51 protein-coding genes and 1 pseudogene (1 of these 52 only partly in view) are annotated in these 56,598 nt (G+C 66.3%); 26 read left to right on the top strand and 26 right to left on the bottom strand.

Annotation, left to right across the window (positions count from 1 at the left end; all coding sequences use genetic code 11):
• A protein-coding gene (locus E5Z01_RS06005; RefSeq protein ID WP_119765878.1) for a LabA-like NYN domain-containing protein crosses the window boundary here: on the bottom strand, positions 1-35 show its 5' end (the start). It extends 532 nt beyond the left edge of the window; only the first 35 of its 567 coding nucleotides appear in the window; the start codon lies at positions 33-35; its stop codon lies beyond the left edge, outside the window.
• Positions 36-274: 239 nt separating this feature from the next.
• Here E5Z01_RS06005 and E5Z01_RS19420 point away from each other — a divergent pair, with 239 nt between their 5' ends.
• The 4 genes from E5Z01_RS19420 (at position 275) to E5Z01_RS05990 (ending at position 13,562) form a co-directional block, all read left to right on the top strand.
• On the top strand, positions 275-433 hold the full coding sequence (locus E5Z01_RS19420) for a hypothetical protein (protein ID WP_158591658.1): 159 nt from the start codon (positions 275-277) through the stop codon (positions 431-433).
• A 192-nt stretch (positions 434-625) separates the two neighbouring features.
• On the top strand, positions 626-11,335 hold the full coding sequence (locus tag E5Z01_RS06000) for a translocation/assembly module TamB domain-containing protein (RefSeq protein ID WP_135228537.1): 10,710 nt from the start codon (positions 626-628) through the stop codon (positions 11,333-11,335).
• A 158-nt stretch (positions 11,336-11,493) separates the two neighbouring features.
• Positions 11,494-12,285, top strand: coding sequence for a glycine-rich domain-containing protein (locus E5Z01_RS05995; protein WP_135228536.1), 792 nt, complete (start codon positions 11,494-11,496; stop codon positions 12,283-12,285).
• Positions 12,286-12,326: 41 nt separating this feature from the next.
• Positions 12,327-13,562 carry a class I SAM-dependent rRNA methyltransferase gene (locus tag E5Z01_RS05990; RefSeq protein WP_167757791.1) on the top strand — a complete coding sequence of 412 codons (1,236 nt, stop codon included), beginning with the start codon at positions 12,327-12,329 and terminating at the stop codon, positions 13,560-13,562.
• Positions 13,563-13,755: 193 nt separating this feature from the next.
• Here E5Z01_RS05990 and E5Z01_RS05980 read toward each other — a convergent pair whose 3' ends face one another.
• From E5Z01_RS05980 to E5Z01_RS05970, 3 genes are read right to left on the bottom strand one after another with little or no spacing between them, the layout of a single operon-like run.
• Positions 13,756-14,736 (bottom strand): SIS domain-containing protein, encoded by a 981-nt coding sequence (locus tag E5Z01_RS05980; protein ID WP_135228535.1) that lies wholly within the window; start codon positions 14,734-14,736, stop codon positions 13,756-13,758.
• Positions 14,737-14,791: 55 nt separating this feature from the next.
• A complete protein-coding gene (locus E5Z01_RS05975) occupies positions 14,792-16,996 on the bottom strand; it encodes a DNA internalization-related competence protein ComEC/Rec2 (protein WP_135228534.1) in 2,205 nt (734 codons plus the stop codon).
• Positions 16,993-17,376, bottom strand: a complete 384-nt coding sequence (locus E5Z01_RS05970; protein ID WP_135228533.1) for a ComEA family DNA-binding protein — start codon at positions 17,374-17,376, stop codon at positions 16,993-16,995. Before E5Z01_RS05970 ends, E5Z01_RS05975 begins: the two co-directional genes overlap by 4 nt.
• Before the next feature lie 287 nt (positions 17,377-17,663).
• On the opposite strand from E5Z01_RS05970, the gene E5Z01_RS05965 reads away from it, so the two are divergent.
• The 4 genes from E5Z01_RS05965 to glmM all read left to right on the top strand — a co-directional run bounded on the left by E5Z01_RS05965 (position 17,664) and on the right by glmM (position 22,791).
• Positions 17,664-18,266, top strand: coding sequence for a TetR/AcrR family transcriptional regulator (locus E5Z01_RS05965; protein ID WP_119765872.1), 603 nt, complete (start codon positions 17,664-17,666; stop codon positions 18,264-18,266).
• Between the two features lie 129 nt (positions 18,267-18,395).
• On the top strand, positions 18,396-19,901 hold the full coding sequence (locus tag E5Z01_RS05960; protein ID WP_135228532.1) for a 2-phosphoglycerate kinase: 1,506 nt from the start codon (positions 18,396-18,398) through the stop codon (positions 19,899-19,901).
• 40 nt (positions 19,902-19,941) lie between these two features.
• Positions 19,942-21,042, top strand: a complete 1,101-nt coding sequence (locus tag E5Z01_RS05955; RefSeq protein WP_135228531.1) for a DNA glycosylase AlkZ-like family protein — start codon at positions 19,942-19,944, stop codon at positions 21,040-21,042.
• A 417-nt stretch (positions 21,043-21,459) separates the two neighbouring features.
• On the top strand, positions 21,460-22,791 hold the full coding sequence (gene glmM / locus E5Z01_RS05950; RefSeq protein WP_135228530.1) for a phosphoglucosamine mutase: 1,332 nt from the start codon (positions 21,460-21,462) through the stop codon (positions 22,789-22,791).
• A gap of 203 nt (positions 22,792-22,994) precedes the next feature.
• Here glmM and hisH read toward each other — a convergent pair whose 3' ends face one another.
• Both hisH and hisB read right to left on the bottom strand, forming a co-directional pair.
• Entirely contained in the window at positions 22,995-23,627 is a 633-nt protein-coding gene (gene hisH / locus E5Z01_RS05945) for an imidazole glycerol phosphate synthase subunit HisH (RefSeq protein WP_135228529.1), read from the bottom strand.
• Complete coding sequence (hisB, locus tag E5Z01_RS05940; protein ID WP_135228528.1) at positions 23,624-24,211, bottom strand: imidazoleglycerol-phosphate dehydratase HisB; 588 nt, start codon at positions 24,209-24,211, stop codon at positions 23,624-23,626. The genes hisH and hisB overlap by 4 nt, the downstream gene beginning before the upstream one ends.
• 267 nt (positions 24,212-24,478) lie before the next feature.
• On the opposite strand from hisB, the gene ddrA reads away from it, so the two are divergent.
• From ddrA to E5Z01_RS05930, 3 genes are all read left to right on the top strand, one after another.
• Positions 24,479-25,078, top strand: coding sequence for a single-stranded DNA-binding protein DdrA (ddrA, locus tag E5Z01_RS05935; RefSeq protein ID WP_119765866.1), 600 nt, complete (start codon positions 24,479-24,481; stop codon positions 25,076-25,078).
• A complete protein-coding gene (locus E5Z01_RS19415) occupies positions 25,075-25,239 on the top strand; it encodes a hypothetical protein (protein WP_167757790.1) in 165 nt (54 codons plus the stop codon). The genes ddrA and E5Z01_RS19415 overlap by 4 nt, the downstream gene beginning before the upstream one ends.
• Before the next feature lie 177 nt (positions 25,240-25,416).
• A complete protein-coding gene (locus tag E5Z01_RS05930) occupies positions 25,417-26,193 on the top strand; it encodes a methyltransferase domain-containing protein (protein WP_135228527.1) in 777 nt (258 codons plus the stop codon).
• Here E5Z01_RS05930 and E5Z01_RS05925 read toward each other — a convergent pair.
• The 5 genes from E5Z01_RS05925 to E5Z01_RS05905 all read right to left on the bottom strand — a co-directional run bounded on the left by E5Z01_RS05925 (position 26,183) and on the right by E5Z01_RS05905 (position 31,400).
• Positions 26,183-26,680 (bottom strand): hypothetical protein, encoded by a 498-nt coding sequence (locus E5Z01_RS05925; RefSeq protein ID WP_135228526.1) that lies wholly within the window; start codon positions 26,678-26,680, stop codon positions 26,183-26,185. The two genes, E5Z01_RS05930 and E5Z01_RS05925, sit on opposite strands and share 11 nt — an antisense overlap.
• Positions 26,681-26,763: 83 nt before the next feature.
• A complete protein-coding gene (gene hrpB, locus E5Z01_RS05920) occupies positions 26,764-29,271 on the bottom strand; it encodes an ATP-dependent helicase HrpB (RefSeq protein ID WP_135228525.1) in 2,508 nt (835 codons plus the stop codon).
• 388 nt (positions 29,272-29,659) lie between these two features.
• Positions 29,660-30,319, bottom strand: a complete 660-nt coding sequence (locus E5Z01_RS05915) for an LrgB family protein (RefSeq protein WP_135228524.1) — start codon at positions 30,317-30,319, stop codon at positions 29,660-29,662.
• Complete coding sequence (locus E5Z01_RS05910; protein WP_119765861.1) at positions 30,316-30,702, bottom strand: CidA/LrgA family protein; 387 nt, start codon at positions 30,700-30,702, stop codon at positions 30,316-30,318. Before E5Z01_RS05910 ends, E5Z01_RS05915 begins: the two co-directional genes overlap by 4 nt.
• Complete coding sequence (locus E5Z01_RS05905) at positions 30,699-31,400, bottom strand: 5'-methylthioadenosine/adenosylhomocysteine nucleosidase (protein WP_135228523.1); 702 nt, start codon at positions 31,398-31,400, stop codon at positions 30,699-30,701. Before E5Z01_RS05905 ends, E5Z01_RS05910 begins: the two co-directional genes overlap by 4 nt.
• 131 nt (positions 31,401-31,531) lie before the next feature.
• Between E5Z01_RS05905 and E5Z01_RS05900 the strand changes: the two genes are divergently transcribed.
• From E5Z01_RS05900 to E5Z01_RS05880, 5 genes are all read left to right on the top strand, one after another.
• A complete protein-coding gene (locus tag E5Z01_RS05900; protein ID WP_240738206.1) occupies positions 31,532-32,689 on the top strand; it encodes a MalY/PatB family protein in 1,158 nt (385 codons plus the stop codon).
• Between the two features lie 187 nt (positions 32,690-32,876).
• Positions 32,877-33,065 (top strand): hypothetical protein, encoded by a 189-nt coding sequence (locus E5Z01_RS05895; protein WP_119765859.1) that lies wholly within the window; start codon positions 32,877-32,879, stop codon positions 33,063-33,065.
• Positions 33,066-33,446: 381 nt separating this feature from the next.
• Positions 33,447-35,021, top strand: a complete 1,575-nt coding sequence (locus E5Z01_RS05890) for a 2-isopropylmalate synthase (RefSeq protein ID WP_135228522.1) — start codon at positions 33,447-33,449, stop codon at positions 35,019-35,021.
• A 129-nt stretch (positions 35,022-35,150) separates the two neighbouring features.
• The gene (locus E5Z01_RS05885; protein WP_135228521.1) at positions 35,151-35,522 is read left to right on the top strand and encodes a hypothetical protein; all 372 of its coding nucleotides are present in this window, start codon (positions 35,151-35,153) and stop codon (positions 35,520-35,522) included.
• 4 nt (positions 35,523-35,526) lie between these two features.
• Positions 35,527-36,219: an aspartate/glutamate racemase family protein gene (locus E5Z01_RS05880; protein ID WP_135228520.1), complete on the top strand. Its 693-nt coding sequence runs from the start codon at positions 35,527-35,529 to the stop codon at positions 36,217-36,219.
• 65 nt (positions 36,220-36,284) lie between these two features.
• Here E5Z01_RS05880 and E5Z01_RS05875 read toward each other — a convergent pair whose 3' ends face one another.
• Positions 36,285-37,220, bottom strand: a complete 936-nt coding sequence (locus E5Z01_RS05875) for a quinate 5-dehydrogenase (protein WP_167757789.1) — start codon at positions 37,218-37,220, stop codon at positions 36,285-36,287.
• Between the two features lie 174 nt (positions 37,221-37,394).
• Here E5Z01_RS05875 and E5Z01_RS05870 point away from each other — a divergent pair, with 174 nt between their 5' ends.
• Positions 37,395-38,321, top strand: coding sequence for a hypothetical protein (locus E5Z01_RS05870; protein ID WP_135228519.1), 927 nt, complete (start codon positions 37,395-37,397; stop codon positions 38,319-38,321).
• 138 nt (positions 38,322-38,459) lie between these two features.
• Entirely contained in the window at positions 38,460-38,756 is a 297-nt protein-coding gene (locus tag E5Z01_RS05865) for a hypothetical protein (protein ID WP_135228518.1), read from the top strand.
• Positions 38,757-38,769: 13 nt separating this feature from the next.
• Here the strand turns inward: E5Z01_RS05865 and E5Z01_RS05860 are convergent, their stop codons facing one another.
• From E5Z01_RS05860 to E5Z01_RS05850, 3 genes are all read right to left on the bottom strand, one after another.
• Positions 38,770-39,183 (bottom strand): hypothetical protein, encoded by a 414-nt coding sequence (locus E5Z01_RS05860; RefSeq protein ID WP_135228517.1) that lies wholly within the window; start codon positions 39,181-39,183, stop codon positions 38,770-38,772.
• A complete protein-coding gene (locus tag E5Z01_RS05855; protein WP_135228516.1) occupies positions 39,180-39,704 on the bottom strand; it encodes a DinB family protein in 525 nt (174 codons plus the stop codon). The genes E5Z01_RS05860 and E5Z01_RS05855 overlap by 4 nt, the downstream gene beginning before the upstream one ends.
• A gap of 188 nt (positions 39,705-39,892) precedes the next feature.
• Positions 39,893-41,854, bottom strand: a complete 1,962-nt coding sequence (locus E5Z01_RS05850) for an endonuclease (protein WP_135228515.1) — start codon at positions 41,852-41,854, stop codon at positions 39,893-39,895.
• A 113-nt stretch (positions 41,855-41,967) separates the two neighbouring features.
• Between E5Z01_RS05850 and E5Z01_RS05845 the strand changes: the two genes are divergently transcribed.
• Positions 41,968-43,158 carry a GGDEF domain-containing protein gene (locus E5Z01_RS05845; RefSeq protein ID WP_135228514.1) on the top strand — a complete coding sequence of 397 codons (1,191 nt, stop codon included), beginning with the start codon at positions 41,968-41,970 and terminating at the stop codon, positions 43,156-43,158.
• On the opposite strand, the gene E5Z01_RS05840 is transcribed toward E5Z01_RS05845, so the two are convergent.
• The 4 genes and pseudogenes from E5Z01_RS05840 to gatC form a co-directional block, all read right to left on the bottom strand.
• A complete protein-coding gene (locus tag E5Z01_RS05840; protein ID WP_276321239.1) occupies positions 43,116-43,565 on the bottom strand; it encodes an SDR family oxidoreductase in 450 nt (149 codons plus the stop codon). The genes E5Z01_RS05845 and E5Z01_RS05840 overlap by 43 nt on opposite strands.
• An 88-nt stretch (positions 43,566-43,653) precedes the next feature.
• Positions 43,654-43,752: pseudogene (locus E5Z01_RS20185) on the bottom strand (NAD(P)-dependent oxidoreductase); the annotation flags it as partial.
• A gap of 46 nt (positions 43,753-43,798) precedes the next feature.
• Positions 43,799-45,076, bottom strand: coding sequence for a serine--tRNA ligase (serS, locus tag E5Z01_RS05835; protein WP_135228513.1), 1,278 nt, complete (start codon positions 45,074-45,076; stop codon positions 43,799-43,801).
• On the bottom strand, positions 45,076-45,366 hold the full coding sequence (gatC, locus tag E5Z01_RS05830) for an Asp-tRNA(Asn)/Glu-tRNA(Gln) amidotransferase subunit GatC (RefSeq protein ID WP_135228512.1): 291 nt from the start codon (positions 45,364-45,366) through the stop codon (positions 45,076-45,078). The genes serS and gatC overlap by 1 nt, the downstream gene beginning before the upstream one ends.
• A 192-nt stretch (positions 45,367-45,558) precedes the next feature.
• Between gatC and E5Z01_RS05825 the strand changes: the two genes are divergently transcribed.
• The 3 genes from E5Z01_RS05825 (at position 45,559) to E5Z01_RS05815 (ending at position 47,932) form a co-directional block, all read left to right on the top strand.
• Positions 45,559-46,161: a flagellar hook assembly protein FlgD gene (locus tag E5Z01_RS05825; protein ID WP_135228511.1), complete on the top strand. Its 603-nt coding sequence runs from the start codon at positions 45,559-45,561 to the stop codon at positions 46,159-46,161.
• A gap of 120 nt (positions 46,162-46,281) precedes the next feature.
• A complete protein-coding gene (locus tag E5Z01_RS05820) occupies positions 46,282-46,971 on the top strand; it encodes an alpha/beta hydrolase (protein WP_135228510.1) in 690 nt (229 codons plus the stop codon).
• Between the two features lie 184 nt (positions 46,972-47,155).
• Entirely contained in the window at positions 47,156-47,932 is a 777-nt protein-coding gene (locus E5Z01_RS05815) for a hypothetical protein (protein ID WP_135228509.1), read from the top strand.
• Between the two features lie 51 nt (positions 47,933-47,983).
• On the opposite strand, the gene E5Z01_RS05810 is transcribed toward E5Z01_RS05815, so the two are convergent.
• Entirely contained in the window at positions 47,984-48,184 is a 201-nt protein-coding gene (locus E5Z01_RS05810; RefSeq protein WP_135228508.1) for a PIN domain-containing protein, read from the bottom strand.
• Between the two features lie 165 nt (positions 48,185-48,349).
• On the opposite strand from E5Z01_RS05810, the gene E5Z01_RS05805 reads away from it, so the two are divergent.
• Positions 48,350-48,730 (top strand): helix-turn-helix domain-containing protein, encoded by a 381-nt coding sequence (locus E5Z01_RS05805; RefSeq protein ID WP_135228507.1) that lies wholly within the window; start codon positions 48,350-48,352, stop codon positions 48,728-48,730.
• On the top strand, positions 48,727-49,152 hold the full coding sequence (locus E5Z01_RS05800; protein ID WP_240738205.1) for a type II toxin-antitoxin system VapC family toxin: 426 nt from the start codon (positions 48,727-48,729) through the stop codon (positions 49,150-49,152). The genes E5Z01_RS05805 and E5Z01_RS05800 overlap by 4 nt, the downstream gene beginning before the upstream one ends.
• A gap of 103 nt (positions 49,153-49,255) precedes the next feature.
• Here E5Z01_RS05800 and E5Z01_RS05795 read toward each other — a convergent pair whose 3' ends face one another.
• Together E5Z01_RS05795 and E5Z01_RS05790 are read right to left on the bottom strand one after the other, a co-directional pair.
• Entirely contained in the window at positions 49,256-49,648 is a 393-nt protein-coding gene (locus E5Z01_RS05795) for a PIN domain-containing protein (protein ID WP_135228505.1), read from the bottom strand.
• Positions 49,649-49,651: 3 nt separating this feature from the next.
• Positions 49,652-49,918 (bottom strand): AbrB/MazE/SpoVT family DNA-binding domain-containing protein, encoded by a 267-nt coding sequence (locus E5Z01_RS05790; protein WP_135228504.1) that lies wholly within the window; start codon positions 49,916-49,918, stop codon positions 49,652-49,654.
• Positions 49,919-50,123: 205 nt separating this feature from the next.
• On the opposite strand from E5Z01_RS05790, the gene E5Z01_RS05785 reads away from it, so the two are divergent.
• Complete coding sequence (locus E5Z01_RS05785; protein WP_010887306.1) at positions 50,124-50,378, top strand: ribbon-helix-helix domain-containing protein; 255 nt, start codon at positions 50,124-50,126, stop codon at positions 50,376-50,378.
• Positions 50,369-50,716, top strand: coding sequence for a type II toxin-antitoxin system PemK/MazF family toxin (locus E5Z01_RS05780; RefSeq protein ID WP_135228503.1), 348 nt, complete (start codon positions 50,369-50,371; stop codon positions 50,714-50,716). Before E5Z01_RS05785 ends, E5Z01_RS05780 begins: the two co-directional genes overlap by 10 nt.
• A gap of 175 nt (positions 50,717-50,891) precedes the next feature.
• Here E5Z01_RS05780 and E5Z01_RS05775 read toward each other — a convergent pair whose 3' ends face one another.
• The 4 genes from E5Z01_RS05775 to E5Z01_RS05760 form a co-directional block, all read right to left on the bottom strand.
• The gene (locus E5Z01_RS05775) at positions 50,892-51,821 is read right to left on the bottom strand and encodes an IS30 family transposase (protein ID WP_135228502.1); all 930 of its coding nucleotides are present in this window, start codon (positions 51,819-51,821) and stop codon (positions 50,892-50,894) included.
• Between the two features lie 356 nt (positions 51,822-52,177).
• Positions 52,178-55,252 (bottom strand): carbamoyl-phosphate synthase large subunit, encoded by a 3,075-nt coding sequence (gene carB / locus E5Z01_RS05770; RefSeq protein ID WP_135228501.1) that lies wholly within the window; start codon positions 55,250-55,252, stop codon positions 52,178-52,180.
• An 82-nt stretch (positions 55,253-55,334) separates the two neighbouring features.
• Positions 55,335-55,667, bottom strand: coding sequence for a hypothetical protein (locus E5Z01_RS05765; RefSeq protein WP_135228500.1), 333 nt, complete (start codon positions 55,665-55,667; stop codon positions 55,335-55,337).
• A gap of 254 nt (positions 55,668-55,921) precedes the next feature.
• Positions 55,922-56,598 (bottom strand): transposase (locus E5Z01_RS05760; RefSeq protein ID WP_135228499.1); only part of this gene is annotated, 677 nt, incomplete at its 5' end.

Below are 56,598 nucleotides of genomic sequence, written 5' to 3'. Positions count from 1 at the left end.
ACCCCGACGCGGGGGCGATGGACCACGTATTGCATTGGGTTTCTCCTGTTATGGGAAAGAAAAAAGTGGGTGACGATCTGCGCCGTTCTTGATGAGCGGCCCCGACAGCATACCGCCGGAGCCCCTCCTTCTCTGCAAGGCTCCTGACGACCCGTGCAGAACGAGGCGCAGGGCTAAGGCACCGCCTCGCTCATCTGCCCCTGAAAAGCCGGTACAGGCTGAAGGTTTCTTGAGGGTGGTTCGCCTGGCGGCCGCAAGCAGTTATGCTGGGAGCATGGGTTCCTCTGATCGTGCTTCGTCTTCCCTGGGGTCGTTGTGGGTGGTGCTGGTGTTGTCGCTGGGTGCTCTGCTGGGAATCGGGGCGGCCGCGGCGCTGCTGGGTCGGCGCGACCGGGCGCAGGCCGAAGACCCCGACGCGCCCCTGTTCATCTGATTCCTCTCTATTTTCCTGCCCCTGTTTGCACCTGCCCCAGCTGTCCGGGGCAGGTGCGCGTTTTCTTGGGCGGGCCTGACGCTGCGGGACGTGCAGCTCATGTTTTACGGGTAAGATGGGCGGACGAATGCCGGGCCATGCCGCACAATTCCCCCTGCCCGTGAAGACCTGCCCCATTGACCAGGGGCCGCGATGACGCGTCCTGGCTCGCCAGAGTTGACGCCGCCACCCTCACCTGCCCCACGCCGCCGAAAAGCGCGCAAGTGGCCGTGGGTGCTGCTGGGCGCGGGCCTGGCGCTGGGCGCAGTGGCGGCGTACTCCCCGGCGCTGTTCGGCAACCAGATCCTGGGGCGCCTGGGCGAGCAGGTCGGGGTCAAGGGCGGGCGGGTGAGGGGCCCCCTGTGGTCGCCCACCCTCTCGGACGCGGCCATCGACCTGCCGGGACTGACCGCCACGGCCGGGCGGGCAAACGTGACGGTGGTGTCGGCCAACCCCTTCACCAGGACAGCGCGAATCAACGTCAGCGTGAACGACGCCACCGTCAACCTGAAGCTGAAAGAGTTGATGTCCGGCACGGGCCAGCCTGCCGGTGGTGGCGGGGGCGGCTGGAAAATCATCGTCAACCAGGTGAACGTGCAGAACACGCGCCTGAACGTCGACGGACAGGGCGCGAATATTCCCAGCGTGACCGCCCGCATCAGCCGGGATGCCAGTGGAAAGATTCTGCTGCACGGCCGCACGCCCGAAGGTCCGCTGAGTGCGCAGGTGCAGGTGGCCGACACCGCCGCAGGGGCCAACCGCTTCACGGTGCATTTCGACGCGGACGCCCGCATTGCCCGCGATTACTGGAAGGGCATCGAGGCCGGTTGGCTGCGCGGGCAGTACGTCTTCGGGGACGGCCCCATTCAGGGCGACGTGAAACTGTACCGGGGCCTGCTGCGCGTACCGGAAGCGCAGTTCGTCACGGTGAAGAACGTCACGGGAACGGCGCTGCACCGGGGCGACCGCATCACCCTCAACCTCGCCGGAACGGGCTGGGACGGCCCGGTCACGGCGAAGGGCGGCGTCGACCTGAAAGCGCAGAACTGGACGGTCTCGGCGGACGCCACGCCCACGGTGGCGGGTCTGGCGCGCTCCCTGAACACGACCGGCCAGGGCAACCTGAAATTGCGCGTCACGGCGGGCGGCTGGAGCACCATTCGTGTGAAAGCCTACGCGCAGGGCGCAGGAACCCTGGCGGGCGTGCCCTTCAGCAACGCCAAGGCCGAATACACCCTGCTGAACAACGACACGCACCGCACCCCCCAGACCAACGACCTGAGTTTCAGCGCCGACACGGGCCTCTCCGGAAGTCAGAGACTGGAAGGCCAGTGGGCCTTCGGGCGCAAAGGCAGCGCCACCTGGAAGGGAGACTTGGCCGGGAAACCGCTGGACATCGCCGCCAGCATGAATGACGCGAACCTCGTCGCCCTGCGCGGCCGGGGGCTGGGGGGGCCACTGGCCGCCACTTTCGACCTGGAAGGGCAGCAGCTTGCCGCCACCTTCAGCCCCGCCTTCGCCGCCGCCAAAGCGGACATTACCCTGACGGGCACGCCGGAGAACCTCACAGCAGTGGTCAAGAACGGCGCGGCTGGCCCGTTCCCGCTGAGCGGCACGGCCCGCCTCACGAAAACGGGCGTCACCGCTGACTTCGGCACGGTGCAGCTCAATCTGGACAAGCAGTTCCGGGGAACGTGGCAGGCGCGGAACCTGACGGGCGCGGGTGTCACCCTCAGCGGCCGCGGCCGTCTGGACGCCACGGGCGGCGACGTGACCGGGGACGTGCAGGCGAAAGTGCCGGGCATCCCGCAGGCCCTCAGCGGGCCGCTGAACCTGAATTACATCGATCAGCGCGGCACCTTCCGCCCGGGCGGGCAGGTGTTGACATGGCAAGGAGACCAGTTCGGCCTGAAGGTCAAGGGGCTCGCCGTGGCGGGCGGAGCGCGGCTCAGCGGGAACCTGCGCGTCGACAGCAGGCTGAACGCCTTCGGGAACCTGCGCGTGCTGGGCAGCAGCTATGACCTGACCGCCACCGCGCTGGGCCAGTCCGCCCGGGTGCGCGGCACGGCGGCGGGAATTCCGGTGCAGGCGGACGCGCAGCTTCAGGCCCCCTACCTGACCACCGTGTCCATTCCCGGAACGGACGTGCGCGGTGTCCTTAGCGTGAACGAGCGGGTGAATTTTACGCTCAGCACCCGGCGCGACACCCTGCGCGGCGTCGTCGACGGGGAGCGCGTGAACGTGAACGGGCGCGTCAACCTGGCGGCCCTGGCCCCGGTGCTGCCCACGAAGAACCTCAGCGGCCTGGTGGAGATCAGTGCCGTGCGAACGGGCGCCAACACGCGCCTGAACGTGCAGACCGTGCGCCCCGTGCAACTGGACGTGGGCGGCCCCGCCGTGAACGTGGGCCACCTGGGCGTGAACCTCGACGGCAACCTGCGCGGCACCTGGCAGGTGCGCGGACTGACAGGTGCGGGCGCGGCGGCCAGTGGTGCCGGGCGCCTCGACCTCAACAGCGGGAACCTCGCGGGGAACGTGCAGGCGGACGTGCCGGGGATTGCCCGCCGCCTGAGTGGCCCGCTCAGCCTGAATTTCAGGGAGAACCGCGGCGAGTTCCGCCCCAGCGGTCAGGTGCTGTCGTGGCAGGGCCAGAATGTCCGCGTGCAGGCGAACGACCTGCCGCTGTCGGTGGGCGCGCGGGTCAGTGGGGACGTGCGCGTGGACAGCCAGCTGAACGCCTTCGGGACGCTGCGGGCCAGCGGAAACGGGTACAACCTGACCGCCCAGGCCAGGGGCGACCAGGCCAGCCTGCGCGGCACGGCGGGCGGCGTGAGCGTCGTGGCCGACACGTTCCTGAAAGCGCCTTACCGCACCACGGCCAGGCTGGAAGGCACGGACATCCGCGCGGCCATCAGTGTGCAGAACGGCGTGCGCTTCACTGTCTCCACGCTGGGAGACACGGCGTCCGGCGTGCTCAACGGCCCGAACCTGAACGCCAGCGGACGCGTGAACCTGGCCGCCTTGCGTCCCCTGCTGCCCCTGAAAGACCTGGGCGGCACGCTGGACTTGAACCTGGCCGGACAGGGCGGCACGGCGCGGGTCAGCGTGCTGACTTCCGGCGCGAATGTCAGTGGGACACTGACGCGGGCAGCGGGAGCAGACCCTTTCGGGCGGGTGCTGGCGAACCTGACGGCCACCCTGCCGGACGTGAACGGGGCGCGCCCCACCGCCCGCCTTTCCGGGCAGGTGTACCCGGAGGTGCAGACCGGCGGCACGGTCACTTACCAGAACCAGAAGCTGAACCTGGCAGTGAACGGCCCTTACGGTTCGCTGGCCGCCCGTGTGACCGGGCGCACCGGGCCACTGGCGTTCGGTGGGGTGAGTGTGCCGGCGCAGGCCGTGAACATTCGCGCCGCGCTGACGCCCAGCCTCAGCGCCAGCGGCACCTGGGGCAACCTCCGTGCCACCTATGACGGCAAAACGGGCCTGACCCGCGTGGCCGGGCGCCAGGCCCTCACGGCCTTCGGGCAGAGCGGGCAGGTGCAGGGCCGCGCCACCTGGGGGCCGGGCTTCAAGGGCGCGGTGGACGTGCGCGGCGTGCTGGATCAGTACACCCTGGCGGCCAGTGGCCCCTGGAGTCGCCTGAACGTCCTGCTGACCGACGCCCAGGGGCTGCGCGGTACAGGAACGGCCTCGCTGCCGGGTGGGCGCTACGACATTGAAGTGAACGGCCCGCTGACCATCCCCGGCCAGGAAAGGCTGATCGTGAGCGGGAAGGTGCAGGGCACCGGCGCCAACCCGCGCGGCACGGTGCTGCTGCGCGACCCACGGGGCGGTCAGGCCCGCGTGACCCTGAACGGGTTCGACAACCTGAACGTGACCGCAGAGCGCCTGACCCTGGCCGGACAGACGCTGGACGGAACGCTGAGCGCCCAGAAGGGCCTGCTGACGGGAACGCTGAAAGCCGGGCCTTTGACCGTGGTGGCGGCCAACGGACGCCTGCGCGCCACCGGGAATTTCGCCGGAAACGACGTAGTCGCCAGCGGCCGCCTGATCTTGCCCGCGACCGTCAGTGACCTGAACGTGCGCGTCAGTGGGCCTTACCTCACGGCGCAGGCGTCCGGCAGTGCGGCCAACCTGCGCGGGCAGGTGAACCTGAAAGCCCAGCGCTTCGGTTCACCTGCACTGGGGGTCATCGTTCCGGCCCAGACGCTGCCGCTGAGCGCTTCGCTGACGGGCGCCCGGGCGAACATTGCCGGGCTGGTCTATCAGGGGGGGCAGTGGAGGGGCCGCGCCGCCCTCGCCTACGCCTTGCAGACGCAGGCCGCTGGAAAGCAGGTGGGCAGGCTCACGCTGGTCGGTGGTGGAAACACCCTGGCCGCGCTGCCGTCCGGCCCGCTGGAAGGGCGCGTGCAGGTGCTTCCTGCGCTGGGAGGCACGCTGTCGGCCCGCCTCGCGCCGTTCATAGGTGTGCTGCCGGAAAAACTGCGCGCTTACGTGCAGCCGGGCCGGCTGGTGGCGCAGGTGTGGGCCACCGGCGCGGAGTTGACCCTGCAACAGACCCGTTACCTGCAAGAGCCGCTGGGCCTGAACGCCCACGTGGACTGGCGCAGCGTGAATGGGCGCCGCGGCGTTCAGGTGCAGGGGGCCTTGACCCACCCCGGCTCACGCCTCCCGGTGCAGTTCGATGGCAAAAACCTGTCGGTGCGGGGCGCCACCCTGGATGCCCGCGCCCTGCGCCCCCTGCTGGACGGCGCTGGCGGGCGCGTGAACCTCGACCTGAACGTTCCCGAACTGAAGTTCGGCCGCGCCACCGGGCAGGCGGGCGTCAATATCGCCCTGCAGGGCCAGCGGGCGGTGGGCCGCGTGACCCTGCGCGGCGGGCAGCTGGCGGCGAACCTCAGCAGTACCCTGCAGGGATACGACGTGCGCCTGCTGGGGCCGATTTACCCGCGGGCGAACGCCACCTTGCAGGTCGTCGGGGGCACGGGAACCCGCGTGAACGCCACCTTGCAGGGAGACGCGGCACAGACCATTCGCCTGCGGGCACAGGGGACGGTGCAAAACCAGCCGCTGAACGTCACGGCATGGGCAAATGGCCTGACCGGGAACACGTCGAGCGTGAAAGCGGCGGGCTCCTTCGCGGGCGCGGCGCTGGACATCGCCCTGAACAGGAGCGGCGGCGCGGGGCTGGCCGCCTGGAAGGCCAGCGGCACGCTGAACGTTCCGGACTTGCGCCCGCTGGCGAACACCGCAGGCCGCGTTAACGCCGTCCTTGGCGGCACGCTGGCGAACCTGAACCTGCTGGCTTCCGGCGAGGCGGCGGGGGTGAACTTCAGCGCCCCGGCCCGCTTCCAGAACGGTGTGCTGAGCGTGCGGGACGCGCAGGCCAACCTGGCGCAGGGGAACGTGACCGCCAGCGGGAACCTCTTCCCTACCCTGGCCCTGAAGGCCCGCGCCGACGTGCGGGACGTGTTGCCGGGCCAGTACACCGCGCAGGTGACGGGCACCTTCTCGCGGCCTGACGTGAGCGTGACCGGGAAACTGAGCCGCGCCGTGAACGGGCTGGACGTCGCCGCCACCACCCTGAATGCCCGGCTGCTCGGCAAAACCTGGAAGGCGGAGTTCACGGGCGGCAAGGTCAGTGGAACCGTGCGCGGCCAGCTCGACAGCGGCGCGGTGGCGGGGTTGCAGAACGCCAGCCTGAACCTTAACACCCGTTACGCCAGCGGCGAGAACGACGTGCGCCTGCGCGGGCCGCTGGGCTGGAATGCCCGCAGCGGCTGGCTGGGCAACCTGCGCGTGACCGGCGACGTGCCGGGCGGGCCGCTGGACGCCATCTTCACCGGCCAGGGGCCGCTGACGGCCACCGGCACGCTGGGAATCAGGGAAAAACAGGCCGGATTCAACGCCGTGCTGCCCGCGAACCTGCCGCTGAAACCGGCGGGAAGCATCACCGTCACGCGCCTGGATGCCGGGGCGTTCTGGGGCCGCGCCGGACAGCTGCAGGCCAGCGGAACCGCCACGCTCGGCGGGCCAGCCTGGAACCGGGTCGAGGCGACTTTTGCCGGTCAGTTGACCGATAGCGCCGGAGAACTGAGCGGACAGTTGAACGCCCGTTACGCCGCCGGGAATGTGGACGCCACGCTGAACGGCCCCCAGGTCACGGGTTCGGCCACGCTGCGAAACGGACGGTACGACGCGACCCTCAAATCTGCCCCCCTGCATCTGGCACGGCTGCTGCCGGAAAGCACCGGGGTGGCTGACCTGACCTTCGCCGGAACTGTGCAGGCGCGGGGCAGCGCGGCGGGCGGGCCGGAACGGCTCACCTTGCAGAACGTGAAACTGAAAGGCACCCAGGCGCAGGCCGGGCCGTTCAGCCTGTACGGCTCGGCCGAGTACCAACCGCGCGGCGAACTCCTGAAGGCGAACCTGCGCGGCTCGCTGCGCGGCGGTCTGATCTCGGCGGTGGGCGAAATGCCGGCCGGACTGAACGTGCAGGTGAACGGCGTGCCCACGAATTATCCGGGGGCGGCGTCCTTCGGCACCGGCAAAGCAGACGGCACCGTGACGCTAACGGGCCAGGCCAGCGACCCGTTCCTGAGCGGCAACCTGAATGTCCTGACAGGCGACCTGGCCGCCCGTTTGACCGTCAGTGGCCGGGGGCGTGACCCGCAACTCAGCGCCCGCGCCACCCTGAACGGCGGCACGACCGGCACGCTGTACGCCGAGGCCAGCACCTTCGATTTCCAGAAGGGCACTGCGCGGACGAAGGTGTACGGCACGGTTCGGCGCGCTCAGAATATCGCGGACGTGAACCTGTCCGGCGTGTGGCCCGACCTGAGCGGCACGGTGCAGGCGAAGGTGGACGGCCTGGCCTCCCCCGTGCGCCTCACCGGAGACGGGCGCGGCGGGTACGCCCTGAACGCCGGCACGCTTGGCCGCGGGAATCTTCAGTTGACCCGCACGGCGACGCTGATTCCGAAACTGAGCGGCAGCCTGAACCTGAACCCCCTGACGCTGGTGGACGGGTCGAAAGGGCAGGCAGACGTGGCGGTGACTCTAGGTGGCCTCCTGAACGCGCCGACGCTGGCTGGCTCCATCACCACCGTGGGCGCGGAAGTGGCGGGGGTCACGCTGCTCGACACGACGGGAACGGTCACGGGAACGCTTCAGAACCTGACCGGAACGCTGCGGCAGGGCACGCAAACCGTCGGGACGCTGAACGGGCGCACCCTGACCCTGACCGACTTTGGCGTGAAGGCGGCCGGCAGCACCCTGCGGGCCAGCGGCACAGCGAACCTGAACGGTGTGGCCGACCTGGCGCTGACCAGCGTGGGCGCGGTGCAGGGAACCCTGAAAGTCGATTACCGGGAGGCCCTGCTGAAAGCCAGTGGTAACGTCGCCACGCAGGGCTTCACGGGCAGCGTGAACGTGCAGGCCAGTCAGAAAACAGGCTGGAACGGCACGGCCCGCGTCACAGGTGGGCCGAACGGTCTGCTGACGCAACCCGCCGAACTGAAGGTCAGCGGGCCGTTGGCACAACCCCTGCTGACCGGCCAGGCCGGGGTGCTGGGCGCCCAGGCACGCATCGTGGCCAGCCAGAAGCTGGTAAATATCCGCCTGGTGGATGGCCCCGGCGCCACCGCCAGCGGGGCGGTGCAAATCCAGCCGGACGCGGCCGGGGAGTGGCGCTGGAGTGGCGCGACCAGCCTGACCCGCCCGGAACTCAGCCTGAGCCTCACGCCCAGCGGGCCGCTGGCTGATCCGCAGGTGGTGCTCAGCGTGCGCCGGGGCGAGTGGCGGGCCTCCGGGACGGCCAGCCGTGAAAACGCCGACCTGAACGTGAGCGATGGCACCGCCTCCGGGCGGGTCACCTGGAAAATGGACGCTGCGGGGCAGAGCGGACAACTGGGCGTGAACCTGCCGGGCCTGAACCTGGGAACGCTGGACGTGAAGGGCCTGAACGGGATCGTGACCGCGAACGGGGTACTGAATACGCAGGCACAGAACGGCAACCTCGCTTTCACGGTGAAGGGCTTCACCACGCCGCAGGAAGTGCCGGTGGTGGGTTTGCAGCCCGCCGGCGACATCACCGGGCAGGTCAGCCTGGCCGCCGGCGTGCCGAAGCTTCAGGCCAGCGCGAACCTGAATGTCGGCACGCTCAACCTGAACGCCACGCAGGTGAAGGTGAACGGCGAAAACCGCTGGGCCGGCACGCTGGGCGGCACCATCCGCAAGGATCAGGGAAGCGTACTGGTCAACCTGAACGCCGATACGAACGGTCTGCGTGGTCAGGTCAGTGCTACGAATTACGTGCTGAGCGTGTCCGGGCAGTCCACCACCGTGAACGGCACCCTGACGCTGAACGGCCAGACCTTCGATGCCAGCGGGCGCCTCGGCAATGGGCGCGGCACCCTGACGGCCAGTGGCGGCATCGCGGACATCCTCCCGGCGCTGCAAAACATTGTGGCGCTCAGGCCCACCGGCGACGGCTACACCGCCCGCGCGGTGCTGAACGACCTGGACATCGAGCGCCTGAACGTCGCGCCGGGCCTGAGCGGCAGGGTCAGTGGCGAGGCCAACCTGAACGATGGGGGCGGCACCTTCTTCCTGCAGTCGAATGCCCTGAAACTGGGGCCGAAAACGCTGCCGGCCCGCATCGAGGGAACGCAGGCCACCGGCAGCTGGCGTCTGCGCGGCTTCCTGGGCGAAACGGAATTCACGGCGGGGCTGGACGCCCGCTCGGAGGTGTTCGGGCAGGCGAACCTGCGGGCCCTGCCGCTGGGCGCCCTGGTCGGTGCCCTCACCGATACCAACCCCGGCGAAGGCATCGTGACCGGGCTGGCGCGTTTCCGTTTCCCGCTGGCCGACCCGGCAGCCGGCAGCGTGAACGTCGTGGCCGAACGCATTCGCGTCAGCACGGTACCTGTAGAGACTGTACCTGTGGAAACTGTGCCCGTACAAACAGCGAACACCCCGGCCTCCGGTACGTCTGCCACGCCCCCGACTTCCCCGGTCACGGAAACCCTGACGGGAACGGGCACGCTGGATTACGCCAACCGCGAGTTGCGCAACGTGAACGTGCAACTGTCCGGCGCGGGCACCTGGGACGTGCGCGGCCAGTACACCCGCCAGAAAGTCGACCTGAACGCTGTTTTTACCGGGACGACCTTCACGCCGGCGCTGCGCCTGGTACCGGGTCTGGCAGGCCTGGAACCCAGCCTGAAAGGCACCGTGCGCCTGAGTGCAGCGGGCACCTACGACCAGCCGCGTGGGCTGCTGCGGGCCGAGAACGTGCAGGGCAGCCTGGCCGGCCTCAGCGTGCAGGTGCCGCTGTTCGCCGGGGAGTTGCCGGACAGCGGGGCCTTCACGGCGGGCGGGCGCATCCTGACCGGCGGCACCGTGGCCACCGACGGCACCCTCGATCTGAGCGGGCAACTGACGCTGGGCAAACTCAGCGGTACGCGCCTGAAATTCAGCGGCCTGCTGGCCCCCGAGGCTCTGGGCGCCCTGCCGAACACCACCGCCACCATCGAGCAAAACGGCGAGGCCTGGACGCTCAGCGCCCAGAGCGTCAGCCGCAACCCCGTAACCGGCGCGGGCGCATTGATGCTCTCGGGCACCCTGACGCCGCGCCTGGATCTGAACCTGAACGCCCAGAACTACAACCTGCCACTGGCCGCCGTGTACGCCAAGGAAAGCGCCCTGACCGGCACCCTGCGGGCGGTGGACGACGGGCAGTTTATTCACGTGTCCGGCGCCGCCGACTTCGCCCGCCTGACGCTGGGCCGCGTGAACGCCCCCAGCACCATTCCCGCCCCGCAAAACGGGGCCGTGAGCGGCCAGCAGGACACGCCCGTCAACAACTTCAACAGTCCGCTGCCCGAGCAGTTCACGACCTTTCCCACGCCGGGCGAGCCGGCGGACGCTGTCCGCCGCACCCTGCCGCTGCTGGAGCGTCTGCTGCTGGAGGACATTCGCCTGACCGCCCCCAGCGGCATCCGCGTGGACGAGAACCTGGCCCGCGCCGAGTTCGGCACGCAGGGCCTGACCATCAGTGGCACCGGCGCACGCCCCCGCATCGAGGGAAAAATAGAGTCGCAGCGCGGCAGCATCTTCCTGCGCGAGAACGAATTCCAGATCACCGAAGGCAACGTAACTTTCGCCGGGGACGGCGTGTACCCCACCTTCCGTATCCTGGCGCAGGGCACCGTGCCCAGCAGCACCACGCAGCAGCGCGTGCCCATTACCCTGAAGGTGGAAGGGGATTTCCGCACGGTGGGCGGGCGGCCCAACGTGCTGTACCTGAACACGGCCCTGACCTGCGCGGGCACCACCGACCAGAGCTGCGTGAACCCCAGTACCGGCAACGCCTACAACGAGGCCGAACTGTACGCGCTGGTCGCCACGGGCGTGCCCAACCTGGCCTCCTTGCCGGACAACCTGACCGCGCTGGGCAGCAGCGCCCTGCAAACCGCCCTGAACGTGTTCGTGCTGGGCGAGGTCGAGCGGACGCTGGCCCGCGCCCTGGGCGTAGATGTGTTCCGCCTGACCCCCACCCTGGCGACCGACGGCACCCTGAACGCCACCTTCACGGTCGGGTCGTACCTGACCCGCAACCTCTTCCTGCAGTACCAGGTCGACCTGACCGGCGCGGGCCTGATCAACGCGACGTACACCACGCCCGACGGCCGCTTTACCCTGAAGGCCAGCACGCCGCTGACCGGACTGGACATCCAGAGCATCCGCCCCAGCTTCAGTGCCGCGTACAACGTGAAGCAGGCCAGTTTCAGCGTGGGCGTGACCACCAACCCGACCTCCACGCAGTTCAACTTCGGCGTGTCGTACCGCCTGCCGTAACCGCACCCCTCCAGGGAACCGGGGAAAGTCACCACCGATCCCCTGCAATCATGAAGACTTGCCGGGAATTCCTGGGGAGGGGCTGACCGCGGCCTGACCGTTTCGACCGACGCTACAGGCAGCGAGAACAAGTCGAAAAGACGCACCTGGAGGCAACGATGACCATCCTGCAAGAGTACGCCCATAACCTGAACAGTCAGCCGTCTGTCAACCCGCAGCCCATCCTGAGTTACGTCTTTCCGGACGCCCTGCTGACCCGCCTGCAACGCGAGCACGGCTGGGACAGCGGATTGACCCTGCGCGCGCTGGACGAGTACCGCCGCTTCGTGGTGCTGGCGGCCAGCGCGCCGCAGCCGGTCACGCCGTCCAGGGTGGTAGACGAGGTGTGGCACACGCACCTGATGTTCACGCGCGACTACTGGGAGCGTTTTATGCCGCTGCTGCCCGCCCCGCTGCATCACGAACCCGGCGACGGCACCCCCGCCAGCGAAGGGCACTTCAGGGAACAGTACGCCCGCACCCTGGAGGCTTACCGCGCCGCCTTTCATCAGGCACCCCCGGCCGACCTGTGGCCCGACCCGGCGCAGGCCCAGCCCAGCACCAAGCGCCGCAGCACAAAGAGCCGCAGCACCAAGCGCCCCAATCCGCGGCGAACTGCCCTCCGGCCCGTGATGGTGGCGGCGCTGCTGGCGGTCGTCCTGCTGCTGCTGGGCCAGTCGCTGTTCCTGGCCTTTTTCATCTTCGTCCTGGCGACCCTCCTGCTGACCAGCCTGGCGCGCAGGACACCCTCTTCGGCTCAGGGGGGTGAAGGCGGCATCGGCTTCTTCGGCGCCTTCACTGACTTTTCCAGCGGGGATTCCTGCACCGACGAAGGCAGGGGCGATTCAGACTGTGGGGACGGCGGCAGCAGCTGTGGGAGTAGTTGCGGGGGCGGCGGGTGCAGTTCCTGATCCCCTCTCCCACTCCGTGAGCCTTGACCCGGCCTGCCCCCATGCATCCTGCTACGCTCAGGGATGTGAGCCAGTCGAGCAAGAACCTCTCCGGGAAGAAAAGCCGTCTCCCCAGCGTGACCCTCAAGCCCGCGTCCGTGCGCCGGATCGCGGGGCGTTACCCCTTCGGGCATGCCGGCGACATTCAGGACGCCGCGCCGGGCCTGGCGCCGGGGGACGTGGTGGACGTACGCGAGCCGGGCGGCAGCCTGATCGGGCGCGGGTACTTCAACGCGGACGGGGCCACGCCGCTGCGCATGCTGAACTGGGACGGCGGCGACATCGACCTGAATTTCTACCGCAGCCGCGTGCGTGAAGCCCTGGCCCGCCGCGCCGGCAGGATTGCCGATACCAACGCCCTGCGCGTCCTGCACGCCGAGGCGGACGGGCTGCCGGGCGTGGTGGCCGACCAGTTCGGGGAGGTGCTGAGCGTGCAACTGCGCAACGCCGGCGTGGAACGCCACCGCGACCTGATCCTGCGGGCGCTGCGCGAGGAAACCGGGGCGACCTCCGCCTTCGAGCGCAGCGACACCGGCGAACGCCGCAAGGAAGGCCTGGAACTGGTGTCCGGCGTGCTGTGGGGCGACGTGCCGGAAAAGGTCACCTTCTTCGAGGACGACCTGACCCTGCACTTTGCCCCGATGGACGCCCAGAAAACCGGCTTCTTCCTGGATCAGCGCGACAACCGCCGCCTGATGCGCCGCCTGGTGCAGCCCGGCCAGCCGTTTCTGGACGTCTACAGTTACACGGGCGGTTTCTCGCTGCATGCCGCGAAAGCCGGAGCCAGAAGCACTGCCATCGACAAGGACAACGTGGCGCTGGGCGTACTGGAGCGCGAAGCCCGCGAGAATGGTGTGCAGGTCGGCCTGCGATGGGGCGACGCGCTGGAGCAGCTGAGCGCCCTGGAAAAGGAAAAGAAGACCTTCCAGGCGATCGTCCTCGACCCGCCCACCCTCGCCAAACGCAAGGACGACGTGCCGCGCGCCAAACGCATCTTCACCGACGGCGCGGCCAGTGCCCTGCGCATGCTTTCACCCGGCGGGCACCTGCTGATCTCCACCTGCGCCCACTACTTCCGCGTGGACGACCTGCTGGACGCCGCCCGCGTCGCCGCCGGAGCCGCCCAGACCGACGCCGAAGTGGTCGCCATCACCTACCAGCCCGCCGACCACCCCCACCTCCTCAGCGTCCCCGAAAGCCTCTACCTGAAAAGCATTCTGCTCAGGAAGCAGGCGTAGAGCATTTGCCAAAAGAACGAAGTCCTTTTTGTCCGAGCGGCGCGAGTGACTTCAAATGAGCAGAACGAAGAATAGGGCCAGCCGGGGTGCTCTTCCAAGTCTGACGGAATACGGAGAACTGCTCTAAGCCGGCCTCACTGCTGCGCGGTTTGACAACTCCGGCGAGGGGTGAGGACGCCCCGCTCCAGCGCCCTCAGTCCCTCTCCTCTGCCTCGTCGTCTGCCTCCCAGTCGTTGTCTTCCACCTGGCTGCGCCGCCCGTCCTCGTGGTCGGCACGCAGGCTCAGGTCGTCGGCGTCGTCTCCGGCCAGCACGGCCTGGGCGCGGGCCAGCATGGGCGGGTCGCCAGGAGTCTGGTGGTAGCGTTCGGCCAGGTACGCTGCCACCCAGGCGGCGAAGTACCAGTGGGCCAGTTGCCCGGCGTATCCGGCTTCGGTGCCTTCCGGGTAAGGCACATGAATGATCTCGTCGATGCGGCTTTCCAAGATTTCGCGGGCAATGTGCAGGGCCGGATCCGTGTCACCGAGGATCAGGGCAACGCGCCCGTCGCCGTGCTCGTGCTGGGCCTCGAAGGCGCCGGTCACGATGGCGAGGGGGTCGCCGGGCAGGGGTACACTGAGGGTCTTGCCGGTGCGGGCCAGCAGGTGCTGCCAGGCGTGGGGAAGGGCGTCGGCATCGGGAGCCGCGATCAGCAGGGGGGCGCGGCCCCACAGGCTCCAGGCCAGGTCGCGGGCGGGGTTGTTGTCCTGAACGTGCGGGGCGCACTGCCCGGCCAGGGTGGTCATGGCGCGGTCAGCGGCCTGGGCCTCGTCGGCGTGCCCGCTGGCGTGCGCGACGGCCTGGGCGTAGTGGTAGGTGGCGAGCGCCCCGCCGGGCACCAGCACGTCGACGTCGCCGGCCTGACCGCCGGTGCTGATGCGACGAGCGTTCGCGCCGGCGACTTCAGCCAGCTCGGCGTAGGTGCGGGCGGGGTCGGCGGCGTCGGGGCTGGACAGCACGAACTGCGTGCCTTCCCGAGTGAAGTTGCTGCCGATCAGGGTGCGCAGCAGGGCGGCGGCCAGCGTGCCCTCGCCGGTGCCGACCACGGCGTGCGGGCCGGGTTCGGGGCGGGTGGGGCCGCTGTAACTGCCGGGCAGGCGTTCCAGCAGGGTCAGGAAGTCGGCGGTAGAGGTCATGCGTCCAGCGTAACGCACGCGGCGTCGGGAAGCCGGAGGGGAACCCACCTTCACCTCAGGGAATAGGCCAGTGAATGGTGCCCTGTTCGTCGGTGCGCCAGACGTTTACGCCGGCTTCGCGCAGCCGTTTCAGCACGTCGGGGTGGGGGTGGCCGTAGGTGTTGCGCCCGACGCTGATGATGGCGTTCCTGGGGGTGGTCTGGCGCAGAAACTCCGCGCTGGTGCTGTAGCGGCTGCCGTGGTGCGCGGCCTTGAGCAAGTCCAGGTTGCCGATGCCCAGGAAGTTCTCAGCCGGGTCGGGCAGGTCGCCCAGCAGGGCGGTGCGCCACGCGCCGGACTCCAGTGTCAGGACGATGGAATTGTCGTTGTCGGCGGTAGAAAACATGTTTCGCTGCGGCCACAGCACGGTGAAGGTCACGCCGTCCACGCTGAAGCGGTCGCCGCGTGACACCTGGCGAACCGGGACGCGCTGGGCCTGCGCCGCCTGAAGCACCCGGTTCAGCACCGGGTCGCCGCGCTTGGGCTGGCCGATCCACACTTCACCGACCCGCAGGCTGTTCAGCACGCCGGTGAGGCCCTCGATGTGGTCGGTATCGGCGTGCGTGGCGACCAGCACGTCTATCTTCCGAACCCCCAGCGAACGCAGGGCGGGAACGACGGTGCGCGTGCCGACATCGAAGTCGCTGCCGACCGAGCCGCCCGCGTCGACCAGCATGGTCAACCCGCGCAGGCGCACCAGGGTGCTGTCGCCCTGACCCACGTCCAGGTACGTGATTTCGCGCACTGGGCGCAGCATGGGCGGCAGAGCGCTCAGCACGGCGCAGCCCAGCGCGGCGGCCAGGGCGACTTTACCCCGCACGCGGCCCAGCAGCCACAGCACGCCCGCCGCGGCGGCGACGGCGTAAGCGGCGAAGCCGCCGGGCCCCGGGTGACCCCACGGCAGCACCGGGGCGCGCCCGAACCCCTCGGCCAGGGCCAGCAACAGCGAGGCGAGCGGACCGACCAGCCAGTTCACCAGGCCGCCCGCCGGGCCGAGCAGCCCCGCCAGGAAGCCCAGCGGCACCAGCGCGGCCATCACCACCTCGGCCAGCAGGTTGGCGGGCAGGCCCACCAGCGGCAACTGCCCGAAGGTGCTGGCGATCACCGGCAGGGTCGCCAGTTCGGCCAGGATGGTGGCGCTGAGGGCCAGGCGCAGAACGCGCGGCCACCTGGCAGGCAGGCGCTCGGCCAGCCGCCCTGACAGCGTAAGCCCCAGCACCGCCAGGAACGACAGTTGAAAGCCGATGTCCAGCAGCCACAGGGGGTAGATGAGCAGGCACACCAGGGCCGCCAGGGCGATGGTGGCGAGGGGATCGCTGCGGCCCCGCCCGACCGCCAGGCCGATCAGGGCGACAAAGCCCATCAGCACCGCGCGGGCAATGCTGGGGGACATGCCCACCAGCAGGAACAGGTAGGGAATCAGCAGGAACGCCGGGATGAGGTAGCGGGCCGGGGGGCGCAGGTTCAGGCCGCTCAATATCAGGATGACGACGCCCGTCAGCAGAGCTACGTTCTGACCGGACAGGGCCATCAGGTGCGCCAAGCCAGCGCGGTTGAAGGCGTCACGAACACTGTAGCCGCCTGCAAATTCCTCGCGCCCCAGGTCACTGCGGTCACCCAGTTCGATGGCCTGCATCAGCGCGGCGTGCCGTTCACTGAGACCGGCACTCAGCCCGCGCCGGAACCAGCCCTGCAGGCCCGCAGCGGGAGTGTACGCCCGCACGCGGGCCGCGCCCAGCACGCTGCCAGGCGCCGGCGTGAACAGGCCACCCTGGGCGCGTAACCAGGCCGCCTGGTCAAAGCCGCCAGGCGTCCGCTGCGGGCTTGGGCGCTCCAGACGACCACTGACCGTCAGCTGGCCGGGTGGGCGCGGGGGTTTGGGGGCCAGCGCCACCCGCGCCCGGGGGTCTTCGAGGTTAAGGAATTGACCGTCCCAGTAACCCTTCAGGGTGACCTGGGCGCCAAGCCAGGGAGTCATGGGGTCGGGACGCGACTGCGTGACACTGGCGCTGGTGTACCCGGCCAGTGCCCCGGCGGCGGCCAGCAGCAGGGGTCTGAGGTCGCGGATAGACAGGAAGTACGCGGCAGCGAGCAGCATCAGCGCGCCGCCCCACGGGAGGTGCAGCGCCAGCAGAATGCCGCCGATCACGCCCAGCGCGGTGGGCAGAGGCCAGGCGAGTGCAGCGGGACGGGGGGCGGCGCGGGTTGGGCTGGCCGTCATTGAAAGCGGATCAGCGGGGTCAGCACCCGCAGGGTGGCTTCGCCGATGCCTTTCACGGCGTCCAGGTCGGCCAGGGTGCGGTAGGGCCGGTGGTCGATGATGCGCTGGGCCAGCGCCGGGCCGACTTTCGGCAGGGCCTCGAGCTGCTCAGTGGTGGCGGAATTGATATTCAGGCGCCCTGAGATGAGAGGCGTGACGCTGCCAGTCGAGGGGTAGGTGGGCGGTTCGCCGTTCACGCCCGCCTGGACGGGCGGCAGGGGCGCATGTGTGACCACCGGCACGCGGGGCTGCGGCGCGAGCGTCGGGCCGAGAGTCAACGCGCCGACCACGCCCAGGCCAGCGGCCAGCAGCAGCGTCACGGCATCGAATGACCGGGCCATAGCGGCATTGTAGATCAGTCTCCGAATGACGCGCGCTGTGGAACAGCACCCCGGAGCGCTCCATTCTCTGCTTCGCAGCTTTACAAGTCCGTTCTGCTCTTCTGAATTCACCCGCGCTGCTCGAACAAATTCACGGCGTTCTTTTGTCAAATGCTTGAGGCAGGTTGCCGCGCCGCCGCGCACGATTTTGCCCAGGCCGGGGCGTGTGGGCCGACCACAATGGGCTCGGGGCCGCCCCAGCTTGCACACGGTGCAATTTTGAACTGCACGCGTTATGGTGGGACATCATGGATTCGTCATCGCTGAGGGAACGTCAGAAGGAGCGCCGCCGCGCCCGGATTTACGGCGTGGCTATTGAACTGTTCAAGCAGAGCGGCTTCCAGACGACCACGGCGACCGACATCGCGCGGGCCAGCAATGTGTCGCGCGGCACCTTCTTCAACTACTACCCGTACAAGGAAGCTGTGCTGCTGGATTACGGCAGCGAGGTCATGGAGCGCCTGCGCGACCTGGCCGAGGCGCGGCTGGCCAGCGGCGCCGCCCCGCTGACGGTGCTGTACGAGGTGTGGGATCGCCTGGCCGAGGAAAACGCCCGTGAACGCGACCTGTTCCCGCCGCTGGCCTACGAGGTCTTGAACCCCAATCCGGAACGCGCCCGCACGGCGTACCAGGCGCTGCCCCTGAGCAAGGTAGTGGAGCTGGTGCTGCGGCCCATGCACCAGGCCGGGCAACTGCGCACGGACCTGAGTTTGCAGCGCATCAGCAACCTGATCGCCGACACCTACCTGATGGTGGCGCTGCGCTGGAGCGCTTACGGCACCGAGCGCCCCCTGCAGGAGGAGATGCGCCTGGCGCTGAACCTGCTGCTGGAAGGGGCCATCAAGCGCTGAGGGGCCGGGCACAGGACGGTTGCTGCTGGCCGCAGGGTGTATAAAACGGGGCGTCTGGTGAGGCGGACGTTCTGACGTCCGTCTCCTTGAGGAGACTGACCGCCCTCAGGCTGGTCGCAGGGGGTGGGTATGACACACGCGGAACTCAACATCGGGTCCTCCCGGCAGTCCTGGCCGTTTAGCCGGGGCCTGGTGGTGGAGGCGCTGGTTACGGCCGGCGCTCCGGCGGCCGTGGCGGCGGGGCTGGGACGGCGCATCGAGCAGATGGTCAGGCACTCGAAACGCACCCTGATTACCCCGGCGGAGTTGCAGGCCCTGATGGTGGAGGTGGCCCGCGAGTCGCTGGGGGAGGATGTGGCGCGGCGCGTGCAGGCGCAGGTTCCGGCCTTCATGGACATCACCGTGCTGGCGAAAAAAGGCCACCTGCCCTTCAGTCGCGGCGTGCTGGCGCGCACGCTGGAGGACGCCGGCCTCTCGCCACCGGACGCCTACGCCACCGCCTGCGAGGTGGATCTGCGACTGCGGTGCAGCGGCACGGCTTCTATTGCCGCCGAGGAGCTGGACAACCTGACCGAGGAGACGCTGGGGCAGCGGTACGGCGAGCACCTGCGCCTGACCTACCGTTACCTGCGCGAGAACCGCGGGCGGCTGGTGGTGGTGGGCGAGAATCACGACATGCCCAACACCTTCAGTAAGGGCGTGCTGGTGCAGTCCATGCTGGCGGCGGGCGTCGCGCCGGACGTGGCCCGTAAGGTGGCGCGCGTGACCCAGCGCGACCTGCGCGGGCGTGAAGACCGGGTGGTGCGCCGCAGCCAGATTCGCGCCAAGGTGGAAGATCTGCTGCGGCTGGAGGTGGGGCCGGAAGTCAGTGCTCGTTACCGCCTGCTGCGCGTGATTCGCCGCCCACCGCGCCCACTGGTGGTGCTGCTGGGCGGCGTCAGCGGCACCGGCAAAAGCTTCCTGGCTGCGGAAGTGGCGTACCGCCTGGGCATCGCGCGGGTGGTCAGCACCGATTCGATCCGCGAGGTGATGCGCGCCATGGTTTCCCCGGCCCTGCTGCCGACCCTGCACGCCAGCACCTTCAACGCCTGGGAGGCATTGGTGCCACCGGGCGCGGAAGTGCCCGAGCACGCCAGCAAGTCGCTGCTGTTGGCAGGCTTCCGCGATCAGGTGCAACAGGTCAGCGTGGGCCTCAGCGGGGTGGTGCGCCGCAGTATCGAGGAAGGCACCAGCGTGGTGCTGGAGGGCGTGCATCTGGTGCCGGGCTACCTGCGGGCGGACTCGTTCGCGGGCGCCCTGGTGGTGCCCATGCTGGTGACTCTGCCGGACGAGTCCGAACACCGCCGGCACTTCGAGTCGCGTGACGAGGAAACGGCGGCCAGCCGCCCCAAGCACCGCTACATGCGTTACTTTCAGGAAATTCGCGTGATGCAGGACGAACTGGAGCTGCTGGCGCTGCGCGAGAACGTGCCGCTCCTCGACGGCCTGACGCTGGACGAGAGCGCCGACCAGGCGGTGGAGATGGTGCTGCGCCAGGTGATGGTGGGCCTTACGCCCGAAGAAAGGATCACGCTGCTGGGCGAGGACATAGAGGGCCTGTTCGCCACCCCCAGCAACTCCTATCAGGGAGAATGACGGTGAGCTCCACAGCAGACCTGCTCCAGAATCTCCGGTCATGACCGAGTTCTCTCCGGCGCTGCTGCGGGCCGCTGCCCTGCGTTCCCTGGGCGCCAAAAGCCCGATTCAGGACGTCCTGAATCGCCTGGGCTTCGTGCAGGCCGACCCGATTCGTGCCCCCGCCCGCGCCCAGGACCTGACGCTGATGCAGCGCGTCAAGGGCTACCGGGCGGGTGACCTGGAGCGCCTCTACCCCCAGCTGGACGCCGAGGAAGACATGATCCCCAACTACGGGTTCGTGCCGCGCCATGTGCAGGCGCTGCTGCACCCGCGTGAAGTCGGGCCGACGCGCATCGAGCGTGAGCACCCGCAGATTCTGGATGAGGTGCGGGCACTGTTGGAAGGGCGCCCGGAAGTGCACCCGAAGGAACTCACGGCGCTGCTGGGGCGCGGGCGCGTCGGCAATGCCTGGGGCGGGCAGTCGAGCGCCAGCACCCGCGCCCTGGACACCCTGCACTACCGGGGCGAAGCTCGGGTGACGCGGCGCGAGAAGGGCGTGCGGCTCTACGCCCGCGCCCCCCATCTGCAAGCCCTGCGCGACCACCCCCTGCCGGAAGCCAAGCGCCTGAGCCGCACCATTCATCTGCTGGCGGAACTATACGGGCCGCTGCCGGAGGCCAGCCTGGGTTATCTCACCTCGCTGTCGCGTTTCGGCTTTCCGCACCTGCACACCCAGCTCAGGGCGGCCTTCCGGCAGGCGGTCAGGGAGGAGCTGCATTCGGCCAGGGTGGACGGCGTGCGCTACGTGTGGCCCGCGGAGTGGACGCTGCCGGATGCCCCCACCCCGCGAGGTGTCCGGCTGATCGGGCCGTTCGATCCGCTGGTGTGGGATCGGCGGCGCTTCGCGCACCTGCACGGCTGGACGTACCGCTTCGAGGCGTACACGCCCGCGCCAAAGCGCACCCTGGGGTACTACGCCCTGCCGGTGTTTCAGGCCGAGAAAGCCGTGGGGTGGGCCAATCTGCGCGTGGAGAAGGGAGAGCTTCTGGCGGAGGTGCAACTGATTCCCGGCGTGCGCCGCACCGCCGCATTCGAAAAGGCCCTGAACGCCGAACTGGAGCGTTACCGGGCCTTCCTGGCTCCCGTTCAGGGGTCGTGAACCGGCTGGCCGGGCGCGGCGGATTGCTACGCGGGATTCGAGGGGGGGGGCCCGCGCAGCACCTGTGAAAGCCTGGCCCCTCACCGCGCTGCGCCGCCCTGGCTCTGTGCCGCCCTGGCCCTGTGCAGGGAAGGAAAAGTGGGGGGCGGGGAGGGGGGTGAAGCCAACATCATTCATGTCATGTCCTTCGCCAGCCCACGAGAGGCCGCGCTGCCACGTTTGCCAGATCATGCCGCCCGGCCCTTTTTGCTTGAGTGGCCCCAGTTAACACACCGGGACGTTACAGGGGCGCTAAAGAAGTTCATGAAAGGTTAAACTTCTTCACTTGCCAGTGTTCCAGCCGCTCACTGGGGGAAAGGTAAGCGTGAGCCCAAAGAGAGGCTCTGCGGCGTGCTCACCGGCGTATCATGAGCCATCATGCCAGAACGCAAGTATTTCGGAACGGACGGCGTACGCGCCGTGGCCGGAGCTTTCCCCCTCACCGCCGGCTGGGTCATGCAGCTCGGCGCCGCCGCCGGAGAAGTCCTGAAACGCCGTAACCCCCGCGCCAGTGTCGTGATCGGCAAGGACACCCGCCAGAGCGGTGACATGCTGGAAGCCGCGCTGGCGGCTGGCCTCACCAGCCGGGGCGTGAACGTCATTCACCTGGGCGTGCTGCCCACACCGGGCGTCAGTTACCTCACGCGCCACCTGCAGGCCGACGCGGGTGTGGTGATCAGCGCGTCGCACAACCCCTACGAGGACAACGGCATCAAGTTCTTTGGCGCGGACGGCCAGAAACTGAGTGACAGCACCGAACTGGAGATCGAGGGGGCCATCGACGACGTGCCGACCTTTCCGCCGGTCACGGGCGTCAGCATGGGCAGCGTCACCAATTACACCGAGGCCGAGCGGCTGTACACCAACTTCCTGCGCTCTCACGCACCCGACCTGAGTGGCCTGAAAATTGCGCTGGACTGCGCGAACGGCGCGGCCTACCGGGTGGCGCCCAAGGTGTTCCAGTCGGCGGGCGCGGACGTGTTCGCGGTGTACACCACGCCCGACGGGCGCAACATCAACCGCAACTGCGGCAGCACCCATATGGATCACCTGCGCCTGATCGTCAAAGAAGGCGACTACGACCTGGGCATCGCCTTCGATGGGGACGCCGACCGCGCCCTGTTTGTCGATTCGCGCGGCAACATGGTGCACGGCGACCACATGCTGCTGCTGAACGCCCGCGCACGCGGTGAAAAGGCCGTAGTCAGCACCATCATGAGCAACATGGCGCTGGAAGTGAAGTTGCAGGAGGCCGGCATCCCGCTGGAGCGCACCGCCGTGGGCGACCGTTACGTGCACGAGCGGCTGCACCAGAAGCAGCTGCACCTGGGCGGCGAGCAGAGCGGGCACGTGCTGTTTCTGGACGTGGCCCCCACCGGGGACGGCGTGCTGACCGCCCTGATGACCCTGGGCAGCATGGTGCGCCTGGGCACCACCCTGGACGCCCTACACGACGACCTGGTGATGTTTCCGCAGACTCTGGTGAACGTGCGCGTCACCGACAAGAAAACCATTGCCCTGGACAATGCCGTGCAGCAGGCCGTGCAGGACGCCGAGGCGCAACTGGCCGGGAAGGGCCGCATCAACCTGCGCCCCAGCGGCACCGAGAACCTGATCCGGGTGATGGTGGAAGGCCAGGACGAGACGGAGATTCACGCCATCGCCGCGCGCGTGGCGCAGGTGGTGGCGGAACGCGGAGCCGCCGGCTAACGAAGCAGCAGCAGGGGAAGGCCGGGCTGAATGTTCAGGCGCCGGGCCTTCCCCTGCCGCGCCGGCTCAGACGCACAGCGTCCAATTCCCTGAAATCAGAAAAAGCGCCGGATGTTAGTTCATCTCCCGCAGCGCGTCTTTTTTGCTTCTCCCGCTGGTCGGGTTTCATCGCCCACAAGTGAGCGATTCAACCGCAAGCGGTCTCAGGGCCCTGTTTTTTCCAGCACGTTCTGCTTGAACTGCCGCAGGATGTGCAGCCCGACCTCACCACTTTTCTCGGGGTGAAACTGGGTGGCGTGGATGTTGCCCCGGCTCAGGGCCGCCCAGAAGGGCACGCCGTAGCGCGTGACTGCGCCGTGCTGCACTGGAACGTCCAGCGGAATGTAATAAGAGTGGACGAAGTAGGCGTAGGCGTCTGGCCCCAGCCCGCGCAGGATGGGGGAATCTCCGCGCGCGTCCAGGGCGTTCCAGCCCATCTGTGGCACCTTCAGTTCCGGGGCAGGCTGGAATTTCCGGACCGTGCCGGGAATCAGGTTCAGGCCCCGCACGCCCGGCGCTTCCTCGGAGCCGCTGCACAGCAGTTGCATCCCCACGCAAATGCCCAGGATCGGCAGGCCGGTCTGCGCGGCGTGCAGAACCGGGGCACGGAAGCCACTCTGGTCGAAGGCTTCCATGACCTGCCGGAAGTGGCCCTGACCGGGGATCACCAGGGCGTCGGCGTGCGCCACGTCGGCGGGGTCGGCGCTGACCTTCACGTTCATGCCGGCGCGTTCCAGGGCCCTGGCGGCGCTGCGGATGTTGCCCGCGCCGTAATCGAGCAGCAGCACCCCGCTCACAGGCTGCCCTTGGTGCTGGGCAGGCTGTCCGTGGTGACCTGTACGGCGTCGCGCAGGGCGCGGGCAAACGCTTTCATGATGGCCTCGATGACGTGGTGGGCCTCGCGCCCGGCCAGCAGCCGGACGTGCAGGGTCACGCCGGCATGGTTGCAAAAGCCGCGCAGGAACTCGCGCAGGTGGTAGTGCGTCATGCCCCCGGCGTCCCCATACACGTCCAGCGTTTCAGGCGTGAAGGCCAGGTGGGCGCGGCCCGACAGATCCAGAACGACGTGCGCCAGCGTTTCGTCCATGGGCACGAAGGCGCTGCCGTAGCGCTCGATCCCCCTGCGGTCGCCCAACGCCTGGCTGAGGGCCTGCCCCAGGGTGATGCCGGTGTCCTCGATCAGGTGGTGAGGCTCGATATGTAAGTCTCCGGCACCGCTGATGCTGAGGCCCAGGCGGCTGTGGCGGGCCAGGGCGTCGAGCATGTGGTCGAAGAAGCCGTGCCCGGTGGCGGGCGCGGTGTAAGCGGCCTGGTCGAGGTCAAGGCGGACGGTGATGTCCGTTTCGCTGGTGGTGCGGGTGATGGTCGCCGTGCGGCTCATACGTGAATAGTAAGTGGTGAGCGGTGGGTGGCCGGCGGGTCTGTCGAGAGGAACCCGTCTGGCAGCCGATTTAGCCAGCAACATGATTGGAGGGAGGAAATAAGCAGCACAGGGAGTATGTTCATCTACACCGTTTTTATTTGTTTCAGACGGCATTTTTCAGCGACGACAGATAGGTTTTAGCCTTCTTTTACTAATGACCATGCGCCAGACGCCACACCACCATTACGCCTTGACCGTAACGGTATTCTGTTATATCCTAAATCCATGAAACTGAGCGATGTTCAGAAACGACTCCAGGCCCCGTTTCCCGCTCACATGGTGGCGTGGAAACCGGGCGTGTTCAGCAAAGACCGTAAACGTGCCCTGATGCTGGCGCACATCGACGCCCGCGCCGTGCAAGACCGCCTGGACGCGATCTGCCCCGACGCCTGGTCGTTTGAGGTGGAAGTGATTGCCGGCACGCGCCTGCCCACCGTGAAAGGCCGCCTGACCGTGCTGGGCGTCACCCGCGAGGACATCGGCGAAGCCCCCGAAGGCGACCTGGGCACCCTGAAGGCCGCCAGCAGTGACGCGCTGAAACGCTGCGCGGTGCATTTCGGGATCGGCCGTTACCTGTACGACCTGCCCAAGCAGTGGGCCGACTGGGACGACGCCAGGCGCCAGCCGCTGCAAACCCCCGAGCTGCCCGAGTGGGCGCGGCCCGACCATGAACGCAGCCCCGGCGGGGCGCACCTGGTGCAGGCCATGGATCAGCTTAAGTACGAGATGCCCGAAGACCTCGACCTGCAACGCGAGGTGTACAAACACCTGAAAGCGGCGCTGGGCAGCCTGCACCCCATGCCCGCCGCCGGGAAAGCCGCGTGACCGCCGCCCACCTCCAGCCGGTGAACGAGGTGGGGATAGCCCCCCAGGTAGAGATACCGGCCCCGCCCGTGCGCCTGCCTGAGGCCGGCCAGATGCTGAATGTCATGCTGCGGGTTCTGCTGCTGATTCTCCTGAGCGGCGTGCTGATGCACTACCTGTAATGCAGGACGTGCGAAGTGGTCAGTGGAGGCCTATGCCCCTACTGACCTTTTTCATTGACTCGATAAGTTGCCTCGATAAGTTACAAAGAGCCGCACTCAGGGGCAGTTTTTTGTGTTTTAGATAGTGTAACTACTCTGGTACGCACACACACTTGCTCTGTCTTCTACACTTGAAGCATGACCTGGAACCCCGAGCAGTACGACCTTTTCAAAGAAGCCCGCAGCGCCCCCGCCCGCGACCTGCAATGCCTGATCCCCGAGCGCGACTACCGCCGCATCGTCGACCTGGGGTGCGGCACCGGCGAGCAGACGCGGCAACTGGCCGGGTGCTTTCCGCAGGCGCAGGTCACAGGCCTGGACAGCAGCGCCGAAATGCTCGCCAAAGCGGCCACACAAACCGCCCCCAACCTGACCTTTACCCAGGGGGACATCGCCAGGCTGAGTGAACCGTACGACCTGATCTACTCGAACGCCGCCCTGCAATGGCTTCCGGATCACCCCGCCCTGCTGGCGCAACTCTGGACGCACCTGAACCCCGGCGGACTGCTGGCCGTGCAGGTGCCTGCCAACCACGACCACGCTTCTCACCGCCTGCTGACCGAGACCGCGAACGAATTCAGCGACGAACTGGGCGGGTTCACACGCTTTGGCACGGCGCACGGCTTTTTGCCGGTGCTGACGCCCGCCGCTTACGCCGAACGGCTGGACAGCCTCGGCGCGGTGAAAATCACCGCCATCAGCAAGGTTTACCCCGTCGTCCTGCGTGGTGCGGAGGGCCTCATCGAGTGGACGAAAGGCACCGCCCTCGTCCCATACCTCTCCGGACTGGGCGACACGGACGGCCAGCGCTTTCTGAACACCTACCTGAGCAAACTGAAAGAAGTCTTTCCCGGCGAGCGCGTATACTACGCCTTCACGCGCGTGCTGTTCACCGCCGAGAAGCCTATTTCCTGACGAGATCCTGCGGGCTGCCCTCGTCGGCGGCCACCTGCGGCGTCATCAGCATCAGCATACGGTTGGTCTTGCCGCTGTCCTCGCGGATGTTGCCCTCCAGCACAAACAGACCATCGAACAGGCCACCGTAGATCTCGTACATGTTCATCTTCTGGTTCGGGCGCTTCTGGCTGGTGACGACCTTCACGAATTTCAGGTTGCCGGAACCCACCAGGGTGCCCACCGCCCCCTTGGGGTTGATCAGCGCCACCATCCAGTGATTCGTGCTGAGTTTCGGCAGATAGACGGTCATCACGCCGTCGGCGGGCACGTCGCGCGGCGTCATCCACATGCGCATGACCACGTCATTTCCCTGAATAGACGAATCCATGAACGGTTTCGTCGGGGTTTTGCCCTGCACGTAATTCCACAGCACCGGGGCGTAATTCGCGGCGGACGCCTGAGCGGCGCAGGCCATCACTGTCAGGGTGAGCAGAGTTCTTTTCATGCTTCAAAGTTACGTGGAATAAGTGCAACGCCAGGCCGCAAATGCCTTTTCTTACCCCCAGTTCCCCCAACGTGTAGAAAAGGTCACGTGAGGCGTTTTTTGGTGAAGCGCGTGGGTTCGTGCGTCCAGGGGTCGTCGGGCCAGGGGTGTTTGGGGTAGCGGCCCCGCAAATCCCGGCGCACCTCGAAATAACTGCTGTTCCAGAAACTGCGCAAGTCCTGCGTGACCTGTACCGGGCGGCCGGCCGGCGACAGCAGGTGCAGCAGCACCGGCGTGCGGCCCCCGTTCACGGTGGGCGTGTCGGCCAGGCCGAACAACTCCTGAAGTTTCACGGCCAGAATAGGATTCTGACCGTCCGGGCGGTATTCCAGACGCACGCGGCTGCCGCTGGGCACCGTGAGGTGCGTGGGGGCCAGCTGATCCAGCTGCTGCGGTTGCGGCCAGGTCAGCCGCCCTTGCAGGGCAGGAAGCAGGTTCACGCGGGCCAGGTCGTCGCGCGTGCGAACAGTGGTCAGGGAGGGCCCCAGCCAGTCTTCCAGGGTGGCCAGAAGGCCGGCATCGATCAGGTCGGGCCAACTGTCCTCCGGTCGCCAGTGACGCAGCGAGTCCACGCGGGCGCGGAACTGCTCGGCCTCAGGGGTGAATTTCAACAGCTGCAGACCTTCACTCCGGATGCCGGCGGCCAGGGCCTCCACACGCTGCTCGCCGGGCAGGTCACGCAGCGGGCGGGTGTCCAGCACCAGGGCCCCCACCCGCCGCTCCTGCTGCGCCACCAGCGTGCCGGTGCGGGTGTCCCAGCGCACGGCGTCCACCCAGCTGGCACGGGTGCTCAGTACAGCGGGGTCAAGCGGCGCCGCCAGGAAAATCCGGCCCCCAGCCTGCCCCCACCCCGCTGACCCCGCGTCCAGGTGAGCCACCGCCAGGGCGCGGCTGCCCGCCAGTGCGTCTCCTTCCGGCAGGGCCGCCCCCTGTCCACTGGCCAGCAGGAAACGCCCTGTGCCGGAGCGTGCCACACCAGGCGTGCTCTCGCGGGCCAGGGCCACCCGCTCCGGGTACGCCAGGGCCACCAGGGCACCGACCTCCAGATGATCCGGTTCGGCGTTATCGACCGGAACATTCCGGGTTCTCCGCCACTGTTTCGAGAGGCGCTCAATGCGCTCCAGTACGGCCACGTCTCCTCTGCCCTGTTCACCACGCCGCCAGGAACGCAGGGCAGAAACGCGCTCCGACAGGTCGGTGCCCGTGCCCGCTGGGAAGGGGTCACGCTCCTCCAGCAGCGCCGCCACGTCCGCCGCCAGCGCCCCATTCGCCCCGGTAGACAGCAGGTGCGCCAGGCGGGGATGCGTGGGGAAGTCCAGCAGACGCGCGCCTTCCGGGGTGACGCGCCCACTGTCGTCCAGGGCATTCAGGCCGGTCAGCAATTCGCGGGCCGCCCCAACACGGGGAGCCGGCGGCGCGTCCAGCCACAGCAGAGTCGTGGGGTCGGGGGTGCCCCACTGCGCCAGTTCCAGCGTGAGGGGCGCCAGGTCGGCCTCCAGCATCTCCGGTGGCCGGGCGGCGGGCAAGAGCGCCTGGGTGCGCGGCGACCACAACCGGTAGGCGACCCCCGGCCCCAGCCGACCCGCCCGCCCGGCCCGCTGGGTGGCGGCGTCCTGCGTCACGCGGCCCGTGACCAGGCGTGACAGGCCCGACCCGGGGTCGAACACCTGCGAGCGGCTCAGGCCCCCGTCGATGACCACCCGCACGCCCTGAATGGTCAGGGACGTTTCCGCGATGTTGGTCGCCAGCACCACCTTGCGCCGCCCGGACGGATCCGGCAGGAGCGCCCGGCTCTGCTCGCGCACCGGCAGATCCCCGTATAGCGGCAGCACCACCGCGTTCACGTCTGCCAGCCGCCCCAGGGCGCCGCGAATTTCCCGCACGCCCGGCAGAAAGGCCAGAATGTCCCCCTCGTGTTCCTCCAGCGCGCGCCTGACCGCCCCCGCCACGGCGTCCTCCACGCGGCCCACCGGGTCGGCGGCCAGGTAACGCACGTCCACCGGGTAGGCCCGCCCTTCACTGCGAATAAAGGGCACGCCCAGCCGCCCCGGCAGGGACTCGTCCAGCGTGGCGGACATCACCAGCACCCGCAGGTCTTCCCGCAGCGCCCCCTGCACCTCGCGCAGCAGGGCCAGGGCCAGGTCGGCGTTCAGGCTGCGCTCATGAAACTCGTCGAGCACCACCAGGCCCACGCCCGCCAGCTCCGGGTCGCGTTGCAGGCGCCGCGTCAGGAGGCCCTCGGTGACCACCTCCAGGCGCGTGGCCGCCGACACCCGTGACTCGAAGCGCACGCGGTAACCCACCGTGCCGCCCACGTCCTCGCCCAGGCCCGCCGCCAGCCGCGCCGCCACCGCCCGCGCCGCCACCCGCCGGGGCTGAAGCACCAGCACCTTTTGCCCCGCCAGCCACGGTTCACTCAGCAGTTCCAGCGGCAACGCCGTACTTTTCCCCGCCCCCGGAGGCGCCTGAAGCAGCACCAGCGGGTGACCGGCCAGCGCCTCCCGCACCTCGGAAACCACATCGGCAATAGGCAGCCCCGCAGAAAACGACATCCCCACATGGTAACGAAAGGCTGACAAGACGCGACCTCCCTGAAAATCCCCAAAGCGAGAGTTTTTCAACGTCCCACCCCTCAACTCCGTCGTTCAATCAGACCGAGGCCGTCGGGCGCGCAGCGCACGGGCCTGAACCCGGACGTTCCGCACACAAAGCCCTTCTCGCCTTAAGCCCCGTCCCAAAGCCACCTACCGCAAACAGCAACGACCTGTCCAGTGCCAACGAAAGCTCCCCCTCCACCAGGTTTGAGGCAATGTTGTTGCGAGTCTAGCGTCAACGCGCAGGCCGCCCTGCGCGGCGAAGACATGTCCCCGCTGGGGAAAGTCGTAGACCTGCTTGCAGAGGGGGGTTAGGGGGTTGTGGAAGCACGCAACCCAGTCCCCCTCACCCCGCCAGCAATGCCACCACCAGCGTCACCGTCAAAGCCGCCAGCCCCATGCCGATGCTGCTGGCCGCGCCGGTCAGTTCACCTTCCTGCCGGGCCTGCGCGGTACCGACCCCGTGCGAGACGCTGCCGATGGCGACGCCGCGTGCCAGGGGGTGCCGGACACGCAGCAGCGTCAGAAAGGGGGGAAGCAGCAGCGCCCCGATCAGGCCGCTCAACACCGCCAGCGTGGCGGCCAGGGTAGGCGGCGCGTGGGTGATGTCAGCGAGTTGCAGCGCGACAGGACTGGTGGCGGGGGCGGTCATCAGGCTCCTGCGGCTGGCGTCGTCGAGGTTCAGCAGGCGTGGCAGAAGCAGGTCGGTGCCGACGCCGAGAAGGGTACCGCTCAGCCCGCCGATGACGAGGGCGGGCCACTGCTGGGCCAGCAAAGCCCGCAGGCGGTACAGCGGCACGCTGAGGGCCACGATGGCGGGCGTCAGGAAGGCACTGAGAGGGCTGACGTCGGCCTGGTAGCGCGTGTACGGCGTGCGGCTCAGCAGCAGCGCGGCGGCGACGATCAAGGTGGCGATCAAGGTGGGGTTGGACAGGGGGTGTTTCAGGCGGGCTTGCAGGAGGATTCCGAGGACGAACCCGACAAGTGTCAGGGCCAACCAGATCAAGGTTTGACCAGCCTGGACGCGATCAGCGCCGCGCTTCCGGCACCCACCAGCAGGGCGGCGGTCATGACGAACAGCCACACCAGCCACTGCGTTCCTGCGCCGAGGAAGTCGATGAAGCCCACGGTGGCCGGGACGAACAGCAGGCCCAGCACGGCGAGCAGGCCGTCGGCGGCGTCCTCGATCCAGTGCAGGCGAATCAGGCGCGTGCCCAGCGCCACCCACAGGAGCAGCAGGCCCAGCACCGAGCCGGGAAGCGGCAGGTGCAGCAGGTGCGTGAGCCCCAGGCCCAGGGCGGCAAACCCGCTCAGGATGCCCAGGCCCAGCGTGAAACGAACCGGCTGCGGAAGGTGCGCGGTGATGGACTCCGGCTCCGGGGTGTTCACGCCTGGGCGGGCGGCTGCAGGCGCGACAGCATGCCGCGCACCACCTGTTTGGCGTGCCGGGCGACCAGCGGCATGAAGGTGCGGTAATCGACGTTGGCGTCGTGGTCGGCGGTGTCGCTGACGCTGCGAATCACCACGAAGGGCACGCCCGCCTTGGCGCACACCTGCGCGACGGCGGCCCCTTCCATTTCGGCGCAGGCGGCCTGGTGGGCGTGCCACAGGCGCTGCACGCCCTCCCGGCTGGCAATGAACTGGTCTCCGCTGGCGACCCGTCCGGCAATGACGTTCACACCCTCCACGTCCCGGGCGGCTTCCAGTGCGGTGTCGCGCAGGGCCGCGTCGGCGTCCCAGGCGGGAGGTTCGCCGGGCACCGTACCGGGGGCGTACCCCAGCGGGGTCACGTCCACGTCGTGCTGTACCAGGTCCGTGCTGACCACGATGTCCCCCACGCGCAGATCCGGGTGAACGCCGCCGGCCACACCAGTAAAAATCACGCGGGTCGCGCCCTCTACCAGCAGGTAGGTGGTGGTCATGGCGGCGTTCACCTTGCCGATGCCGCCGCGCGTGACCAGCACCGGAACGCCGTCCAGCGTGCCCCGGTGCAGCGTCACGCCGGGGTGGGTGATGTCCTGTCTATCCTGCAGGTCACCCAACAGCAACTCGATTTCTTCGTCCATGGCCCCGATGATGGCTAACATTCCCCCGATTGTACGGGTCGCGGGAAGCGGCAGGGTGACACAGCGGGGTGAAACTTCCACGGCCTGAACAGGGGTGGTGGGCCGCTTCCTGCCTTCACCTCCTCTAGCTCTCTTCCTCTATGCTGCGCACCATGAACACCGAAGCGCTTGGCCCGGCGGAACTTCGTCACGCAGACAGCATCAAGTGGATGCAGTACCCCGAGGGCGTGGTGCCGATGTGGATTGCCGACATGGATTTCCCGGTGGCCGAGCCGATTCTGGCGGCCCTGCGTGAGCGGCTGACGCGCCCGATCGGCTATCCGACCCTGAATGGACATTCGCCGCTGGTGACGCTACTGCGCGAGAAGTTCGCCGCGCAGGGCCTGGGCGACATGCCGGCGGACGGCATCGCTTTTTTGCCGAGCGTGGTGCCGGGTCTGTACGCGGCGGTCAACGCGCTGAGCGAACCGGGCGAGAAGGTGGTCACGATGGTGCCGGTGTACCACCCCTTTCACCTGGCGATCACCAATCTGGGGCGCGAGGTGGTAGGCGTGCCGCTCCTCGACTCGGGGGAGCGCTGGGAAGTGGACTGGGACGCGCTGGACGCCGCCTGCGCCGAAACGAAAGTCCTGATGCTGTGCCACCCGCACAACCCCACCGGCCGGGTGTGGGACGCCGAGGAACTGCGCAGGCTGCGTGAACTGGCGATCAAGCACGACCTGTACGTCATTTCCGACGAGTTGCACGCCGACCTGCGCTTTACGGGTCAGCCGTTCGAGGCCTTTGCCGCCGACGAGCGGGTGCGCGCCCGCACAGTCACGGTCACCGGGCCTTGCAAGGCTTTCAACACGGCGGGCCTGGGCATCGGGGCGCTGGTGAGCCACGACCCGGAACTGGTCAGGCGCATCATGACGAAAACCTCGGGCCTGATGGGTCACCCGTCGGCGCTGAGCATCACCATGTGGCACGCTGCGCTGGCCGAGGGCGGCCCCTGGCTGGCCGAAACCGTGGCGTACCTCAAGGACAACCGCGACTTCCTGGGCGCATTTTTGCACCAGCGCCTACCGTGGGTGAAGTTCCACCCGGTGGAGGCCACCTACCTGGCGTGGCTGGATCTGCGGGCGCACGCCCAGACCGCCGACATTCAGAATTTCCTGCTGAACGAGGCGAAAGTGGCCATCCACAACGGCCCGGTGTTTGCGCCGGACGCCCAGAAACCGCTGTACCAGGGGTTCGTTCGCCTGAATTTCGCCACGCCGCGCCCCATTCTTCAGGACGCCCTGGAACGCATGGCCCAGGCGCTGGGCTGAGGGTTCTCGAAGTATGTAGGGCGCGCATGCAGCGGGGCGCAGTTTTATTCACCTCGCCACGCCTCATGCACGTCCAGAAAAGATGACCAGACGCATGAATAACGACCCGCAATACATAGTTTTTTGCTGTCCAGCACAGCAGAACGCTCTCATTGCCGGGCAATAGTGTGGGGTATACGCTAAAGCCATGAAAGCGAACGCCCTCCTTCGGAACGTCAGCCGCAAACTCCATCAGAACCACCACGATGCAGGCCGCGTGAAGTGGAGCCGCCTGGGCGAAACCTTCACCGACACCGCCTACGAAGTGACCGAGCGCGAAATCAAGTTCCACGATCGCCTTCAGGCGCAGTCCAGCCTGGAACGCTTCACCAGCTAAAAACCTTTCCTGACTCAGCGTCCCGGCTTCCTCGCTGGGACGTTTTTCTTTTGCCTGGCCGGTTTTGATCAGGTTTCCGGACTCTCAGTCATGAAATCACCGGGAAGGGTTGACCAGCGGGAGAAAAAGCATGCCGGACGTGAAGTGAACCAGCCAGTGATCTTCCAGCTGGAGAAGGCAACAGAGCGCCGTCTTATTAGACAACTCCCTTCTCAGGCGGGGCCGCGCGTTTACACTCCGGGCATGTCCAGTTTCGGTCTGCTTCTTCTTAGTCGTCCTCCGGTGGAGTGAACGGCGAAGCAGGCCCCCGTCCCCAACCCCCCGGAGGAAACAGTCTCCGGGGATTTTCTTTTGGCATTCCATTCAGGGAGGAACACCACCATGACCCAGCAAGCCGCACCGCAGAAAGTTGAAGCCCAGCGCATCCGCATTTTCGACACGACCCTGCGCGACGGCGAGCAGTCGCCCGGCGTGGCCCTGAACCACACCCAGAAGCTGGAAATTGCCCACACCCTGGCGCGGCTGGGCGTGGACGTGATCGAGGCCGGGTTCCCCATTGCCAGCCCCGGCGACCTGGAGGGCGTGTCGCGCATTGCGCGCGAGGTGCGCGGGCCGATCATCACCGGTCTGGCCCGCGCCAACCGGGCCGATATCGAGGCGGCGGCGAAGGCGGTGGAGGCCGCCGAAAAAGCGCGCATTCACACGTTTATTGCCACCAGCCCCATTCACATGGCCAAGAAGTTGCAACTGGAGCCGGACGCCGTGGTCGAACGCGCCGTCATGGCCGTACAACTGGCCCGCACCTTCGTGGACGACGTGGAATTCAGCGCCGAGGACGCCACCCGCAGCGACTGGGCATTCCTGGCGCGTATTTTCAAGGCGGCCGTGGAGGCCGGGGCGACCACCATCAACGTGCCGGACACCGTGGGGTACACCACGCCCGACGAGATGCGGGATCTGTTCGCGTTCCTGAAAGCCGAGTTGCCCGCACACGTGTACCTGTCGAGCCATTGTCACGACGACCTGGGCATGGCGGTGGCCAACAGCATCGCCGCCGTGGAGGGCGGAGCGCGGCAGATCGAATGCACCATCAACGGCATCGGGGAACGCGCCGGGAATGCCAGCCTGGAAGAAATCGTGATGGCCTTTCATACGCGCCGCGACCACTACCCCTTCGAGACCGGCATCCGCAGCCGCGAAATCTACCGCGCCAGCCGCCTGGTGTCGCGCCTGAGCGGCATGCCGGTGCAGCCCAACAAGGCCATCGTGGGCGACAATGCCTTCGCGCACGAGTCCGGCATTCACCAGGACGGCGTGATCAAGGCCCGCGAAACCTACGAGATCATGAACGCCGAACTGGTGGGCCGCGAGGCCGCCGTGCTGGTCATGGGCAAACACAGTGGCCGCGCCGCCTTCCGCAAGGCCCTGAATGACCTGGGCTACGAGGACATGCCCGACGACAAGGTGCAGTACCTGTTCGGCCGCTTCAAGGACCTGGCCGACCGCAAAGGCCAGATCTTCAGCGATGACCTGCGGGCCCTGGTGGAATCCCGCGCCGACGTGCCGCAGACCTTCAGCCTGGAAGGCTTCCAGATCACGTCTGGCATGAACATGACGCCCGTGGCCTTCGTGCGCCTGCAAACGCCCGACGGCCCCGTCGACGCCACCTCGCACGGGGACGGCCCGGTGGACGCCGCCTACGCCGCCATTGCCCGAATCACCGGCCTGAACCCCGAACTGGAAACCTACCGCATTCAGGCTGTCACCAAGGGCGACGACGCGCTGGGCGAAGTCAGCATCACCGCCCGCTACGGCGAGAAACTGCTGTCGGGCAGTGGGGTCGCCACCGATATCGTGGAAGCCTCGGCCCGCGCCTGGGTGCGCATCATGAACATGATCGTCGCCGGCATGGGTGCCGAACGCCGCGAAGGCGACATGGCCCCCGGTCGCCTGTAATGGGCGCCTGTAATAGACACCTGTCATCCGACCTCGAAAAGGAGACAGGACGCGACTCCTGCTGTTTCGTAAAGGTCAGGCGCCTGAGGTTCTGACGCGGGGTTCACGGCGGTGTGACAGGATAGGCGGATGATGGCTTCCCGCTTGACTTCCGCCCTGATCTCCGGGGCGCTGATCGGTGCGCTGAACATTGTGTTCGGCGGCTTGCAGTTCGGGTTTCCGAATCTGCCCCTGTGGTTTTACCTGGCGCAACTGCTGCTGATTCCCGCCATGCTGTTTCCCATGCGCTTTTTCCCACAGGCGTCCATGACCCAGAATTTCGTGCAACGCACGGCGCTTTTCGCGCTGGGATGGGCGGTGCCCTACGCCATCTACAAATTCTCCGGGGACGCGCTGAGCGACACCTTCAGTCCCCTGCGTTCGCTGGGCAGTTACCTGTGGTGGGTGCTGATTCTCAGTGCGATGTTCGCGGTGCTGCGGGCACCCCAGAAAAAGGGCTGAGGGCGTGAAGCTGCTGGGCGTGCTGGGCGGCATGAGCTGGACGAGCACCGCGGAGTATTACCGCCTGCTGAACACCATCTACGCGCAGAGACTGGGCGGGCTCCACTCCGCGCCGCTGCTGCTGCACTCGGTGGATTTCGCAGAAATCGCGGCCTTGCAAAAATCCGGCGAGTGGGAACAGGCCGGGGAATTGCTGGCCGGCGCAGCGCGGGGGCTGGAGCGGGCCGGGGCGGGGGCCATCCTGCTGGCGACCAACACCATGCACAAGGTCGCGCCGCAGCTTGAAGAAGCGGTGAATATTCCCCTTCTGCACATCGTGGACGGCACCGCGCGGGCCATCAAGGCCGCTGGGTGGACGCGCGTGGGTTTGCTCGCTACGGCGTTCACCATGGAGCAGGACTTCTACACCGGGCGGCTCCGGGAGAGGTTCGGCATTGAAACCATCGTTCCGGACGCTGCGGGGCGGGCGGACGTTCACCGCATCATCTACGACGAATTGTGCCGAAACGACCTGCGTCCCAGTTCACGCCAGCGCTACCGCGAAATCATGGCCGACCTGGTGCAGCGCGGCGCCCAGGGCATCATCCTGGGCTGCACGGAAATCACGCTGCTGGTCGGCCCGCAGGATACCGGCGTTCCTGTGTTCGACACCACTGGACTGCACGCCGAAGCAGCCGTGAACTGGTTGCTGGCGTAAAGCGTGAAGAGGGGCGAGGGGAAGGGACTTCATTCCTCCCCTCGCCCCTCTTTCCTCTCCGCTTCTTACAGCTCGTTGATTTCGGGTTTGAAGCCCACCTGGCGGATGTAGTCGAGGTACTGCGCTTCGCTCAGGGCCTGTCGCTGGCCGCTCATGGCGACGAACATGGCTTCCAGCACGTTGGTGGCGAAGTTGCGGCTGCCCATGCGCGGGGTGGTGGTGATCAGGCGGGCCACGCCGCGGTCTTTCATCCACTCGCGGTCGGCGGGGGTGATGGTCTGCGTCAGGATGGTCTTGCCGAGCAGATTTTTCGGGGCGTAGCGTTTGGCGTAGTGGGTGTCGCCGGCGATCACGTCGGCCCAGGCGTAGTACTTGGTGCCTTTGCCCTCGACGCTGCTTTCCTGTTTCTCGCCGGTCGGGTAAAACCAGTCCTGCGGAAGTTTCGTGATGGCGGGCAGGGCCAGTTTCGCCACGGTGCGCAGCGTGCCGATGGTGCGAATGGGCCGGTCGATGTTCAGGCCGAAGATCAGGTCGCCGTACACGACGTCGGCGTGATGCTGGGCCAGCGCCTCGGCCATGCCGAAACGGTCGACGGCGCTGACCATCAGGACGCGCTTGCTGCGCCAGTTCAGCACCGGGTCGAGCTGGGCAATGGCGTCGCGTTCCAGCGTGTTTTTCAGGCCGCTGCCGTCCAGCACCGGAGTGACTCGGGCATTCGACACGAGCTTGCGGACATTGTTGAACACGTAGCGTTTGCGGTCAGCGATGACGTACAGGTCGGCGCCGCCCAACCCGAAGGCGTCGACTTTGCCGTCCAGTTGGCGGAACAGCTCGGCGGCCCGGGCGCTGTCGCCGTCGGTGCCCAGGCGTTCCAGAATGAAAGGCTGGCCCAGCAGCGTGAACTGCTCGCGGGCGTTGCGTTTGCTGTTGCCCAGCGAGACGCTGACCACGTGCTTGTGCCCGGCCGGCGCGGGTTGCCAGTCTTTCAGGAGGTCACTCATGCGCTGCATTCTAGGCCGTTGAGTCTGCATGGCAGGAAGGCGCACCGGGTACCGTGGCCCCTCACGCGGCGGGCAGGATCATGCGCCCCGAATCAAAAGGCCTGAATGTGCGCCGGGTGCGGAAATTCCGTATGATGAGAATGGCCCGGACTGGTTCGGGCAGGGAGAAAGCGCGTGGCGGAGAGGAAAACAGAATCGAAAGTCACGCCGGAACGCGTCAGTGAGCGGCTGGTCGCCGACCGCAAGGTGCGCGCGGTGGCGCACGCCGGAAGTTACGACACCGATTTCGCGTGGGCGGGCAGTCAGCCGCTCTTTGTGACCTTCGAGCGCGACCTGAGCCTGCCCGCCTCGGAAACGCGGGCCGGCGTGACCGTGCAGCGTTACCCGTACGCGAACCTGGAGGGATGGCGCGACTGGGAGCGGGCCAAACACGAGGCCCCGCTGGCCCTGCTGGCGACCAGCCGCGTGGCCTACGACCCCACCGGGTATTACGGGCGCATTCAGCGCACGCTGTGGAACCTCTCGGAAGGGCAGCTGGCGGCGCACCGCAGCGAACTGCTGTTTCAGGCTGCCGAGGCCCTGAAAGACGCGGTGGGGGCCTACACCGGGCCGGCGCACGGGGCGCAGGAGCAGCTGCTGGCCCTGACCGAAGCCCGGGACATCGCCCTGAAAGTGCTGTATCCGGCCCTGCTGACGCACCTGCACGCCTGGCCGGAGTTCGAGATCCGTTTGCCGCACGCCTGGCGGGCTTCGGCGGGGTTGCGCTTTCCGAAAGCGGTGTACCACCTGGAGAACCTGTACGGCTTTGGCGGCGAGGACGAGGCGCGGCGCGTGCTGCTGGCGACCCGTGGCCTGGGCCTGATCGAGGAGGAACGCCGGGCACGCAAGGCCTTTCAGGCGGGGTACTACGACGGCGCGGTGCGTTACCTGCGCGACGAGGCGGCCCGCATGCACCGCCATGACCTGGAACGCTGGGGGTTTATCAGCAGTGCGCGGCGCGACAAGCTGGGGACGCTGCTGGGCGTCACCCGTTCGCCGCTGGGCCCGGCGGCGCTGGACATCGTGAAGCACCTGATCGAGGACGTGCGCGAAGGCCAGTAGGCGCCGGGCGCTTCAGGCCCTGATCACTGAACGTGGACGGAATGTCCCTGTCAGGCGAACCAGGGCTTTTGTCCTGCCGTGTGTCCTTACAGTGAGGCACCACCACAACGCACTTCTCACTTACAGGACAGGAAGGCCATGACCCTGACATGCAGCGCCCACGAAATCGAATTCCGCGACCCACTCGGCCAGGATCATATCCTGCAGGTGGACGTGTGGCGGGACGTGGGTGGCCTGCGGGCGGTGCTGGTGCTGCGCAACCTGCGCCACAGCGAGCTGGATTTCCTGGATCACGCCCACGCGGCCCTGCACGCCCTGCACCACGACTGGCTGCCTTACCTGCTGCGCCCCGGGGCGAGCGTCATGGTGCTGGCCCTGCGCCCGGCCCAGTCCAACCGCAAGGCGCGGGCGCTGGTGCTGCCCCTCAGCGCCTGAGCAGGCTTTCGCTTTACTCCAGCACGTACTTCACGCCTTCCTCGAAGGCCACGCGTTCCACGCCTGAGCGCGGCAGCACCACATTTCTGCGCCACGGCATCCACTCGGTCTGCCCTTCGGCGCTGCGCAGGAACCCGCGCACGCCCACCTCCAGGAAACGCACGTGGCCGCCCAGCAGGGTTTGCAGCCCGGCGCGAACCTCGGCGGCGTCGCGCAGCGGGCCGGTCAGGCGGGCCGACGGCACCACGTCCTGCACTTCCACCGCCTGGGGCATGGCGTGCGGGTGCGGCTGGTACAGGTCGACGCGGAAGCCCTCCAGCGCCAGCAGGGTCGCCAGCGCCTGCTCCCGCGGCAGCCCCTGCGCGAACGCCACGTGAATGTTCAGCTCGAAGCCACGTTTCCCCTTTTGCGTTTCGGTGGTCGTCAAGGCGTCACGCTCCGCTCCAGCAGTTCCCGGTGACCGCGCAGGTGCCCCACCAGGCTGCGCATCCAGTCCAGGGCGTCGAGTTCACCGAAGTAGGGGTGCCACAACCGGCGTTCCGGCGTGGCCCGCAGGCGCGCGGCCGCGCTCTCCAGTTCCTGACGGTGGGTCTGCCACGCTTCCGTCCAGGCCTCCCAGGCCAGGCCGTCCGGGCTGGGCCGGGCAAAATCAGGGGTTTGACGCTTGCCTTCCTTCAATTCCCCCTGAAGCTGCGGAAACGCCCGGAGTTCCTTCTCCGACAGCAGCAGATGGACCGCCTTTCCTCCCGCTCGCCCGATGGCCAGCACGTGCTCGAGTTCCTGCGCGGGCGACCACTCGCGGCCCGCCTGCACGCGCGTCCAGTCGCCCTGGCGGGTGCCCAGGTGGCCTTCCAGCGCGTCCAGTTCCGCTTGCAGGTGGCGACTCACGTCCTCTGGCGAGTCACCGAAGGAACGGAGCAGGGCAGGATCAAACAGGGCTTCAACCATACGGGGCAGTGTAGCGGGAAGCCGGGCCAGTCATCAGGGTGAAGGTCGCTCAGGGCTGGAAGAACGTTGACAGGAGCAGGAGAAGAAAGAGAAAGCGCCCTGGAGATGCAATGATCCCTCCGGAAAAGCACCAGGGGATCACGAATCGAACGGGCGGCTGATTAGCCCACTTGTCCTCTTCTTCTCGGCTACGTTCCCAGGCCGCGGGCAAAATCCACCTGCTCGGCCCATTCGGGGTGGTCGATCAGGGGGTTGCGGTTGCCCTGGCGGGCGCCGATCAGGGCGTTGCGGTGCTTCTCCCAGTCGCCGGGAGCCTCGGCGGCGTGCCAGGCCAGCAGCGTTTGCAACTGCGCCGGGCCGTACTGGCGCACGACGCCGGGGTAACGCAGCAGGAAATACAGGGTGGCGCGCGCCACCGCTCCCTTGCCCCAGTGGGGCTCGAACTCGCCGGGTTCGCGTTGGCCGCAATCGCCGCGTACCACTTCGCCGCGCACCACTTCGCTGGGCGGGTTGGCGTTGTCATCAGGAAAGTCGAAGTAGGGGGTGTTGCCCCGGAAGCTGTTGCAGGTGGCCTCACAGGAGAACAGGTGGTGCAGGTCGCCCCGCATGGGTTCGCGTTTGCCGAACCAGCTCTGGGGAACCACGTGCTCGCAGTTGTATGGCAGGGCTTCTTCCAGGGCCTCGACATTCAGGTTTTCCAGACGGGCCAGGCGTTCGCGGCGTTCCTGCACCGCCCGGTCGGCGGCGATGAATTCCTGCGGGCTGTGCTCGCGGGCGCTGTAGATACTCCTTATTTTTCCGTCGGGCCACACGTCGATTTCCGGGTACAACTCGGCCGCCGGATCGTAACGGGGTGTGGTGGTGTGCGTGTCCGTCAGCAGCCTGGAGAGGGCCTGGAAGTTGTCCTGTGGTGTTCCCAGGCTCACGCCGGCGTAGTATGCCTGGGCGCGGGCAGCGTCCTGCGGGTCGAGGTACGGTTTTGTGGACGCGGGCGGCGCGGGCGTGGCCGCCGAATCACCGACTTTGAAGCGCACGGTCACGGGAAAGGTGGCCTGGCCGTCTGCGCCGACGCGCACGGTGCCCAGGTCGAGGAGGTTGACGGCTTCCGGCGCGGCCCTTTCGGGGGCGCCGACCAGCGGCGGGCGGTTGGCGGCCAGCACTTCGGCCACCAGCGGCTGGCCCTGCGCGTCGGCGCGGCCCCGCAGGTCTTCCAGCAGGCGGCTGATGCGCACGCCCTCGTTCGCCAGCCAGTCGATGGCGGTGTCCGGGTCGCCCGGCCCCACCGGCGTGCCGTCGCGCTTGAGGGGGCGGCCCTGCCCGTCGGTGCGCGGCACGCCGCTGTGGTGCAGGGCCACGACCTCCCAGGCGTCGTTGAACACCGGGCTGCCACTGCTGCCGGGCGCGGTGTCGGTCTCGTAGTGCAGGAAGTCCGGCAGACGGTCGACCAGGCGGTTCTCGCGCAACGCCACCTGCTTCGGCTCGCCGCTGGGGTGCTGCACGATGCTGAGGGCCTCGCCCAGCACGTTCTTGTCGGCACTGCCGAAGAGGGGCAGCCAGCCGAACGCGGACGTCTCGCCTTTGACCGCCACCAGCGAGTAATCCAGTTTCTCCGAGGTCAGGAAAAGCGCGTCCGGATCGAGGGGAAGCGTGATGCGTTCGCGTAGCGTTCCGTCGGCTTTCAGTTCGTAATCGAATTCGATGACACTGTTTTTGGCGGTGGCGGCGGCCTCCAGCACGTGGTGGTTGGTCAGGATGGCGTGCGGACTGCACAGCCAGCCCGTCCCGAAGCCCATAACGCGCCCCCGATTGTCCCGCAGGACGATGCGGCCCACCGCCCGTGAGGCGGCCCGCGCCAGGTCGAGGTAAGCGACGTTCACCAGATCGTTGGCCCCCAACACGCGCTCCACGGTCAGGCGCGTCTCCTCGGGAAGGCGGGCGGTCACGTCCTGAAGGGGCCGGTGGCCCTCCACGATGGCCCTGGCGTCGGGCATGGGCACACCCACGCGGGTCAGGCGGGCCTCCACGCGCTCGGGCGACTCGGCCGCCAGGGGGCCGCCCACGTTCAGGCGTTGCAGGTGGTCTTCACGTTCGGGGTTGCGGCGCACGAAGCGCGCCTGAGTGTCGGCCAGCACGTCTGAGGGAACGTCCATGCCACAGTGTAGCGTATTCTTCCGCTATAAGAACATGGGTGCGAAATTACGCCTGTAGGCAATCATGGAAATTGAATAGATATTCCCGGTCAATCCAGTCATAGTTAAAGACCATGTCAGCGGACTTGCCTTCACAGCACAGTGAGAACACTCACCGCTGGTTCTGGCTGCCGGAAGACCCCCACACGGCCCCGGATATCATGGACGCCCTGCGCCGACGCCTGTATATTTTTGCGCTGCTGTTCGGCCTGCCCGTCGTGTTGCTGGTGTGGCTGCTGGAATTTCAGAACGCCACCCACAACCCCGCCTTCAACCTGCTTTACCCGGCCCTGCTGATCGTCCTGCTGGGCACCCTGTACTGGCTGAAGAGCAACCGGCCCCTCCCTCCCATTGAACGCACCATGTACGTCGCCAACGCCATCACTTTCACGGTGCAGTTCCTGACCATCCGCAGCACCCCCAGCAGTGAAGTGATTCTGCTGCTGGTCACCGCGTACCTGATGCTGCTTGCCAACACCACCATCGGTTACCTGATGTTCGGCACGCGCCTGGCGGGTTACCTGAGCCTGGGAACGTTCACGCTCAGCGTCGTGCTGTGCAGCGTCATGATTATTCAGACGCACCCGGCAGCCCTGATGATCTCCGCCACGCGCCTGCAACTGTCGGTCGCGGCTCTACTGGTACTGATTCATTCGCTGTCGTGGTACCGCTCGATTTACACCCGCATTTACTCCGAGCGCCTGCAAATGCAACTGGAACTGTACACCGATCCGCTCACCGAACTGCCCAACCGCCGCGCCGCTTACCGCGCCATCGAGCACCTGCTGACTGAAGCGGGGAACGGTACGTCCGGCAGCATCATTTTGCTGGACATCGATCACTTCAAACGCGTGAACGACCAGTACGGTCACCCCACCGGGGATAGCGTGCTGCACCACTTCGCGCAACTCCTGCGCAGCAGCACCCGCGAGCAGGACACGCCCAGCCGCTGGGGCGGCGAGGAATTCCTGATCGTGCTGCCCGCCACCACCCTGAGCCAGGCCGCCGCCCTGGCACAGCGCATTCGGCAGACGCTGAACACCACCGAGCACGACACGGTAGGGCGCGTGACCGCCAGTTGCGGCGTGACCACCCTTCACTCAGGCGATGACCTGAGCCGCCTGGTCGCCCGCGCGGACGAGGCGTTGTACCGGGCCAAAGCCAAAGGCAGGAATCAGGTGGTTGCCAGCCAGGATGCCCTGTCAACCGCGCTGGAAGGCCATTATCTGCCGCCCGCCACGTCAATGAACGAACCCATGACGTAAGACGCCGCGTCCGAGAGCAGCCACAGGACCGCCGCCGCCACTTCCTCCGGCGTGCCGCCGCGCCCCATCGGTTGCGCCGGGCCAAGTCGCTCCACCCGCCCTGGCTCTCCACCCGAAGCGTGAATGTCCGTGTCGATGATGCCGGGGCGCACGGCGTTCACCCGGATGCCCTCGGCAGCGACTTCCTTCGCCAGCCCGATGGTCAGCGTGTCGATGGCCCCCTTGCTCATGGCGTAATCCACGTACTCGCCCGGTGAACCCAGTACGGATGCCTTGCTGGACACGTTCACAATTGCGCCGCCCACCCCGCCGTGACGGGTGGACATGCGCCTGACCGCCTCGGCGGCACACAGGAACGAACCGATCACGTTGGCTTCCAGCACCCGGCGCAAGCGGGCCGCGTTCATGTTCTCCACTCGCGTCCATTTTCTCCACTCGCGTCTGGGTTTCCAGAATTCCGGCGTTATTGACCAGCGCCGTGACCGGGCCGAAAGTCTCCTGCACGGTGTCGAACATCCGCACCACGTCCGATTCGCTGCTGACGTTGCCCTGTACGGCAATGGCTTTTCCGCCTGAAGATGTGATCTGCGCCACCACGGTTTCAGCGGCTGAGGCGCGTGAATGAATGAACTTGCAGTGGTTAACGCACGGGTTTCCCGATCACTTCCCTGCCGCCCAGGTACGGGCGCAGCGCGGCGGGAATGCGGACAGTGCCGTCGGCCTGCTGGTGGTTTTCCAGGAACGGCACCAGAATACGGGGCGAGGCGATACCGGTGTTGTTGAGGGTGTGGGCGTACTGCAACTTGCCGTCCCCGTCGCGGTAGCGCAGGCCGGTGCGGCGGGCCTGCCAGTCGCCCAGGTACGAGCAACTGTGCGTCTCGCGATACTTCTCCTCGCTGGGAACCCAGGTTTCGATGTCGTACATCAGAACCTTGCCCGCGCCCATGTCCCCGGTGCAGTTCTGGATGACGCGGTACGGCAGTTCCAGCGCCTGCAAGATGCCCTCGGCGTTGCCCAGCAGCGTGTTGAACCACTTCAGGCCCTCGGCCTGGTCGGCCCGGCACATCACGTACTGCTCGACCTTTCGGAACTCGTGAACACGAATCAGGCCGCGCACGTCCCGCCCGGCACTGCCCGCCTCGCGGCGGAAAGCGGCGCTGAGTCCCGCGAAGGTCAGGGGCAAGTCCGTGTGGTTCAGTTGCTCCCCGGCATACAGGCTGTTGATGGGGACTTCCACGGTTCCTGCCAGCATCAGGTCATCGTCCGCGAACCTGTACACCGATTCCTCATCGCCGGGGAAGTGGCCGGAGTGAACCAGCGTTTCCGGGCGCACCAGTGCCGTGGTGGACAGGGGCGTGAAGTCCCGTCCGGCCAGGAAATCCAGCGCGAACATCAGGATCGCCATTTCCAGCAGGGCCGCTTCGGCTCTGAGCAGGTAACTGCGGCTGCCGGACACGCGGGCCACCCGCTCGAAATCGGCCCAGCCCTGCTTTTCCAGGATCTCGACCTGATCCAGCGGTGTGAAGTCAAACTCTGGCAACTTGCCCTCGCGGCGCAACTCCACGTTCTCGGAGTCGTCCTTGCCGACGGGCACGCCGTCCAGCGGGATGTTCGGGACACGCAGGAGCAGTTGCTTCAGTTGCTCCTCGTGGGCGCGTTGCTGGGGTTCCAGCGCCCTGATGTCCTCGGCCAAGTCCTTGCCTTTCTGGATCAGTGCGGGGCGCTCATCGGCGCTGGCTTTCGGTACGAGTTTCGCGTTGGCGTTGCGCTCGGTCAGCAGGCTCTCCACGCGCTGCTTCAGGGCGACCAGGTCACGGTCGAGTTGCAGCAGTTCGTCGATGTTCAGATCGACGCCCTTCACCTGTACGGCGCGTTTCACGGCGTCCGGGTTTTCCCGGATAAAACGGAGATCCAGCATTACTCGGCCTCCACGGTGCGCGGAATCCTGATCTGCCCGTCCTGCATTTCCGGGGCCAGCGCGGACACCACCGACGGGGAGAAGGCCTGGGCGGGTACGTCCTCGCGCAGGACATTCACGAGGTTCACCGGGCGCTGCATTTCCTCGATGCCGTCGGTGTTCACTTCGTTCAGCTCCGCGAAGTACCCCAGCACGCGCGTCAGGTCTTCCTGCATGGCGGTTTTCTCGTCGGGCGTGAGTTGCAGCCGGGCGAGGCTGGCAAGGTGTTCAATCTGGGCCGCGTCAATCATCCTGAAAAGTATAGGCGGCGGGGGCGTTGGGCGTCATGCGCCATCTGGCCGGGCAGCGCCCACCCCTGAAAGGCGCCACTTCGTGAAGCTGCCCAACCGCTTCATAGACATCCTGCGCCGATCCTTTACTTTCCACGTGATTCCTTTAGGCTTCCTCACCCGACATCAGGCAAAACACGGCAACGTAAAGACATGAAAAAACTTCTTGCCGCCGTGTGCCTCGCGAGTGGGCTGGCCGCCGCGCAGACCAGCGTCATCAACATTCCCGCCCTGCCGCCCGGCGTGACCAGCCCACCCAGGCCCAGTACACCTGCACCCAGTACATCTACACCCAGCGCGCCAGCCGTCTCCCCTACTCCCAGCACCCCGGTGACGACCCCCGCCGCGCCCACCGTCACGACGCTGCCCACCGGCACCACCGCGCTGGCCGTGACCGCCGCCCTGCAAGGGCCAGACAGCGTGCGGGCAGGCGAGGCGAACACCTGGGACTTCGTAATTACCAACACCGGCACGGCCCCCCTGCACCTGGAGAACGGCGCCTGTGATGTCCGCTTCGAGGTACTGAATGCCGCCGGAGAAGTCGTTCGCCCGGATCCGAAGAACACCCTGTGCACCATGCAACTCGTGATCACCGACGTGCAGAACGGCGAGGAAGCCACCATGCAGAAAATCCGCTGGGAAGGCAAGGACGCCCAGGGCAACCCCGTGCCCGCCGGTACCTACACCCTGCGCGCCAAATTTGTCGGCGGCGGCAACTTCACGCCCCCCGCCACCAAACAGGTCACGGTGCAGTAAACCGTTCAGTAAAAGAGTCTGGCCCCAAGCGCCCCCACCACCGGGGGCGTTTTGCTGTTTTACCCAGGTCTTTAGCCGACGATCACCTGATTCTGGCAACCGCATGAAACCATGCCCGGCATGGCCCCTGCACGCTTACAGGCCCGCCCGACCCCCGAACTGATCCCCCCGCCCGAGGTGCGCGGCGTCGTACCGCTGAACCTGGGCGCGCAGCGCGACGGTCTGCTGTATGTGCCGCTGCGTCACCCGCTAGGCGGCCCGCGCCCGCTGCTGGTCGCCTGCCACGGGGCGGGCAGCGAGGCCAGTCACTCCATCCGGCCTTTCATGGACGCCGCCGAGGAACGCGGCCTGCTGCTGCTGGCCTGCGATTCGCGCGCCGCCACCTGGGACATGATTCACGGCGGGTACGGCCCGGACGTGACCTTCATCGACCGGGCGTTGCAGCAGGTGTTCAGCCGCTACGCCATCGACCCGTCGCGCCTGGCGCTGGACGGCTTTTCCGACGGGGCCAGCTACGCGCTGTCGCTGGGCCTGGCCAACGGCGACCTGTTCACGCACCTGCTGGGCTTCTCGCCGGGCTTCCTGAACCCCGCCGCGCAGGTGGGCCGGCCACAGATTTTCATATCGCACGGCACCAGTGACCGGGTGCTGCCCATCGACCGGTGCAGCCGCGTGATCGTGAGTCAGTTGCAACAGGCCGGTTACGACCCGCACTACGTGGAATTCGAGGGGGGCCACACCGTCCCGCCCCAGGTGCAGCAGCAGGCGCTCAACTGGTGGTTGGGCACAGCGCTGGAAGGCAATAGCTAACCTGAGCTGGAGCGCAAAGCGGGAACCCGCCGTAAGCCGCCTTCCTAATTCTCCGCCAAAAAGCGGAACCTGAACATTCCCTCCTCCATTTCCCGCGCGAAACGGAATGACGCCGCACGCGAGCGGTTAGCGTGCAGGACGCACCATCCCACAGCGCAGCAGGGAAAGCAGGTACGCTGTCGGCATGACCCCGCCCGACTGGTTCCTGCAACTCCTCGGGGCGGGAAGCCTGGCCCTGCTGATCTTCCTGCTGTACTCTCTGCGGTTCCGGCGCAAACCCCAGCCGACCCGCCGCCGCAAGGTGCGCTCCACCCCGGAGCAGCAGGAACGCCGGGACGAGATGAAAGCCCGTGAACTTGCCCACGAACGGGACGTGCTGCGCCCCGGCCTGCTGCACGCCGCCTTTACCCGCGACAGCGTCAGCATGGGCGACGACAGCAGCATGGAGGGCCACTGGCGCCTGCTGACCTTCGAGGAGGACCTGCCCATGTCGAGTGTGCTGGGGCCACCCATATACAAGGTGCTGGCCTCCATTCAGGGCGGGCAGGCCACCTGGGTCATCCAGCTGCACGAACCCCTCGCGGCCCCCGTCAAACCCAACGCTGGCCGGGTGCGCGTCACGGACGTGGCGGTCGTCGCGCAGCAGTGGCCCACGCCGCGCCTGCTCGTCCCGGACTTCCCGGTCTCGCGGGTGGGCAGCGGCACGCTGTTCGCGCTGTACCTGGCCCAGCAAGACCCGGAACAGGTGTACGACGCATTGAAAGACCGCCCGGAGGAGAAGATCGAGGTGCAGCCGCACTTCTCCGAGAGGCGGTCAGAGCGTCAACTGGAGGCCCTGAGGCATCTGCCCAACCCCCGCGTGCAGGAGACGTACACGCGCTACACGTACAACTTCTCCGAGGTTCCTGCCCGCCAACGGGTGATGATGCGTGTCCAATCCACCCCGCCCAGCCAGACATAAAGCCCAAAGTCAGGGCCGCCAGAGCAGAGGCTATAAGCATGGGCTAAAGGATCAGCGGATCAAGCGAACCTGGAAAGGTAAGTCAGGAATCTTCGCCCAGCCCTGCTCAGCGGTCAGCACGTCCACTTTCAGGGCTTCCGCTGTTCCGAGACATGCAGCGTCACCCAGACTCAGGTCATACGGTGATTTGCGGGCGTAGTAGAACGCCGCTTTTTCACGGCATTCCGCATCGAAAGGTATTTCTTGCACCACGGCCAGAAGTTTCGCGTATTGCTCCTGCACCTGTCCATGCGTGAAATCACTGTGCCCACGGCGCTTCCCTCGCCCTGCTTTTCCCCGCTTAAAGCAGCAGCTTCGAGCTTTCAAGGTCTTGTTGATTCCCTTTGAGCGAAATAGAATAACTATCGGAGGTAATCAATGACCGCACGGATGCAGATTGGCCTCGCTGGGCTTCTCAGACAACACAACATCACCCAGAAGCAACTGGCCCAGGCTGCCCGGATGCGCCCCGCCACGGTGAACGCCATTTACAACGCCCGCATTGAACGGGTCGAAATTAGCACCCTCGTCGATCTTGTCGCTGGACTCAGGAAACTCGGCATTCACGCCGATGTAGGCGACATCCTGCAAGTCGTTGATGTCCCCGACCAAGCAGAACAGGCCGCACGAGAACGCGCCCTGCGCCTGCTGGGTGGCGAACCGTGGGGACTGAAACCCACTGGGTTGAACCCGCCCGTTCCTGTAAAAGGCCCACCCATAGAAGAAATTCTGAAGGAACACCGGGGGCCGGAACTTTGACGCTGCTGTATCTGGACACCAGCGCCCTGATTCGCATTTACACCCAGGAACCCGACTATCAGCACGTCATTCAGGAGAAACAACAGTCCAGCGGCGTGATCTGCCATGAAATCACTTACGTGGAAGCTATGGCCGCACTGGCAGGCAGGCGAGCGCGAAGGCTCCTGAGCGTCAGGCAACACCAACTGGCCGTCACGGCCTTCCAGAACGACTGGCCCACCTTCAGGCACGTTTCTCTTGACCAGCAACTCTTGCAGGACGCCGCCGCGCTCGCGCAGGCACACACTCTGCGGGCCTACGACGCCGTTCATCTGGCCGCCGCGCAAGCTGTCTCTCCACTTGGACTTCAGTTCATGACCTTCGACACGAACTTGAGAGCTGTGGCCGAGCAGGTGTTACCGGGACAGGTATGGACGCCGTGAAAGGAACAGGGACGAGCTACCCCGTCCCCCCACCTTCCCCCTCTGCCCGCTTCCCCCGCCCCGCTTTTCCCCGCCAAAGCGAGGCTTGAGCTAAGGTTAAAACTCAGCGAATCAAGCGAACGTTGAAAGGCAGGTCGGGAATCTTGGCCCAGTTTTGCTCGGCAGTCAGCACATCCACCTTCAGGACTTCCGCTGTTCCCAGACAGGCTGCATCCCCAAGGCTCAGGTCATACGGAGACTTGCGGGCGTAGTAGAACACGGCAGCTTCACGACAATCAGCGTCGAACACCACTTCACGCGCTAGCCCCAGCAGCGGGTCAAGGTGCGCCTGAACTTGCTTCGGCGTGAACGCGCCCCTCCCAATCAACTTTCCCTGAACTTCCGTCAGGGTCACGCTGCTCACGAAGCATGGGCGACTCCCCACCACGTTCAGAACTTCCGCACCGCCCTCTTCTTTCAGCAGGAACGCGATGATGGCACTGGCATCCAGCAGCACGCCTTACCAGCCTTTCTTCTTCGCTTCTGCACGGCGTTCGTCCAGGAGTTCCTGAGTAAAGTCCCGGTCTTTCATCTCGCCCGTTTTCTGCAAGCTGCCGTACAGGGATTGGGCCAGCAGGCGGCGGCTGGTGAGCTTGTAGCCGTCCTCCAGTTCCAGCAGGATCAACTCGTCGCCTTCTTTCACGTCCAGTCTGGCGCGAGCTTCGGAGGGGATCAGCACCCGTCCTTGTGGTTGTAATTTCAGATAAAGAGGATGAGGGGAAGTCATGCCTGAGTATAGCCCAACAGGTGAAAAATCGAAAAGTGACTGTCAGAGCTTTCCTGACTGAAAATTCTGAGAGAGCGAGAAAACCCCATCCCCCCGCCTTCCCGTCCTTCCCCCTTCCCCCGCTCCGCTTTTCCCCGCCAAAGCAGAGGCTTGAGCCAGAATTCGATCTGCGTAAGCCAGAACGTATGAATGTTAGTATGAAGGCATGACTTACCAGAACGCCGAACGCATGACCATCAGCCTGCCGCCCGATATCGCCCGTTACATCAAGGACTACCAGCAAACGCACGGACTGGAAAGCCGCAGCGAAGCCTTCGTGAAAGCCGTTCAAGCCCTCAGGGAACAGGAACTGGCCGAGCAATACACCGCACTCGCCCGTGAGAACGACCCCGAACGCGCCCTCTTTCTGGAAGGCAACACCGACGGACTGGAACCCAGCGACGGTAGCGAATGGCTGTAGGACTCATCCGGCGCGGCGACATTTTTCTGACCCATTTCGGCCCCGCCCGCGCTGGTGAGCCGGACTTCAAACGCCCCGCTGTGGTCATCACCAACAATGTCGCCAACGCCAAAGCGGATGCCCTGACGGTGGTTCCACTCACGAGCAACCTGAACACCGTCTATGACTTTCAGCTTCTGCTGCCCACCGAGCGCACCGGTCTCAATCTGGACAGCAAAGCCCAGACGGAACTCATCACCTGCATTGCCGTCAGCCGAATCGGCAAGCGCCTGGGGCAAGTTCCTGAAGAGCTGATGACCGAACTGGACGGCAAAATCCGCTTGCATCTGGCGCTGTAAAAGCGGAAGGGAGCCGCCCGCAAGCCGCTCCCCGCCCCGCACTCTTTCCAGCCTCCCATCATCCATCAGGCCGCAAGGCCGAACCCATCATCCATCATCGCGCCGAAGGCGCTCCCCTGCCCCCGCTGAAGCCGCCAAAGCAGAGGCTTGAGCTTATCTACTTAATTCGGCGAGTTCAAGTTGCTAGCGCACGCCTCTGATGGTGGGAGTGTACCTCAAGTGGGGTGCGATAGCCCAACCCCTTTCTGGGTCTGTTATTCAGTAAATGCTGTACCACAAGCACTTCCTCTAACTTAACCTCTGTAAAATCCGTTCCCTTCGGGAAAAACTGGCGTATCAGCCCGTTGCTGTTCTCCACTGACCCCTTTTCCCACGGTGAATGGGCATGGCAGGCGTAGGTTTCTGCTCCCCACTGCTGACCGAGTTGCTCGGTCAGCACGAACTCACGCCCCTGGTCAATGGTGATGGTCTTGACGATATGCGTGTCCAGTACGGCATCCATCGCCGAGAATACCTCTACTGCGGTCTTGCGCATCACCAGATTCAGCGTGACCAGGCGTGAACAGCGGTCTTCCATCACCACCATGCTGCCTTTGCCTTTCTTCCCTTCGAGTAAATCAGCTTCCAGATGACCAATTTCGCTGCGCTTATTGGCTTCCTGTGGGCGCTCGGTGATGCTCTGCCACAATTCAGGCGCTTTCCGCGTGCAAGAGCGGTGACGACGGGATTTACGCCCCTGACGCAGAAACGCGGTCAGTTCCGGGGAGCGGTAGGCGAACTGGTAGATGGCCTCAATGGAGGGGCAGGGCTGCCCCTCCAACTTGCAGCGACCATAAATCTGCTCTGGGCTGTGAAATTCCTTGAGTCGTGCGGTGACCATGTTCCACAGGTGGGGCGCGATGCGGGACAGGTGTCGGCGCGACTGCTCCGCAATCGCGTTCTGGTGGGCGAGTTCGGGGTGGTATGGTGTGACGCGCTTCAGTTCTTTGGTGATGGTGGTACGGTGGAAACCGAGCTGCTGACCGATGTCGGTGGGGCTATGCCCAGCCTGGTGGAGTGCGTGAATCCGGTAGCGTGTGGGAAGCGTGATTCGGTGGTAGCGCATATTGCCCTCCTGGACAGAGGCCAGCGTACCCTCGGATCACGCTGTGCGCTAGCAACTTGAATCCACCAGCTATGAGAGTCTCAGCTAGCGCCCTCAAAAGTCTACTTTTTCCAACCCCGTTTTTCCCAATAATTATTGTACAGAAGTTTCCCATAGAATCGATTTGCGATTTATCAATGAATGGGAGATTTTCACTGTTAAAAGTAAGACCTTCAATTCTATATGCCATATTTTTGCCTCAACTGGTCTAGGTATAATGGGGGGAATAATTATAATATTTCTCGGCCATGACTAGCGCAGTGCAGCCGTCCGGTTCTCGCCAAATTTCGTGAACAAGCTGCTCTGGCTCAGACATTTCAGTCGTTCACCCACTCCTGCAACCCCTTCACGCCCAACTCCGCGCCCACGGCGGCCTTAATCGCCCGTGCCGTCCACTCGGCTCCTTCCCTCGTACTGACAATCGGCACGCCGCGTTCCAGGGCGGTTCGCAGCAGCGCCGAGCCGGTCACGTCGATCAGCAGGTCAGGCAACTCTTCGCCGCTCTGTTCCCGAATGACCTTCAATCCGGCTTCACTCAGCATTCCGGCCACGTCGTCCAGCCCGTCCCCGAGGAGCAGGGCGGTTCCTTCCAGCGGCAGGTAGTTTTTCGCGCCGAGTTGCGCCCGGTAGAACGCCAGGTACGGGTCGGCGTCTATGCCCATGCTTTCGCCGGTGCTTTTCATTTCCGGCCCCAGCACGGGCAGCACATCCTTGAACTTCAGGAACGGCAGGTGAACTTCTTTCACCGAGTACATGCGCGGCGTGGGCGTTTCCAGCAGGCCAATCTGCTCCAGCGTCTGCCCGGCGGCAATGCGGGCGGCACTCTTGGCGAGCGGGTGGTTCACGGCCTTGCTCACGAACGGCACGGTGCGGCTGGCGCGGGGGTTGGCTTCCAGGATGTACGCCACGCCGTCTTTCACGGCCCACTGCACGTTCATCAGGCCCTTGACGCCCAGGGCGAGCGCGAGGCGTTCCGTGTCGGCCTTCACGCGCTGGGTGAGTTCGGCGCTGAGGTTCACGGGCGGCAGGACGCACGCGCTGTCCCCGCTGTGGACTCCGGCGGCTTCGACGTGTTCCATGATGCCCGCGACCACCGCACGTTCCCCGTCGCAGAGGGTGTCCACGTCGAGTTCCAGTGCGCCTTCCAGAAACTGGTCGAGGAGGATGCTGGGCTGCCCTTCCACGGCGGCGTACACCTCGTCCAGATAGGTGGTCAGTTCATCCATGCTGCGCACGGTGCGCATGGCCCGCCCGCCGAGGACGTAACTGGGCCGCGCCATCAGCGGGAAGCCGAGTTCGGCGGCGAGTTCCCGCGCCTGGGCGGGCGTTTCGGCCACTTTGCCCCTCGGCTGCGGCAGGCCCAGGCGTTCGCACAGCGCGTTGAAACTGGCGCGGTCTTCGGCCTCGTGGATGGTCTCGGGGCTGGTGCCGATGATGGGCGCACCCGCATCCGCCAGTTTGCGGGCCAGTTTCAGCGGCGTCTGCCCGCCGAGTTGCACGATCACGCCCACGGGCTTCTCGTGCTCGACGATGTTCATCACGTCCTCGAAGGTCAGCGGCTCGAAGTACAGGCGGTCGGCGGTGTCGTAGTCGGTGCTGACCGTCTCGGGGTTGGAGTTGACCATGATGGTCTCATACCCCGCTTCCTGAAGCGCCCAGACCGCGTGAACGGTGGCGTAATCGAACTCCACGCCCTGCCCGATGCGGTTGGGGCCGCTGCCCAGAATCACCACTTTGGGTTTGTCGGTGGGGGCCACCTCGTCTTCCCATTCGTAGGTGGAGTAGTGGTACGGCGTGTGCGCCTCGAACTCGGCGGCGCAGGTGTCCACCGTCTTGTAGACGGGCGTGGCTTTGGCTTTTTTGCGTAAGGCGCGGACTTCCAATTCACTCAGACCCACGATCTCGCCAATCCGCGCATCGGAAAAGCCCAGGCGCTTGATTTCACGCCAGATTTCGTACTTCCATTCCGCGATGGGGCCGAGGTCGAGGATTTCCTTCTCGGCGTCCATGATTTCCTTGAGCTGCGAGAGGAACCAGCGGTCGATCTTGGTCGCGTCGAAGAGGCTCTCCACGCTCTCGCCCCGGCGCAGCAGCTCGATCACGGCCTCGATGCGGCGCGGGTTGGGGTACAGCAGCGCCCGCAGTCCGGCCTCGTCCATCTCGGCGTACACGCCCCGGATGTCGCCTTCGGTCGAGCGCAGCGCCTTTTGCAGCGACTCCTTGAAGGTGCGGCCAATCGCCATGACCTCGCCCACCGAGCGCATCTGCGTGCCCAGCCCGTCGGGCGTGCCGGGGAACTTCTCGAAGGCGAAACGCGGAATCTTGGTCACCACGTAGTCGATGCTCGGCTCGAAGCTGGCCGGGGTCACGCGGGTGATGTCGTTGGGCAGCTCGTCCAGGTGGTAGCCCACCGCCAGCAGCGCGGCGATTTTGGCAATCGGGAAGCCGGTGGCCTTGCTTGCCAGCGCCGAGGAACGGCTCACGCGCGGGTTCATCTCGATGACAATGACGCGCCCGTTGTCGGGGTTCACCGCGAACTGGATGTTGCTGCCGCCCGTCGCCACGCCGATTTCGCGGATGATGGCGAGCGACTGGTCGCGCAGCCGCTGGTATTCCACGTCGCTGAGGGTCTGGGCAGGCGCGACGGTGATGGAGTCGCCCGTGTGGACGCCCATCGGGTCGAAGTTCTCGATGGACGTGATGATGATGACGGTGTCCGCCGTGTCGCGCATCACTTCCAGCTCGTATTCCTTCCAGCCCAGGATGCTCTCTTCCAGCAGCACGCTGGTCACGGGGCTGTCGCGCAGGCCGCCTTCCGTAATCGCCAGGAACTCCTCGTATGTGTGCGCGATGCCGCCACCCGTGCCGCCGAGGGTAAAGCTGGGCCGGATGACGATGGGCAGGCCGATCTCCTTCTGGTACTCCACGGCCTCTTCCATCGAATGCACCATCTTGCCGCGTGCGGTCTCCACGCCGATCTTCTTCATGGCGGCCTGGAACAGCTCGCGGTCTTCGCCCTTCTTGATGGCCTCCACGCCCGCGCCGATCAGCTCCACGCCGTATTTTTCGAGGCTGCCGCGCTCGTGCAGTTCCATCGCCAGGTTCAGCGCCGTCTGCCCGCCCAGCGTGGGCAGAATCGCGTCCGGCTTCTCCTTCTCGATGATCTTCTCCACGAACTCGGGCGTCAGCGGCTCCAGATACGTCGCGTCGGCCAGATCGGGGTCGGTCATGATGGTCGCCGGGTTGGAGTTCACCAGCACCACGCGGTAGCCCTCGCTTTTCAGCGCCTTGAGCGCCTGCGTGCCCGAATAGTCGAACTCGGCGGCCTGCCCGATCTGAATGGGGCCGCTGCCGAGGATAAGGATCGTCTGGAGGTCTGTACGCTTAGGCATTCCAGACACGGAGTATCGCACGAATGGCAACCCCAGGGGTCAGGGCGGTGTGGATGGGTGAACCCTCATCCCCAGTCGGAAGTCACCAGATGGCCCACATCACGCCCAGGCGTCTGGGTTGAGGATCGAGGTTCTCCGCCTCACCGTGGGCCCCGTGCAGGTGGAGGCCCTCGACCATGTGCGCCTGCCTGCGCCAGAGTTTGCGGCAACGGCGGGTGTACCCGCTTGGCCCATGATGCACCGAAGCGTCCAGTTTTCGCTGAGCCTGCTGCACCTGCTGTGGCCATTTCTCGGAACCGGGCGGACTCCAGACGACAGAGCCCTGCCACCAGCGATTCCAGCCGTTCGCGGGCCGTTTGCGACGGGCCTCACGCCGTTTCCAACGCGCCTTCTCATAACTGTGTTTTGCCATCATCAGCACGCTCCTCAACGTGCTAAATGAGCTGGCCCTCCCGTTGTCCTCATACCACGAGCATAGTGAACACCCACCAGGAACACATGCGTTTTTCTGCCTAGTACAGCGTTCAATTAATTCGAATAGCTTGATAGTGCCTACCAAAGCTGCGACGGGCATCCTGGGTCGAGAATTGCCAATTGATCTTTACCCCCGCTGCATTTCGGGCGCTCGCCCAGGATTCGACTTCGGGACGAAGTCGTTCCAGCGTGGGCTCAGCACCTGACAGGTTGAGTATTCCGCCCTCCCAGTGAAGGAAATGGCGTGCTCAAGAGGTCAAGATACGTCTGAAACGACATCTTGCTCCATCGAATAGCTCGTCCCAGTTCCCGAGCTCCGTACCTCGCCCTGCTCATGGCCGGGCGATTCTTCTTGCGCATCATCCTGATCGGCTTGTCTTGAGTCTCCTCGACGCCGATTCGCATGATCCATGCAAGGGCTACACATAACAGACCAAACAACCGACTGAGTCGGTTCGGAGCCGTCATAGGCGTCTGTTCCAAATTGAGGCCGCGCGTCTTGAGCGCTGAAAACATTGATTCAATCGTCCATCTCAGGCGGTAGACCCTCAGGGTGTCCCAGATCGGCAAATCACTGGCGACCAGAATCCGCTCTCCCGCAGGAGAGCGGGTGGCGACGACCTGCATCCAACTCCCCGCAACCCAGGCTTTCTCGAACAACCCTCGAACCTTCCCTGGCTGGACATCCGGAAAGTAGTTTCGCGCCTGCTCTTCATCGATCAGAATGTTTTCCCGAATCCGAATACAGCGCTTGATTCCCTTCCAGCGCAGGAAATTGAACCACTCTTGCCCGATAAATTCACGGTCGGCGATCAGGACGGCCCAGCGCTTCGCCGGGATCCGGCGAAGCAGCATGCCGACCAGAAACATGC

It is taken from the genome of Deinococcus fonticola, from assembly GCF_004634215.1.
In the GTDB taxonomy this organism is placed as follows: Bacteria; Deinococcota; Deinococci; order Deinococcales; family Deinococcaceae; genus Deinococcus; species Deinococcus fonticola.
Note: the sequence above shows the minus strand (reverse complement) of the source record. Positions and strands in the feature narration are given on the sequence as shown.

What these genes read in the sequence shown, in the direction of transcription:
- E5Z01_RS19420 (WP_158591658.1), top strand. Translation starts at nt 275, where the DNA reads ATGGGTTCCTCTGATCGTGCTTCGTCTTCCCTGGGGTCGTTGTGGGTG.
- E5Z01_RS06000 (WP_135228537.1), top strand. Translation starts at nt 626, where the DNA reads ATGACGCGTCCTGGCTCGCCAGAGTTGACGCCGCCACCCTCACCTGCC.
- E5Z01_RS05995 (WP_135228536.1), top strand. Translation starts at nt 11,494, where the DNA reads ATGACCATCCTGCAAGAGTACGCCCATAACCTGAACAGTCAGCCGTCT.
- E5Z01_RS05990 (WP_167757791.1), top strand. Translation starts at nt 12,327, where the DNA reads ATGCATCCTGCTACGCTCAGGGATGTGAGCCAGTCGAGCAAGAACCTC.
- E5Z01_RS05980 (WP_135228535.1), bottom strand. Translation starts at nt 14,736, where the DNA reads ATGACCTCTACCGCCGACTTCCTGACCCTGCTGGAACGCCTGCCCGGC.
- E5Z01_RS05975 (WP_135228534.1), bottom strand. Translation starts at nt 16,996, where the DNA reads ATGACGGCCAGCCCAACCCGCGCCGCCCCCCGTCCCGCTGCACTCGCC.
- E5Z01_RS05970 (WP_135228533.1), bottom strand. Translation starts at nt 17,376, where the DNA reads ATGGCCCGGTCATTCGATGCCGTGACGCTGCTGCTGGCCGCTGGCCTG.
- E5Z01_RS05965 (WP_119765872.1), top strand. Translation starts at nt 17,664, where the DNA reads ATGGATTCGTCATCGCTGAGGGAACGTCAGAAGGAGCGCCGCCGCGCC.
- E5Z01_RS05960 (WP_135228532.1), top strand. Translation starts at nt 18,396, where the DNA reads ATGACACACGCGGAACTCAACATCGGGTCCTCCCGGCAGTCCTGGCCG.
- E5Z01_RS05955 (WP_135228531.1), top strand. Translation starts at nt 19,942, where the DNA reads ATGACCGAGTTCTCTCCGGCGCTGCTGCGGGCCGCTGCCCTGCGTTCC.
- glmM (WP_135228530.1), top strand. Translation starts at nt 21,460, where the DNA reads ATGCCAGAACGCAAGTATTTCGGAACGGACGGCGTACGCGCCGTGGCC.
- hisB (WP_135228528.1), bottom strand. Translation starts at nt 24,211, where the DNA reads ATGAGCCGCACGGCGACCATCACCCGCACCACCAGCGAAACGGACATC.
- ddrA (WP_119765866.1), top strand. Translation starts at nt 24,479, where the DNA reads ATGAAACTGAGCGATGTTCAGAAACGACTCCAGGCCCCGTTTCCCGCT.
- E5Z01_RS05930 (WP_135228527.1), top strand. Translation starts at nt 25,417, where the DNA reads ATGACCTGGAACCCCGAGCAGTACGACCTTTTCAAAGAAGCCCGCAGC.
- E5Z01_RS05925 (WP_135228526.1), bottom strand. Translation starts at nt 26,680, where the DNA reads ATGAAAAGAACTCTGCTCACCCTGACAGTGATGGCCTGCGCCGCTCAG.
- hrpB (WP_135228525.1), bottom strand. Translation starts at nt 29,271, where the DNA reads ATGTCGTTTTCTGCGGGGCTGCCTATTGCCGATGTGGTTTCCGAGGTG.
- E5Z01_RS05905 (WP_135228523.1), bottom strand. Translation starts at nt 31,400, where the DNA reads ATGTTAGCCATCATCGGGGCCATGGACGAAGAAATCGAGTTGCTGTTG.
- E5Z01_RS05900 (WP_240738206.1), top strand. Translation starts at nt 31,532, where the DNA reads ATGAACACCGAAGCGCTTGGCCCGGCGGAACTTCGTCACGCAGACAGC.
- E5Z01_RS05895 (WP_119765859.1), top strand. Translation starts at nt 32,877, where the DNA reads ATGAAAGCGAACGCCCTCCTTCGGAACGTCAGCCGCAAACTCCATCAG.
- E5Z01_RS05890 (WP_135228522.1), top strand. Translation starts at nt 33,447, where the DNA reads ATGACCCAGCAAGCCGCACCGCAGAAAGTTGAAGCCCAGCGCATCCGC.
- E5Z01_RS05885 (WP_135228521.1), top strand. Translation starts at nt 35,151, where the DNA reads ATGATGGCTTCCCGCTTGACTTCCGCCCTGATCTCCGGGGCGCTGATC.
- E5Z01_RS05875 (WP_167757789.1), bottom strand. Translation starts at nt 37,220, where the DNA reads ATGAGTGACCTCCTGAAAGACTGGCAACCCGCGCCGGCCGGGCACAAG.
- E5Z01_RS05865 (WP_135228518.1), top strand. Translation starts at nt 38,460, where the DNA reads ATGACCCTGACATGCAGCGCCCACGAAATCGAATTCCGCGACCCACTC.
- E5Z01_RS05855 (WP_135228516.1), bottom strand. Translation starts at nt 39,704, where the DNA reads ATGGTTGAAGCCCTGTTTGATCCTGCCCTGCTCCGTTCCTTCGGTGAC.
- E5Z01_RS05850 (WP_135228515.1), bottom strand. Translation starts at nt 41,854, where the DNA reads ATGGACGTTCCCTCAGACGTGCTGGCCGACACTCAGGCGCGCTTCGTG.
- E5Z01_RS05845 (WP_135228514.1), top strand. Translation starts at nt 41,968, where the DNA reads ATGTCAGCGGACTTGCCTTCACAGCACAGTGAGAACACTCACCGCTGG.
- E5Z01_RS05840 (WP_276321239.1), bottom strand. Translation starts at nt 43,565, where the DNA reads ATGAACGCGGCCCGCTTGCGCCGGGTGCTGGAAGCCAACGTGATCGGT.
- serS (WP_135228513.1), bottom strand. Translation starts at nt 45,076, where the DNA reads ATGCTGGATCTCCGTTTTATCCGGGAAAACCCGGACGCCGTGAAACGC.
- gatC (WP_135228512.1), bottom strand. Translation starts at nt 45,366, where the DNA reads ATGATTGACGCGGCCCAGATTGAACACCTTGCCAGCCTCGCCCGGCTG.
- E5Z01_RS05825 (WP_135228511.1), top strand. Translation starts at nt 45,559, where the DNA reads ATGAAAAAACTTCTTGCCGCCGTGTGCCTCGCGAGTGGGCTGGCCGCC.
- E5Z01_RS05820 (WP_135228510.1), top strand. Translation starts at nt 46,282, where the DNA reads ATGGCCCCTGCACGCTTACAGGCCCGCCCGACCCCCGAACTGATCCCC.
- E5Z01_RS05815 (WP_135228509.1), top strand. Translation starts at nt 47,156, where the DNA reads ATGACCCCGCCCGACTGGTTCCTGCAACTCCTCGGGGCGGGAAGCCTG.
- E5Z01_RS05805 (WP_135228507.1), top strand. Translation starts at nt 48,350, where the DNA reads ATGACCGCACGGATGCAGATTGGCCTCGCTGGGCTTCTCAGACAACAC.
- E5Z01_RS05790 (WP_135228504.1), bottom strand. Translation starts at nt 49,918, where the DNA reads ATGACTTCCCCTCATCCTCTTTATCTGAAATTACAACCACAAGGACGG.
- E5Z01_RS05785 (WP_010887306.1), top strand. Translation starts at nt 50,124, where the DNA reads ATGACTTACCAGAACGCCGAACGCATGACCATCAGCCTGCCGCCCGAT.
- E5Z01_RS05780 (WP_135228503.1), top strand. Translation starts at nt 50,369, where the DNA reads ATGGCTGTAGGACTCATCCGGCGCGGCGACATTTTTCTGACCCATTTC.
- E5Z01_RS05775 (WP_135228502.1), bottom strand. Translation starts at nt 51,821, where the DNA reads ATGCGCTACCACCGAATCACGCTTCCCACACGCTACCGGATTCACGCA.
- carB (WP_135228501.1), bottom strand. Translation starts at nt 55,252, where the DNA reads ATGCCTAAGCGTACAGACCTCCAGACGATCCTTATCCTCGGCAGCGGC.
- E5Z01_RS05765 (WP_135228500.1), bottom strand. Translation starts at nt 55,667, where the DNA reads ATGATGGCAAAACACAGTTATGAGAAGGCGCGTTGGAAACGGCGTGAG.